Genomic DNA, 56,611 nt, shown 5'->3' with positions numbered 1-56,611 from the left:
TCATCCTGATCGCCACGGTCTATCCATCCTTCTCGCTGGTGGGTTCGGGGCATTTTTTGCCGTCGGTCATTGGCGTGTGCATGCTGGCGATGGGCGCGGTGTTGGCGAACGTGGTGACGCCGCCGTTGCTATCCGAGGTGTTTCCAACGCGCACCCGCTATACCGCTTCAGCGATTACCTTCAACCTGGCCTTTACGCTGTTTGGCGGCACGGCGCCGCTCGTCGCCACGTGGCTGATCAAGACGACGGGCAACGCCATGTCGCCTGCGTGGTATTTGGTCGTGATTGCCGTGATGGGATCGATAGGCGGATTGATGTTGTCGGAAACATCGAAGCTATCGCTGCACCGCGCGGGGACGGCTCACCCCGAAGCGAACACCGCCGCTGCGTTGAAAAGCGTACCGGAGTCCGCTGCTTGAGCGCTGCGGGTCACTGATTGCCTTCGTTTCCGTCGGCAATCCGTTCCGTCGCGTCCGGGCGCTGCAACCTTCAAGGATTCTCGATATGCGCGTGATCGTTCTTGGCGCCGGCCTGCTCGGCGTGACCTCGGCCTACTACCTCCAGCAACTCGGCCACGAAGTGACCGTGATCGACCGCCAAGCCACGCCGGCGGCGGAAACCAGCTTCGCCAACGGCGGCCAGATCTCGGTCAGCCATGCCGAGCCCTGGGCCAATCCGGGGGCACCCCTCAAGGTGCTGCAATGGCTCGGCAAGGAAGACGCCCCCCTGCTGTTCCGCATCCGCGCCGACATGCGCCAGTGGCTGTGGGGCCTGCAGTTCTTGCGCGAATGCACGCCGGCACGCACCCGCCACAACATCGAGCAGATCGTGCGCCTGGGCACCTACAGCCGCGACACGCTGCAGCAGCTGCGCCGCGACACCGGCCTGGCCTACGACCAGCGCACGCAGGGCATCCTGCACTTCTACACGACGCAAAAGGAATTCGATGCCGCACTCGAGCCGGCGCAGCAGATGCGCGCGCTCGGCTGCGACCGGCAGGTCATCTCGGCCGACGAAGCGGTGAAGCTCGAGCCCGCGCTCGCCAATATCCGCCCGAAGCTCGCCGGTGCGACCTACACGGCGGAAGACGAATCGGGCGACGCCAACCGCTTCGCGCGCGAGCTGGTCAAGCTGGCCGAGACGGCCGGCGTGCGCTTCCTCATGAGCCACACGGTGACCGCGCTGCGCGAGGCCGACGGCAGCATTGACCATGTCGAGGCGACCGACAGCGAAGGCCGCTTCCAGCGCATCCGCGGCGATGCCTTCGTGCTGGCGATGGGCTCGCTGAGCCCGCTCTACGCGGCGCCGCTGGGCATCCGGCTGCCGATCTATCCGGCCAAGGGCTATTCGGTCACGATGCCGGTCAAGGACGCGTCCAGGGCGCACCAGGTCTCGCTGACCGATGACGAGTTCAAGCTGGTGTTCTCGCGCTACACCTCGGCCAGCGGCGACCGGCTGCGGATCGCCGGCACCGCCGAGCTCAACGGCTACGACCGCGACCTGAACTGGGTGCGCTGCGAGGCGATCGTGCGGCGCGTGGAGGAACTCTTTCCAGGCGCCGGCGACGCGTCCGCGGCCCAGTTCTGGACCGGGCTGCGCCCGGCGACGCCGAGCAACGTGCCGCTGATCGGCGCCACCCGGCTGCCGAACCTGTTCCTGAACACCGGCCACGGCACGCTGGGCTGGACCCATGCTTGCGGCTCGGGCAAGTCGATCGCGCGGATCGTGAGCGGGCTGAAGCCGGAGGTCGATTTCGCGTTCACGGGGCTGACGCGTGAGACACAAGGCGGAAGCGCAAGGCGCCGTGGCTCAGCTGCCTGACAACCAACGGTGAGCGCAGAGCGACCTGGCGGGAGGTGGCATGAAGAATTGGCTGTGTCGATTTCTGCACCGGGCTGGATCGTTCATTCACCAGTTGGTCGTTCGCTCGGGTGTAATGAAGAAGCCGCTTGGATGCAGCCGCTCGATGTGTGCTCGAGGCCCTGCCGAGCCGCCCATCGAAGCACGTGTCTCGAACTGAACACCCCTAGCAAGAAGTGCTGCGCCCGCCCTACCGATCCCTCGGCCAGCCACCTCCCTTTCTCTTCACATTCAGAGACTTTCGCCTTGACTTCAACGCAATGGGTCCTGATTTAGTGCCATTCGCATCTGACACCTGGAGCAACGCATGATCGTCGAGCGCATCTGGACGGGCAACGCCTACCGCAACTACAACTACCTCATCGTCTGCCCGGAGAGCGGCGAGGCCCTGGCCATCGATCCGCTGGACCACCAGAAATGCCTGGCCGCCGCCAAGGACAAGGGCTGGCAGATCACGCAGATCCTCAACACCCACGAGCACCACGACCACACTGACGGCAATGCGGCCGTGGTGGCGACGACCGGGGCCAAGGTGATCGCGCACCACCAGTCGGGCTCGCGCATCGCTGGCGTGGACCGCGGCGTCAAGGCCGGCGACGTGATCAAGGTGGGCCGGACCGTCGAGCTCGAATGCCTCGACACCCCCGGTCACACCATGTGCCACATCTGCCTGCGCTCCCACACCGACAGCCCGGCCCTGTTCTCGGGCGACACGCTGTTCAACGCCGGTGCGGGCAACTGCCACAACGGCGGCAATGTCGAGGACCTGTACGCCAGCTTCGTCGACCAGCTCGCCAAGCTGCCCGCCGACACGCGCGTCTACCCCGGCCACGACTACATCGAGAACAACCTGCGCTTCACGCTCGCGCGCGAGCCCGACAACGCGGCCGCCCAGGCGCTGCTGCTGCAGGTGTCCGGGCAGGACCCGGCGACGGCCCGGGTCACGACCTTGCAGGAAGAAAAGCAGATCAACACCTTCCTGCGCCTGAGCAGCCCCAGCGTCATCGCGGCACTGCGCGAGGCCTTCCCCGATCTACCCGAGCAGCCGGACCCGAAGACGGTGTTCACCAAGCTGCGCGAACTGCGCAATACATGGTGAGCGGCTGGTGGTGGCAGTCGAAGTTGTTGTACTTATCTTTCTCGAGGCAGTGCACCTGCATTTGAGGCGGTGCAATGCTTGGGGATACCTGATTCAGCAAGGTAGGGATTTACGCGGCGGAATACATGAATGCGACGCATACCAAACGCTCGGAAGAAAACGACGCGTTCCTCAATCTGGTCGACTTCAAATGGCTCATGGCTGGCTTGGGCTGGCGGGTCGATCTCTCGCGCCTGCAGAGCGATAGGGGTTATATGGATGAGTGCCTGCAGCGCGCTCTGAGAAGCGACTCCGAGTTGCTGCGGGAACGCAGCGTCGAATTGCTTGGCTTGCGGCGCGGTACGGATGCTTATTGCGACGCCGATGCCGGGCGCATGCATCGGCTTGGCACGTGATGGGCGACCGGCAGGACAAGCGCCCAAGTGGACTCCTTCAGCGCTTGGATGCGCTCTGGCCAGGTTGCCTTGGGCGGCGGAACAATGTCCTCCTTGTTGGCCACCAGATACCACGTGACGGCGATGCCCAGTCCCATCACCAGCCCGGCACGATACCGGCCAGAAGCAGTTTGGAGATCGATACATTGGCCGCAACGCCGAAGATCACAAAGCCAATGGACGGCGGAATGATCGGCGCAGTGCCAACGCCGTAAGGACCTTGGGAAAGGGTCACCCCGGCTGGGGACCTACGACCTGTCGCCAGACCGAGGTGTCCCATCGTCTGGAAGCTACTCGTCGTCCGTGTCGACGCCGTTCACAAGGGACATCCAACTTGAATTCCCAAGCTGCTGATGGACGGCGACTTCGATGGTGTCCAAGATTCGGTAGAAGGTCTTCAGCTCTGATTCGGTCAGAGCCGAGGTGATTCTCTTCTCAACAAGGTTGGACAGCTTCTCGATGTCAGCATTGACTTTCGCACCTTTCGCGGTGACACGCACCATAGCGCGGCGTCCGTCCATCTGATCGGGGATGCGCTCGATCAGTCCTTGCTCCGTGAGATAGCCGATGTTGCGTGCAACCTTCGGCGAGTCCGAGGACGTGCGTTCGATCAATTCCCCCGGAGAAAGAGGCTGGTAACAAGCGATGACGGATAGCACCTTCATCGCCGCGGGATTGAGCCGATATTTCGCGCGCGCCATGGAAATGACCAGCGCGCTCCAACGATCAGAGATCCGGTTCAGCCTGTAGTTGATACGCCTGTCAAGAGGGGTTGTCGCCATGCCCGTCATTGTAGGTCGCGGCAGCTTGACTTGTCCGGAAAATAACTGCAAAGTGCAGATAAAGTGCAAATAAGGAGACGGTCTTTGGAACACGACGTGGTGATCATCGGAGGCGGTGCCGCAGGGCTGACAGCAGCCCGGATGCTGGCGGCCGAGAGCTTGGGCGTAGCCTTGGTGTCCGAGGGGGCGCTTGCCGGCGATCTCCCGCACTTGGAATGGCTGAAGGACTTCCCAAGCGCTGGACAGAGCATGCAGGGTTCTGAGTTCGCTGCGCGCTTGATCGATGATGCCCAGGCGGCAGGGGTTCGATTCATCGAGGGAAGGGTTCAGAAACTCGAAAGCTATTCGAGTTCCCATGCTGCGGTTCTCACCGACGGTCGTGCGCTCACAGCCACCTTCATGGTGCTCGCACCGGGGCGGAAGAGGCGACACATCGAAGCCATGTCTCTGGATCAGTTCAAGGGAAGAGGCCTGATCGACTGCGCAGCGTGCGAGGCGGTGTTTTACCAAGGTAAGGCCGTGGTCGTATGTGGCGGAGGGCAAGGTGCCGTTCTGGACGCATTGCATCTGGCGCGTTTCGCCGCCGACGTCACTTTGGTCGAGCAGGGAGCGCAGTTGAACTGCGGAGCGGATCTGGAAGCGCGATTGGCGTCCTCGACCAACGTTCGCGTGCTCAGCGACACCCTGCTCACCGGCGCATCGGGGTCGAGCGGGCTCGAACTCATACAGCTGCGCGATTCATCGGGCTCGGTGACGTCGTTGGCAGCTCAGGGACTGGTGGTTCAGATCGGCCGCACTCCGGCGACGGATTTCCTGATGCATACGGTTGGCTTGGACGCGCGCGGGTACATCGAGGTGGACGAACGCATGCAGACAAATGTGCCGAATGTGTTCGCGATAGGCGACGCGCGATGCTGTGCCCGATTCACGGTATCGAACGCGGTTGCCGATGCGGGAACAGTCGCCAAATCTATTCGAGCGTCGCATTTGACCGATGCATAGATTGCTCAAGAGCCGAGAACATCGATAACGCCTTAGGAGACAAGCTTGAAACTTACCCGTCGAACACTGCTGGGTGCCAGTGCAGCGCTTGTCGCTACGCGTGGTTGGGCTTCTGATTTCCCCATTCCCGGCCGTCCGCTTCGAATTATCGTGCCTGCGGCCGCTGGTGGGCCGGCGGACCTTATGGCGCGGGCCCTAAGTCCAACACTGACCTCATATTTAGGCGGGGCGCCCGTCGTGGTCGAAAGCAAGCCCGGGGGGGCGACCGTCCTTGGAGCCGGCATAGTGGCCAAAGCCCCACCAGACGGCCACACGCTGCTCTTGACGATCAGCAGCACGCTCACTCAGGTTCCGCACCTACTGGCCAAGTTGCCCTACGACCCGCTCAAGGACTTCACTCCGATCACGCAGCTCTTTCGTAGTGGCGTAGTCGTATGCGCTCAGCCGCCGCTCAAGGCGAAGGATCTGAGGGAGCTTGTTGAACTGTCCAAGTCTGGAGGGCCGATTTCCGCGGCATCCGCTGGCATCGGAACGAGCGGCCATCTCTACATCGAGATGCTGAACCGGCTGTACGGCGCTCGGCTGAATCACATTCCATACAAAGGCGCCTCAGAAGGTCAGCGCGATCTTCAAGGCGGCATCGTTCAGGTCTATTTCGATTCGGTGTCTTCGGCGATTCCACACGTCAAGTCAGGGCGCGTGAAGGCCCTGGCGATTACGGGATCGACGCGAATTGAAGCGCTGCCGGACGTTCCTCATTGTGTCGAACTCGGCCTCGGCGCGCTCAACATCTCAGGTTGGTTCGGCGTCTTTGGGCCTGCCGGCATGGACCGGTCGACTGTCGTTGCGCTCAATAAGGCGCTGGTGGCGGCTGTCAGGTCGCCGGAAGTTCAAAGGCAGTTCGTGCCCCTCGGGGTCGAAATCACGGGCACCAGTCCCCAGGAATTCGAGGCAATCATTCAACAGGACTACGCCGTCTGGGGCAAGGTCATCAAGGATGCGGGAATCCGCATCGAATGAGACCCAGCATCATCAAAGGATTCGTATGGAGCAAGTCGTTGTCGATCGTTCAATGAACTACGAAGTTCTCAGTCCTGCAGGAGAGCCCAATCACCGAACCGTCGTTGTGCCGCAAGCAAGGTTGAGCGATCTGAACGGCAAAGTCGTCTTCTGCATCAGTCAGGTGATCGGAGGAGCCGATTCATTCATGACATGGATGACAGAGTACCTCCCTGCGGTGGCTCCTGGTGTGACCGCCGTGTTCATCCGCCGCCAAAGTACCTACATGTCCGACGAGCCCGAGCTTTGGGCGCGTGTTGAGTCCGAAGCCGATGCGGTGATCTATGGTTGCGGCGCCTGCGGATCTTGTTCGATGTGGGGAACACACTGGTCCGTGGAACTGGAGAGACGCGGCATCCCTTGTGTGTATGTAGTTGACGAGCCGTTCCGGTCGGACGTTGAACTTACGTGTGCGAAGGAGGGGATGCCGGCGTTGAGGCGGGTGCATGTGCCGCATCCTTGCGACATGATCGCTGAGCCTGCCATGAGGCAGATCGCTTCGGAATTGGTGGCTGGCCTCACCAGGCCGCTTTCGCCTTCGGAAATCGCAGCGGGCTCGCCGACCGAGCAACGGGCAGAACGCATCGCGTTTCGCGGCACCTTGGAAGATGTGAACCGGTTCTTCACGCGTCGTGATTGGACAGACGGCCTGCCGATTATTCCGCCTACCGAAGCCGCGGTCAGTCGCATGCTCGAGGGCACGTCGAAGTCGCCGGGAGAGATTGTGGTCGAACGGTTCCATCCCGAGGGCTATCGGGTCACCGTGGAGAAAGTGGCCGTTGTGGGCGCGATGGCGAACTGCAGCCCACAGCAAATGCCGGTTCTTCTTTCGATCGTTGAAGCGGTAAGTGCACCGGCATTTGCGTCGTGCGTACGATCGACGACCTCGTTCTCGTTGGCAACCCTCGTCGGCGGGCCGATTGCGGCAAAGCTTGGAATGAACGTCGGAGCCAATGCCTTGGGTGCCGGAACAGGCAACGCCGCCAATGCATGCATGGGCCGCTTCTTGCGCCTGGCCTTGATCTGTTTAGGGGGCTCCAAAACGGGCGTGAGCGATCTGAGCAGCATCGGAAACCCCACGAAGTACAGCTTGGCCTTCAGCGAAAACGTGAAGGAAAGTCCTTGGCCGTCCTGGCACGAGTCCCATGGCTATTCGGCCGATGAAGATGTCGTGACCGTCATGTACGGCGGTTGGAACTTCCTGTCGCCCTTCGCTCGCTTCATGTCGGATGTGAAGCTGGGACTCGACTCGATGGCCCGGGGATTGGCCCAGTTTGAGATGCCGCGTGGAGCGTTGCTATTGCTCGATCCCATCGTGGCCGACAAGCTTGCGAACGTCGGTTATACAAAAGATGACGTATCCGAGTATTTATGGACGCGCGCAACCCGAACAGCGCGAGACTTCAGAAGCGACTACTTCTACACCGCGTTCATGGAGCAAGGCATCAAGGGACAGGGCGCTTCGTACCAGACGAAGCGTTGGCCAGAGTCCCATCTGACTGCGCCGGACGACCAGGAGATTCAGGTCTATCCGAAGAATTCGATCGAAATCGTTGTGGTCGGCGGTCGTACAAATCCGATGTCACAGGCGTGGCAGTTCTACAACCCTTCGTCGGTATGCATAGACAAGTGGAAGTAGCGAGATGCGGGTGCAGTGCTCTCAGGGGTCGGGCGGCCTATCCCGCTTCTCGCGCTCGAATCTCTTCCAGGTAGTTGTAAATCGTAAAGCGTGACATATGCAACGCCGCCGCCGCCCGGCCCACTGCGCCCTTGACGATGAATAGGCCCCGTCTGAGCATCTCTTCGACGGCGTGGACCTTCTCGTCCTTTGACATGAACTGCACGGGCTTGCCAAAGTTCTGAACGGCCGACTGGATGATCTCGTCCATCAATGCGTCCATCTCGGGCGGATCGCTTTGCACCTCGTTCGACGCGGCAGAGGGCGGTCGGCCATGAATGGATTGCTCAAGCCAAGCGTGGGCAAGCTTCAGCACCGTGAGGTCGGCATTCATGCACAGCGCAGCAAAGGGGATGCCTTCCGCGTCCCTGTAGACGACGGTCGCAGATCGCAGGGGGGTGCCCCGTGGACTGAGGGTTGGATAAGCATCGACGACCGAATGACCGCTATGCGCTGCGTGAGTGGCGGCCGTCAATGCAGCAGAGAACGCACGGTCGTCCTTCGGTCCGGTCAGGATGGGGCTGCCAACATCGCGACCCGAAACATGGCCATTCGCAATCGCGATGACCGAAGCACCGGGATTGGTCAGGTCGTGGAGGACCAGCTCTGTGTTTGGGCCCAGCATTGAACCCATCATGTGCACCACGGGCTTGAGGACTTCCATGATTCGCCGACGCTCTTCCCTGAGGACTGCGGGAACAGACGCACCTTCGGCACTGCTGGATGTTTGGCGCTTGGTACGGCGGGGCTTCGCGTTAGCCGTCGGCGAGGGCAGGGTCTTTGTGTTGGTTGGGGAACGGGGCATAGCGAGTGGAATCCCTAATCGACGCTTCAACGAAATGTAGAACAATTGAACCCGGCGTTGAATTTTGGCGTAGGTCTTGCTCAACCCAAACTCGGCCTTGGACGGGTCACCCCAACTGTAAGGGGCACTTACGCACCAAGATTCAACAAGTTGTTGACGTTATCAACATGGAGTTTCAATTATGAGCGATTCGGAAAACACGACAGCGCCTGCTACTTCTCGGCGTCGCTGGCTGAAGACAGTGGGCGGCGCGTCGGTAGCGAGCGTCCTCGGCGGACAACTCGCCGCTTGCGGAGGTGGAGGTGGCGGTCCGGGTGGAATTCTGCCTATCGGTACAGCAACAGCGGCCGAGCCCGGCCCGTCCACGCCGACGCTGCCTGCGAAGGCGCTTTTCCCTGGCGTGGCTGACCGCATCTTCCTCAACGGAGCCGCTGATCACCCATGGAACACCTATGCCAAGGATGCCCTGGTGTCGTATGCGCAATCGAAAACAACGCTTGCGGACGGAAGCGCGACGGCCACGGCAAAGTTCGCGGCCCTGATCAATGCCGATGCGGATGAGGTCACGTACGTTCCGAGTACATCGATGGGTGAGTACCTCGTCACGAAGGCCCTCGGGTTGCCCGAGTCTGGTGGGCGGGTAGTGACCGACGCGCTTCACTTCGTCGGGTCCTTCTACATGTATGAGCAGTATCGGCTGCGGGGAGTGAACGTCATCACCGTTCCAATGGACACGGACTACCGCATTTCACTTTCCGCCCTGGATGCGGCAATCTCGCCCGGAACCAAGCTTGTTGCGATTTCGCATGTGTCGCTGTACAACGGATTTACCCATGACCTCAAGGCCGTATGCGACTTGGCGCACTCGCGTGGGGCGCTCGTGTACGTCGACCTGATTCAGTCCGCCGGGAACATGCCGATTGACGTAAAGGCGGCAGGTGTGGACTTCGCCGCATGCGGAACGTACAAGTGGCTCATGGGCGATTTCGGCTTCGCATTTCTGTACGTGCGGAAGAGCCTTCTGCCCCAACTTCAGCGCCCATGGTATGGCTATCGCCAGACCCGCAACTTCGCGGCTCCGATTCTTCATGTGTATCCGCTTGACCCGCCAGGCAGCGTCCCCTACGAGAGCGTTCAGATCAACTCGGTCGCTGGGTATTTCATGGGATCTTTCCCGGCAAGTGCGATCGAGGCTGCCTGCGCGGCATCGATCGACTGGATTCAGAGTGTGGGCCCCGACAAGATCCAAGCCTATCGAAAGCCCATGACCGACGCTTTGCAGAACGGCTTGAGAGCCAGAGGCTTTCAAGTGGTGACGCCGACCGATTCCAACTCGGCGATCGTGACATTCGCCTATCTCAACGCGTCCCAGCTCGCGCCTCGTCTTGCACCCGCGAAGATCGAAATTACCTTGCGCGCAAATCACGCACGCATCTCGCCTTCTGTTTTCAACGACATGAACGACATCGACAAATTTCTTGCAGCGATCGGTAACCCATGAGTTCCAAGCAACCCAAAGCAGATTCAGTGTCCTACGGCTTTGGCGCAGCCGGCCGCTTGATACTTCCGATAGCGCTCGCTGGCCTGGCCATCGTCTTAGTCAGTGGCTGTGCAGCTCCGAAGTACTTGAACTCCGGAAAGGTGCTTCCCACGACACTGCCATTTTCCGAGGCAGTGCAAGTGGGCCCGACGCTCTACCTGTCAGGCCAAATCGGGAACATTCCTGGCAGTCTCAAGTTGCCACCTGGTGGCATTCAGCCTGAGGCCAAGCAAGTGATGGAGAACATCAAGACCTCACTGCAGGCGCATGGCTACACGTTTGCCGATGTGGTGAAGTGCACCGCGATGTTGGCCGACATGAATGAATGGAACGCCTTCAATGACGTCTACAAGACCTATTTCGCAGCGGGGACGTTTCCGGCACGTAGCGCCTTCGGCTCAAACGGGCTCGCGTTTAATGCTCGCGTCGAAGTGGAATGCATCGCCGCGCGCTGAGTTCGCGAAGCACATCAGGGCTCCTCGGGATGACGCATTTGCATATCTTTGCTCTGACGCTGTGCTTGTCTAAGGGATTTGCAAAGGTACCGCCAACGACATTTTGGCGCGCTGCATTGCAACATACGTTTTGAAGGCCTTGATGTTGCCGGAAACGAAGAAAAGTTCCCGTGTTAGTCGCTCGTACTCCGTCATGTCCTTGACGTTGATGACCAACATGAAGTCGAAGTCGCCGGTGACATAGTAGACCTGCTGGACCTGGGGACAATCTACAAATCGCTTCTTCACCTCATCCAGAAGATCAAGTCGCTCATTCTCGAGTTTGACTTCAACAAGGATGGTGATGGGCCGACCTACAGCGGCGGGATCGACAACGCTCACACTTGATGTGATAACGCCGGCGGTCTCAAGCGCGGCCACACGTCTGTTGACCGCGGACGCCGAAAGGTTTACGGCTTCGGAAAGCTGTCGTTGCGACATCTTATTGTTCTTCTGCAGGTAGCTGAGAAGTTTGATGTCGTACGAGTCAAGCAGCATGTCGGCCGTCCTGGCTGGATAGATTGAAACCGCGGGCACAGAGGCTCATTCCTCGGCCCCTGTACATGGTACTGCGGAGCGCGAACTTCCGAAAATTCAGCGGTGCTCATTGACTCAAGACTATCCGAGATCACCGCTACATTGGTGTCGGCGGCTGGATATCGCCCGTCGCTGCCGGCCTCGTCGGCGAGGCCGGCGCCTTCATAGCCCTTGGCAACTCGTCTCTTGCCTCATTGAAGACTCGGCGCAGCTTTTCGTGAAGCGACGATCTCTGCCCCCGAGTCACCCAGGTCCCACCAAAGGCCGACCATCATCGCGAGCGCTTCACGCGCAACGGAGGCAAGAAAGTGCTCGTTCGGCGCATGTTGCGAGCAAGCCGGGTAGGAATGCGGGACCCAAATGGTAGGCAGCCCCAGTGTGTCGGCGAAGATCGCGTTCGGTACTGTCCCTCCGATGTTGGGAATTAGGGCTGGCTTCTTATTGGTGGTTCGCTGAATCGAGTCGAGAGCCCAATCGACCCAAGGGTCATCCAGATCGAGCCGCGTCGCCGTCATGGCCGGCTTCACCGTGACGTGAATGTCCTTTAGACCCAGCCGCTCGAAATGCTCTTCGAGGTACCTTTTCGTGTTCTCCCAATCGGTTCCCACGACGAAGCGCAACTGACAATGGGCTCGCGCCGTCGGCGGAATCGCATTCACGGGCGACTCCGGGTTGCCTGTCGTGAATGCCAAGACCTCGATGGCATTCCAGCCCAGTACCCGCTCAGCGGGCGTGAGACCAGGCTCGCCCCAAGTAGGGTCGACAGCAGGTGCACTCGGATCGCAGCCGAGTTCGATCTCGGACAGTGCCGCGCGAACGGCGTCCGAAAGCGGTGGAGGTAGGAGGCCCGTGACCAGTATCCGCCCATCTGCATCGACGAGACCTGCAATGGCATGGGCGAGCATAACTCCCGGATTACGGAGTGCGCCGCCCCAGTTTCCCGAGTGATGGCCGCCGTCGCGCAGGTCGAGTGCAAGATCGAAGCTCAGCTCGCCCCGAGACCCGAGAAACACGGTTGGGCGTTCGGCAGACACACGCGGCCCGTCGGAGGCAAGGAAGAGATCCCCCGACAGATATGCCCTCTCCGAGGCACAGATTGACTCCAAACCCGGCGAATCGATCTCCTCACCGGTCTCAAAAATAACTTTGACATTGAATCCGAGCTTGCCACCCCGGGCAGCTATGACGGACTCCAGCGCCACCATATTGACGGAGTGCTGCCCCTTGTTGTCGGCAATGCCGCGGCCGTACCAGCGGTCGCCTTCGACGACGATCTTCCATGGTCCGAGGCCTTCGCGCCATTGGTCGTCGTAGCCTCTGACCGTGTCCCCGTGGCCATACGTGACCACCGTGGGCAGGCCGTCTCCTTCATGTCGCACACCCAGCAGGATGGGTGCATCGACGCCGGCCGGGTTCGGCATCACCTTGGTCCGAAATCCCAGCCTGTGAAGCCAGGGAGCGATCTCCTCGTTCAAATAGGCATGCAGTTGGGGCGCCTGCTTGGGCTCTTGGCTCTCTGTGTGAAAGCCAACCCGTCGATCAAGATCCGCAAAGAACTGGCCCGAGTCGAACGCTTCAAGTGTGTCTGAGATTGCACTAGTGCGGCTTCCGATCGAGGTGGTCATGGGTATTCCTAAATGTGTGCCCGATACGCAATGTCTCAAACAACATGTCCTGCCAGCCACTCTCGTTGGCGACGGAGAACATGATTGGCTGCCTCGCCGACCAACTGCTGGTAGACAGAAGGTGCCGTAGCACCCTCCGTGCTAATGAAGAGAACCCGCGCGTTAGCGTCTAGACCCATCTCCGCAGATCTGTTGCGCTCGCGCAGAACCATGAGGCCCGCAACGCCTGCTGCCCCCGACTCGCCGGAAACAACTGGCACGTCGAGGTTGCTGCCGTTTGCAAGGACGCGCATGGCTTGAATCGCGTCCTGATCGCTAATCGTCATGAAGTAGTCGACGCCGCGCTCGAGGAAGCGCCATGCAAGAGGCGACGTCTCGCCACAAGCCAGGCCGGCCATAACTGAGTCGACAGAGCCCGTCGCCTTTGCTGCATGCCCTTCAATCGCGCTCTGATACAGACAATCGGCCTGTTCTGGTTCCACTACCACGAAGGTTGGACGAGCACGTCCGTAGATCTCCCAGAAATAGCTCACGATCCCGGCAGCAAGACCACCCACTCCACCTTGCAGGAAGACATGCGTGAACGGCGCGGACGCCTCATTCGTCCACTCGCAAGCCTCGACAATCTCGGCGGCCACCGTGCCGTAGCCTTGCATGACGTCCCTCGGTACGTCTTCATAGCCTTCATACGAAGTGTCTGATACGACGTGCCAACCGTTGTCGTTGGCAAGCCTTGCCGCCTCGGCCACCGATTCGTCGTAGTTTCCTTTAATGCGGACGATCGTGGCGCCATACGCCGCAATTGCCTGCTCACGCTCGGTACTGACATTGGCGTGCAGAACTATCACGCAACGGCAGCCTATGCTGCGCGCCGCCGCGGCGAGTCCCTTTCCGTGATTGCCATCCGTCGCGCTAATGACTGTGAAATCCCGCAGAACCGACTTGTACTCGCCAGCGAAAAGCATAGCGGGGTCGAGCCGCTTCTCCGGCAGAAGCCTCAGGATCAGCCGAACGAGAGCGATCGGCGCGCCGAGTGCTTTGAAGCTACCCAGATCGGAGCGAACGCTTTCGTCCTTGAGTAGTACCTCTGCGACCCCGAGATCATTCGCAAGTTTCGGCAGACTCCGTAGCGGAGTGGCGCCAGGCGAAATGCCAGCCCAAGTCCTCAGCCACAGTCTGCTTTCCTGTGCTGCGGTCACAGACAAAATGGCTCGCAAGTCTTCGGGATAGTCATCGCGCACAGAGCGCTTGTTTTCGATGAGTAGCATGCATTCCTCAGGTGACGGTGTGAAAGCGAACTGCCACCGACATTCGGCAGTGAGCGATTGAAAAGATGCTAGGCGCGTGCCTAGTGTTTCCTGGCGCGATTTGAGGCAAAAAATCGCAAAATTGTTGCGGTTGTGACCTCGTATCACTCCGATAGGGGCTGCACTTTGCAGATGCATGGTTTGAACAACCGCGCGACTCCCGTGCCAGACATACAGAACGCTCGATCAAGGTACGCGGCGCAACTCTTGACTGAATGGTGTACGCGCCGCCCGCGAGTGAAGTGGCCAGGTAGCTACTGTTGCTCTTCGAAGACCCGTACATTGCTCGAATCCAGTTCGATGCGTACGCGCTCGCCGCGTTCAAACAGCGGTCGACCGGGTAGCACCGGCGCCTTCGCACAAAATCGCATATCGCCAAGCTGAAAGAGAACGTTCTGGGCGGTGCCCGCGTACAACGATTCCACGACGTGACCCGCGCCCGAGGCATCGGGAGCAAGCACGATGTGCTCCGGACGGATGGCAGCCGACCCTCGAGCGCTGTCGGTGAACAGATGACTCGATAGCAATTGAAGGTCAATACCGAAGCTGTTGTTACTCACCTGAGTCCCATTGGGGCCGCGGGCAATGTCTACTGGCATGAAGTTCATCTCGCCGATGAAGTCGGCGACGAACGCATTGATCGGCGCTTCATACAACTCGCGTGGCGTCCCGAACTGCTGGATCCGGCCACTTCCCATGACTGCCACACGGTCCGCCATAGAAAGAGCCTCCTCCTGGTCGTGAGTCACAAAGATGACGGTGCTACCGAGCTCTTTGTGAATAAGTTTGATCTCAGTCTGCAACTGCTGACGCAGTTTGCGGTCGAGTGCACCGAGTGGCTCATCCATGAGTAGAACGGGGGGGCGAAAGACGAGCGCACGCGCCAGAGCAACGCGCTGTTGCTGGCCACCCGACAGCTGGGCGGGAAGCCGCGTTCCGTACATCTCCAGGGAGACCAAGCGCAACGCCTCTCTCACCTTCGTCTCGATCTCGTGGCGCTGCATACCACGGCGCCGCAGCGGATAAGCAATGTTCTCCGCAACGGTCATGTGCGGGAACAAGGCGTAGTTCTGGAACACGATGCCGAGGCCTCGAGCGTGAGCCGGGACATCGTTGATGCGCTTGCCGTCCAGTTCGATCTCACCCGACGTCGGGGTTTCGAAACCCGCAATCATCATCAGCAAGGTGGACTTGCCAGAGCCGCTTGGACCGAGAAGGGCCACGAACTCACCTGGATTGATTGCGAGCGATACAGGATCCAGCGCAACCACGCTCCCGTAGTGCTTAGACACCGAATTGATGTTCACTGCGCCGGCGGCAGCATTCTTGGGCAACATCGCCATAATTTCTCCGGTTCCCGATCAGATGACTTCGAACAGATCGCGGGGTGCTTGCGTGAGGCGCTCGCCACCCATCCTTGTGACTAGCACCGTCTCGCTCATCGCGAAACCGGCCGCCGACGTGTACATGTGCAGAATCATTCCTTCCTCCAGAACCCATTGCGAGTTCGGCAGGAAGCATCGATACAGGTCGCTGGTGTGCTGGGAGACCAGCGGCGTCACGCCCAATGTGTACCCGGTGATGTTCTTGTAGTCCGGTCGCAGACCCGCCTTGATCACCCCTTCGCGAACGATCGCGTCGATATCCCTGGCCACTGCACCTGGGCGCATTGCAGCGATCTGTTCGTCCTGAAGGTCGATAAGGGTCTGCATGATGCGCTTTTGAGCATCGGAGGCTGAACCAACGACGACCGAACGCATGATACGGACTGTGTACGCGCGGTAGCGCGGCAGCAGTTCGATGTGGACGATGTCGCCCTTCTTGTAAGGTGCGTCGCCCATAAAGCCGTGGATGGAATCCCAATCCGAGGCGACCGTGATGGGGCCGACAAAGCCATCGTCGAACCCGAGCTTGTAGTAGGCGGCCGCGGCGGCTGCGGCAGTGCCCTGTTGAGAGGAGCCTTCCTTGATCTCGGCGATCGTCAACGCCAATGCCTCGTCAAGCATGCCGCAAGCGATCCGGCAGTGCTCGATTTCTTCGGCGGACTTCACCATCCGCAGGTCCCATGCCGCGCGCTCGAGGTCGACGAACTCGGTTTTCGGCAGGCGTTTGCCGAGCCACTGATGGCGGTGGACCGTGAACGAGTTCGATTGGAAGTCGGCGCCTATCCTATTGACCGACAGGCCCCGCCTGTCCAATTCTGCGGCAAGGATTTCCAGGGGCTCTTCCCAATCGGAGAACACCAAGTAGTCGTCGAGCCAGCTTCGCTGGCGAGCTGGAGGATAGTCGAGCGAGCGCACCAGCAAGAAGGGATCGCCTGAGCTGGGGACAACGCAAGAACGCCAGCAGTTCTCCGATACTGAATAGCCCGCAAGCCAGGCCATCATCTCGGGCTCATCCAGGATCACATAGTCCAGTTCCTTTCGAGACATGACTTCCTGAACTAGATGCAGGCGCCGGCGATATTCCGCAACGGAGAACGCCAGATCTTTCGAAATTCCCATCGTTTGGGCTCCTGAGGTAATAAGACTTTGAACTAGTCGGACTTGGACGATCTGCCCAGACCGATCAGTTGCCTGATGGCGCCGAGTGTCAGAAGCGTCGCCAGGAACAGAACAGCGATGACCGCGATCTGCGGGCTGATTTCCAGGCGAATGTTGTCCCACATGCGCATTGGCAGTGGTGTCGCACCCGGACCGCTCAAGAACAAGGCGTAGACGACGTCGTCAAACCCTGCAATGAACGAGAACAGGGCAGCGCTGACCAACGTGGGAAGCAGGAGGGGTAACGTGACCGTACGCAGGGTTGTCGCGCGGTTGGCGCCGAGGCTGGACGCGGCACGTTCCAAGTTCCGATCAAAGCGCTTCAGTCCGGCCACGAACACCACCAGCGCGTAGGGCACACCGATGGTGGCGTAAGCAATGACAAAGCCCACCGACGAGCCAACAAGCGATGTTCCGGAGAACGAGAAGTAGAGCGAAACAGCCATCACCACGTGAGGGATGATGAGCGGCGAGATGAGAAGCAGGTAGATGGGAAGTCTGCCGCGAAATCGATTGCGGACCAAAGCGAATGCTGCTGGCAGCCCCACCAAGACGCTCAGGATGGCCGCAATGCCGGCCGTGCGGAAGCTGAAGAGCAGCGCATCGATCCAGTCCGAGTTTTCGAAGAAGCTCGAGAACCACCTCAATGAATAGGAAGGTGGCGGAAACGACAGGTATGACGCGTTGCTGAATGCCAGCGGTATGACAATCATGAAAGGCAGTATGAGGAGGAGCACGGCCAGCCCACTGAGAACCCCCAGGAGACCCATCCGAAGGGGTGACAGCAGTGCATGGACACCGATGTGGAGCCTCTGATACTTCGTGCCGAGCTTCTCGAAGAAGCGAGACTTCACCTTCAGACCTAGCTCGTCGTACCCGGACTTGGTCCTTAGCATTTCTCGGCTGTCCTCATCGAGGCCATCAGCCAAGCGGCGCCGCCACAGAACGAACATCGAGACGATCGCGGCCAACAGCAGCGTGGACTGGGCAGCGGCCGCCTTGAAGTCTCCGACTACAAGGACGCGCGTGCTGATGCTTTGTGCAATCATGTAGTCGTCCACGCCACCCAGCAAGGCCGGCGTCACGTAGAAGCCCAGGCACGAGAGAAACACCAAGGTACAGCCGCTCATGATGCCAGGCATCGACAGCGGGATGGTGACGCGAATGAATGCATCGCTCGCAGGACTGCCAAGGCTTTGTGCGGCGCGGCCCAAACCGCGATTGATCCGCAGTAGTGCGGCGTAAAGAGGAAACACCATCAAAGGCAACTGAACCTGCACCATGCCCACATACACCCCGACGGTATTGAAGACCATCCTGATGGGGCTTTCGATGAGGTTCGCGCTGAGCAGAATCTTGTTGATCACCCCGTTAGGACTGAGGATCACGATCCAGGCGTACGACCGGATCAAGATACTCGTCAGGTACGGCAACGTGACGATGAAGAGCAAAGTCACGGCCAACCATTTGGGAGAGCGGACGATGGCGTAGGCCAGCGGATACGCGACGACCAGGCAGATGCCGGTCACGACCACCGCCAACTGAACAGTCTTGAATGCGATCCAGGCAAACGCCCACGAGCTCACGATCTCCACGTACTGGTGGAGGGACCATCCCGTCTCGGTCGTAAGGCTCTTGAAAACCAGATTCGCCAGGGGCAGCACATAGCCGCCAACAAACAAGATCAGAACCGGAGCGAGCAGGAGAAGGAGCCACGTCCGCTGCCGATTCAGAGGTGAAGAAATCTTTGATGACATGTTTCCTCCGCCCGAACTGCTCTTCTTCTTACCGTGCGCCAGCCAGCCAGCGCTCCCACTGCGTCACGGCAAGCTCGCTATTTGTTTTGCCTGTCGGGCCAATTGCATTCCAGAACGCATAGTCCTGGACGAACTGGACATTCTTCACGTCGGGAGCAGTTGGCAACAACTTGGCGCGTTCGGCCGGGATTAGCGGCATGGCGCGCGCGTTTGGCGGGGCGTACAGGATGTACTTGACGAAGTTGGCTTGCACCTCCGGCCTGGAGGCATAGGCCAAGAACTTCGTTGCGTTCTCGTAGTTCTTGGTCCCCTTGAGGATGACCCATGAGTCGTACTGCAAAATTCCTTGGTTGTAGGTGTAGCCGATCTTGGCGCCTTGTTCGATGGCGGCAATCACGCGGCCGTTCCAGGCGCTCGCCATGGACACCTCTCGGTCCAGCAGCAACTGCGGGGCTTCAGCGCCGTTGTTCCACCACTTGATGACGTCCGGCTTCAGTTTGTCCAAGCTCTTGAAAGCGCGGTCCCAGTCGATGGGATACAGCTTGTCCGGCGAGACACCATCGGCCATAAGGGCAATTTCGAACGTGGCACCATCTGGTCCCCATGTGCCGCCCATCAGCGTGCGGCCGCCCTTGAACTTGCCGGTGTTCAATAAGTCGGCCCACGACTTCGGCGGTTCGGCTCCGAACTTCGCAGCGTCGTAGGCCATGAGCACTGAGTAGAGGATCGCCGGCGTCATGAACTTCGTCGGCGTCACTGTGGTGGATGCATCCAGGTCCTTCTTGTCGAAGTGCTGAAAGTCCATCGGCATCAGAAGGTTCTCACGTTCGAACGACGCGACCTTGCCACCAGGAAGGATAGTGACGTCGTAGCGCGGCGAACCGGCCAGTACGCTTGCCCGAACAGCACCCGTGTCCGTGCGGGGTTGTGAAATGACCTTGATGCCGGTGTCACGTTCAAATGGCTCGAAGAGCGCACGACGCTTGGCATCTCCCCACACACCTCCGGCGTTATATACAACCACTTGGCCAGTTCCCTTGAGCGCCTGAGCAAATGCGCGGGATGGGAGGGTGAGGCCAGCAGCCGCAAGCCCGCCAGCTGCAGTGGCACCAAACAGCAGATTGCGTCTCTTATGGTCAATGATCATTTCGGTCTCCAGCTTGTGATTTCGTTGGTCAGCGCCTGCGTGGGCGGGCAACTTCATGCTAGGCACATGAGATGGGGGAAATGATCATTTGGCGGGCCAGTTTTGCAACAACACTGCGTTGTATGCGCTTCCGTTGACGCCCTACGTGGCGTCTTGCGCCGTTTTTGTGCGGGCTGTGCACCAAATCTGCACAACTTGCCTGAATCGCTCACGAGGCTATGGTCTGTCCAAAACTTCTTCAGACGGTCCGCGATCAACGTGAAGCAGATGAGCGCGAGCAACATCCAGTCGAACTTCTCGAGCCTGGAAAAGATGCGGCCGTAGACTTAGGATGGCGAATTTGTTGCTCCGCCTGTATTTCGGGTGGTCGCACTCCCTGGGCTCGATACGCGTGCTTTTGTGGACAGACCGGCGAGTAGCTCAGATCCAGTGCGAGTTGGCGGGTTTTCGTTGCGCTCGTATGCGCATTCCATGATGAGGTGCTGGGCATCATGCGCTTGCCCCGGTGACGGCGAGAAGCTTATGGCCGAGCGTGTACACGACTCCAGAAGGCGGCTGGTTACTCGCTGCACATGGTGACTACGGGTAAGGCCGGCCAGCATTACTGCTGCCGGACTTTTCTTGCGACGGGAATGATTGACGAGGCCAAAGCGAGTGCGGGTGCCCTGGTGGAGGCGGTTACGCCGCTGGTTGCTGCTGGCCTGCCCATCGTTGGCCTGGAGCCGCCCTGCATGCTCTTGGGGTGAAACGCGTTGGCGATGGGATTGGGCGCTCCGGCCACCATGGTGGCCTCGCGGGCACTTCTTCTCGAGGAGCTCATCGCGCGCGAGGTTCGTGCTGGCCGCTTCGCACTGAAACTTCGACCTGCCGGCGCGCCGATCCTGGTGCACGGGCATTGTCATCAGAAGTTGTTCGGTGCAGTGAGCTCGATCATGGAAGCTCTCAACCTGATTCCTGACGCGAAACCCCAGCTTCTGCTGCGGGATGGCCGGCAGGTTCGGCTACGAGGCGCGCCACTACGACATCTCGATGCAAATGGCCGAAGCTTCGTTGCTACCGGCGATCAGGCACCAGCCGGGTGCGTTCGTGGCGGCGGACGGCACCAGCTGCAGGCATCAGATCGCCGATGGCGCGGATCGTAATGCGCTCCATGTCGCGTGTCTGCTGGATGAACTCCTGATCCTGTCGTGACCTGTGAGCCCGGTCTGAGGAATCACGAGTTCAACGAGTGGGACAGGCCACTTCGTCGGGTGGCGACCGGCTACTTCGCGGCGATGCACTCCAATTGAGCCTCCGCTCGCGCGATTGCGGACGTCGCGGAGCACTGGACCTCTGCGCTTTTTGGAGGCTGAATACCCGAGTAAAGTTTGAAGCGGCAGCACATGAAGGTCTTATAAGTTTCACGAACTTGGCCGCTGGCAAAGGAAATCGTTGTTACTCTGTCTAATAGCGCGATAGAACCCGCTGAATCTGAACCGAATGGGCCGTGTTTCGTTTCCCGCTCAATGGCTGGATAGTTCCATCAGCGTCCCGAGCTCTCGCGATGATGCTCACCGGGCCCGGCGTTCGCGGCAGTGCAAGCGTTGCCGCGAACTGCTGCCATTCGAATTCCCGGCGGGGCCGGACCTCGGTCTCTTGCCAATTTGCCCCGTCGTCGGTGCTGAGAGCCACGCCACCGATGCCGTTGTTGCTCCAGGCCCAGCCTTTGACTTCCACATCATCTGTGGAGATGGTGTCGCCGGGTGCCGGATGGGTGATCATCGAATTGGGTTCGACGGCCCACACCGGCTCTCGAACGACTCCGCCTTCGCGTTCCATGTCGCGGTTGTACCAGACGGTCGTGAAGGGGGAGTTTGCACGCCTGCCTCGGACCGACAGTCGGCAGAGCCATTTCGTCATGTTGGTGCCGAACCAGCCTGGCACGACCAGGCGAACCGGGCCGCCCCGCTCGCGGGTCAGGGGCGCGCCATTCATTTCGTAGGCAACGAGCACCTTGTGAGACAGCGCCTTCGAGATCGGCAGATCCTTGCGATACCGGTTCATCTTGCGGCCGCCGAACTCGCCGCTGTCGAGGCCGTCCGACCAGACATGGGTGGCACCCGCCTCGGGCTGCGCTTGCTCGAGCAGCACAGCCAGCGGCGCACCGGTCCATTGGACGTTGCCTACGCGCAAGAGATTGCCATCGGCCGGAACCAGGGGGCTGCCAAAGCACTCGTGGAAGGCGGTGACGGAGACTGAAGGCAGCCGCCTGAGAGCGTCCAGGCCGAGGGAGAAAGGCCTGCGGACGAGCCCGTCCACCTGCAGTCGCCAGCGCTTGGCGTCGACTTCGACCGAGCCCATGTGGATGGTTTCGAAGAGCTGCGCATCGGATGTGATGAAGTCGCGCAGCGCCGCAGGGGCCGGTGGCGGCTTCAGATGGAATCCGGGCGATCGGCCAATGACGACCGAACGCTCCACGCCTTCGGGCAGCGGTGGCAGGAAATCGGAGCTACTCATCCAGCACCCCGGCGGTGATCTCATCGTCGAGCAACCGCGGAAACTGCGGATCGGCTTGCCCCGACCATGCAACAGGCTCGTGGCGGCGGCGTTCGACACCCAGAGAGAAGATGTCGAATCGGTTGTAGTAGCCCACCACGTCATGGAACTGCTTCGGCTCGATGCACTTGTTCAAGTCGAACTCGGCATAGGCGATCCCCTCCTCATTCTGGAGCGTGTCGCCGATCTGCGTGCCGGTCGGGTCCACGAACATCGACGCGGCGCGCGGGGTGCCGTCGACCACTTCTGCCACGGCCGGATCGCGATCCACCAGGAAGTCACGCATCGTCATGTCCATGAAGCTCGCGCAGATGATTCCGAACGCCTTGGCTTCGAACGAATGGGCGGACGCCCGAATGCGGTTTGCCGCAACGTTGTCGAAGTTTCCGCCGCCCGACGGCTTGCGCGTGGGCCACATCGGCGGCCAACTGGAGACATGGATCTGCTCCGCCTGCGCCATGAGCGAGAAGCGTGCGAGCGGGTTGGTGTTCTCGCCGCAGATCAGCCCGCCGATGCGCCCAAAACGCGTCTCGGCGACCCGAAGCCCCTGTCCGTCTCCCGCCGCCCAGACCAGCTTCTCGTAGAAGGTCGGCACCAGCTTGCGATGGTGGTTGAGCAACTCGCCCGTCTCGCCAATCAGGATGTTGGAGTTCCAGATGCAGCCGGCGCTCACGGTGCTGCGTTCGCTGATGCCCATCGACACGCACACGCCAAAGCGCTTGGCGGCTGCCGCAATCAAGGCCACCTCGGGCCCCGGCACATAGACGCTGTTCTCGACCATGGCCTCGAACAGATCGTGGTTGTAGATGGGCGCCCACAGTGCCGCCCACACCGGGAACGCCGGGATATACGTCTCCGGAAACGCGATCACCTGCGCGCCATGAAGGGCGGCCTCCTTGATGATGGACACGGCCTTTTCGGTCGTGGCGGTCTTGTCGAGCAGCACCGGCGCTGCGTGGGCGGCGGCAACCTTCACCCGGGGCAATGAACTCATGTCAGGTACTCGCTGTGCGTTGCTGAGGCCCACAGGATAGTTGCGGGTACAGCCGCATAGATGCTCAAAAAACGCAACAAGAGGTGCGTTTTTGCGGGCTCCACGGGTCGATGCAGGATCTGCGCACAGCGGGTTGTGAATTTCCCGGCGGCTATTTGCACGGAACATGCTCACCATTGCCGTGTCGCGGACCTGATCCGTTCAACCCAGCCTGGAGGGCCCATGGACCCATCACACGAGTATCTTCGCCTTTCCCGCACCGGCCTCTGCGCATGTGGCAGTACCCACGGTGACGATGAGGAGTGCCTCGCGGAGAAGCCTGCGACCGCCGACGATGCGCTGGCCGGTGCCATGGCCCAGGGCATGCTGCACGGCCTCTTTCCAGAGCACGGCCTGCGGCGGGCATTCGTCAAGACGCTGGGGAGGGCAGGGGCGCTGGCCGCGCTCACGGCACTCACGCCGCTGACCCAGCTTGCCGCCGTCGCGCAGGAGCGCAGCAAGGGCGCGCCGGAGAAAAAAGCGGCTCGCCGTCGGCTTCCTGCCCATCACCTGCGCGACGCCGCTGATCTATGCGGAGCAGCTCGGACTTTTCCCCCGCGAGGGCCTGGAACTGAGTCTGCAGAAAATCGCCGGAATCGCGCTGATTCGCGACAAGATGGTCAACGGCGAACTGGACATCTCCCAGCAGGTGATGCCCGTTGCGCTGGCCATGTCGGCCGGCATCGGCGGCGCTCCCATTCCGGCCCGTGTGCTGACGGTGCTCAACCAGAACGGCAATTCGCTGGTCCTTGCGATGAAGCACAAGGACAACCGTGATCCGAAGAACTGGAAGGGCTTCAGGTTCGCCGTGCCGTTCGAGCAATCCCATCAGATGCTCCAGCTGCGCCACTACCTCGCATCGGCAGGGCTGGACGCGGACCGGGACGTGTCCTACCGCGTCGTTCCTCCGTCCGAGTACGTCTCCAACCTCCGCGTGGGCAACATCGACGGTTTCTTCGGCGGCGAGCCGGGCGGCCAGCGCGCCGTGTACGAAGGCGCAGGTTTCATTCACCTGGTCTCGAGCGAGATCTGGCCGGAGCATCCTTGCTGCTCGGTGACGGCAACCGAGGCCTGGATCAAGGCCCACCCGAACAGCTTCATGGCCGCCTACCGCGCGATCATTGCGGCGAGCCTGCACGTGTCCGAGCCTGCCAATCGCACAGGGATGGCCAGGATCCTTGCCCAGCCCCAGTATCTCAATCAGCCCGAAACGGTCGTGGACCAGGTCCTGACCGGCAGGTATGCGGATGGCCTCGGCATCGTGAAGACTCTGCCGCGCCGCATCGACTTCCAGCCCTTTCCTCATTACTCGAGCGCGGTCTGGCTTCTGACCCAGATGCGCCGATGGAACATGATCAAGGAGGACCTGGACTACAAGGGCCTTGCCCGACAGGTCATGCTGGCCACCGATGCAAAGCGCCTCATCGAGGAGCGCGGCGGCAAGGCGCCCGAGGTCGGATTCCGCAAGGAAATCATCCTGGGCAAGAGCTTCGACTCCGACCGTCCCTCCGAATACCTGAAGTCGCTGGGCAGGGCCTGACCATGCAGAGCGCGATCTCGACCTCACGCTCCTGGCTGGCCACCTTGGCAATTGGCTTGCTCTTGCTGGCCGTCTGGCAGGCACTCGCCTCCAGCGGGGGCGGCAGCGCGTCGGCGGAGCTTTCGGACTATGACAACCTGATGGGAAAGAGCCCCGGCGCATCCTTGGAACGCTCGGCCATTCCGACCCCAGTCGACGTGTTCAAGCGCGCCGGCGAACTGTTTGCGGATCCATTGCGCCGCAATGGCGAGAACGATCTGGGCATTGCCTGGCACTTGCTCGACTCGCTCAGGCGTGTGTTCAGCGGCTACGCCTTGGCGGTCCTGGTCGGGGTTCCCTTGGGCTTCTTGCTGGGACTGGTTCCATGGCTGGGCCAGGCGCTGAACCCTTTCATCCAGCTGCTGCGGCCCGTTTCCCCCATGGCTTGGATGCCGCTCGCGCTCTACACGCTGAAGGACAGCGGCGCCTCGGCGATCTTCATCATCTTCATCTGTTCGATCTGGCCCATCCTGCTCAACACCCTCTACAGCACCGCGAGCGTGCGCCAGGACTGGACCAATGTCGGCCGCGTGATCGGACTCACGCCACTGGAGCGCGCACGCAAGATCGTCTTTCCGGCGGCGGTTCCCATGATCCTCACGGGCATGCGCATCTCGATCGGCATCGCCTGGCTGGTGATCGTGGCGGCGGAGATGGTGGTGGGCCAGAGCGGGATCGGCTTCTTCGTGTGGAACGAATGGAACAACCTGCAGATCTCCAGCATCATCGTCGCCATCGTGATGATCGGCATTGTCGGCCTGGTGCTCGACCAGTTGCTCGGCGCATTGATGAAGCAGCTGAGCTTCCGTGAATGAAAGGGCAGACGATGTTGCGGCCAACTTTTTCCACTGTTTCGACTGCCTCGACCGCCACGCCCGGGTTTTTGCGCGTTTGCGGTGTGCGGCAGACCTTCAGCGCGCCTAAAGGCGAATTTCCTGCGCTCAGCGAGATCAATCTGGAGATCCGCAGAGGCGAGTTCGTCGCCCTGATCGGCCACTCCGGTTGCGGCAAATCCACGCTGCTCAATCTTCTTGCCGGGCTCGCATCGCCGACGGCGGGAACCGTCTCGTGCGACGGGGAGGTCATCCGAGGGCCGGGACCTCGACGGGCGATGGTGTTCCAGAACCATTCTCTCCTGCCGTGGCTCAGCTGCTTCGACAACGTGCGCATGGCCGTGTGCAGCGTGTTTCGTGCCGAGTCCGCATCCGCGATCGATCACCGCACCGAAGCGGCGCTTGCAATGGTCGGCCTGGCGCATGCCGCGCACAAGAAGCCCAGCGAAATCTCAGGCGGCATGAAGCAGCGCGTCGGCATCGCCAGGGCACTGTCGATGGAACCTCAGGTCCTGCTGATGGATGAACCCTTCGGTGCGCTCGACGCGCTCACGCGCGCCAAGTTGCAGGACGAGCTGCTCGGCATCGTCGAGAAAACCGAAAGCACCGTCGTCATGGTCACGCACGACGTGGACGAGGCGGTGCTCCTTGCGGATCGCATTGTCATGATGACCAACGGTCCCGCGGCACGGATCGGGGAGATCCTGGACGTCCCCATCGGGCGCCCGCGCGACCGCGTCAGCCTGGCCACCGATCCGACCTATGCGGAGTGCAGGCGCGCACTGATGGACTTTTTGTACCGGCGTCAGGCGCATGTCGAGCAGCCTACGGGCTGAGTTCGCCTTGGCGATCTTCCATCTTCCATCTTCCAGGACTGGGCTCGGACTGGGAAGCGGCCGTGCGAGGCCGAGCTTTCACTTGTCTTGCGGATCTCGATGTGAAATGCTATCCAGGAGCCACCGGCCGGTCAGGCCGATGGAGGATTGCATACGACAACGCACGAGAAGGCCGAATGACGACCAAGAAGGTACCCCTCGCCAATCTCGATTGGGACGATGTGCGCCTGTTCCTGCATATCAACCGGACCGGGAGTCTTTCCCAGGCGGCCAGGCAGCTTCACATCGATCATTCCACGGTCAGCCGACGGCTCTCGCAGTTGGAGCTGTGCCTGGGCGGCCCCCTTTTCGAGCGTCACCGCACCGGACTCAAACCTACCGAGCTGGCGCACGTCCTCGCGTTGCAGGCCGAGAACATGGAGCGGGCAGTGTTGTCGCTGCAAGAGGAACTTGGCGGAACCGACAGGGAGCCTTCAGGCAGCGTGCGTATTGCCATGATGGAGGGGATCGGCACCACCTTCGTGGCTCGCCACCTCGAGCCGCTGCTGCGCACGTATCCGAAGCTGCGGGTGGAACTGGTGACTTCTTCTTCCATCGTCAACGTGAGCCGCAGGGAAGCCGACGTCTTCGTCAGCTTCTTCAAACCCATCGGCCAGGGTTTGGCGTGCGAGACAGCGGGCTCGTTTGCGTTGTACCTGTATGGCTCGCCGAGTTACCTAGAGAACCACGGAGTGCTCGCGAGTCTGTCCGATCTGCCAAAGCATCAGTTCGTGGGATACTTGGACGACCTGATCCAGCTCGACGCAGTCCGCTGGCTCGATGACCTGGTCGCGAGGCCTCCGATGAGCTTCCAGTCCAACAGCATGCTTGCGCAGATGACGGCCGCTGCGTCTGGGCTGGGCCTTGTGCTGCTTCCCAAGTTCGCCGTGGTCAAGGAGGACACTCTGGTGCCGGTGCTTGCCGACACGGCAAGGGTGATGCGATCACTCTGGGTGAGCGTGCACCACGACCTTCAATACTCGGCCCGAATACGAGCCGTCACCGAGTATCTTCGCTGGCTCTTCGAGTCAAAGCAGGAATGGCTCAGTGGCCCTCCGGACGCTGAGCCGCGCGGCTAGCGTGGTGAGATAGAAGCCCGTTGACAAGCGATCCTCGCTCGCAAGGGTCCTTCAGCAAACGCTGCGGTGGCGCCGATACAATCCCCGCCGGCGAGCTCGGTTGCAGCGTCTGATTCATCCTCCTGCCTTGTCGAATTCAGCCGATCTCTAACCCTTGCTTGCCAGCACCTGTGAGTGCAGCCCAGCCGTCGGGATGCCCTTGTCGTGACGCGCGGGGGGCGACGGACGCCTGCGCCGGCGTCTCGCACTTCGTGCAGACCCACCTGCCCCGCACGTGTCGCTCGACACTGAAGACCCTAGGGCGTTAGCTGAGCTTTTTGGTGACATCCTCGACGGAACGCTAGAGGGTGCAAACGCAGGTACGGGTGGTGCTCTCGGGCTCGTGGCGGATCGCCCGGCGCGGCAAGTGCGGGGGCAGTGGCTGGCGCTTGGGCAACTGCTTCTCGCGCTGCGCAGACGACGCGGTCACGCCTAAGACACTAACCTGGCGTGCCGGAGCCTATTCGGTGCTCGCGCACATGTCCAAGGGCTCGATGAAAAGCCACAGCGCGTCGACGCAAATCTCCTGTGGATCTCACACGGTCACGCTGTTGATTTGATGCGCTTGCCGGCCAGGCTTGTTGGCCGCCGCTTCGAGTCGCCCCTCCCGCGTCCACCGTGCAGCGCGACTTGTGAACGAGTTTGGCGTTGAGGTCGTGCGTGTGCGCGACCTGCGCTAATGAGGCTCCAGGCTCCGCGCACGCCGCAGGCGCTGGCCGCTTCAGTTCGGCCGCTTGGCGTCGCCGGCTAACGCGTTTGGAGTCCTCCACAGGCATCCACCAAAGCCTGAACTGACGCCCGAAATTTGAATGAACCCAAGGATCCGAAAGCCACCCGATTTCTTCTCGAACCTCATGAGGTTTCTTTCGAAACGGCGACAGCGTCGCAGGAGAACGCGCGGATGTTCCGTTTTCAGTCACCAGAACGCACGGTTGACTCGTTTCCATCCCCTTAAAGTTTGTCTTGATCTTGATACTCCAGATGAACATGAATTGCAGACTTCGAGCTGTCAAATTGCCACCTGATTGGTGTTGACACGGAATCATGAGTGATTGTGGAAAGAGCCAGGAGCGAGTGTTTTGGTCACCCCTCGGATTGACCATTCTCAAAAGTAGGGCCGGCAGCCCGCACCGCAAGCTGTCGAGAAGAATATTGTCGAGCGGGACTTCGACAGCTTCATTGGTGCTCATCCCGCGCACCTTGGATTTCGCATATTCGATCGCTTTGACAAGGCGATCGATTTGCGACGCCGAATGGAGTCATATTGCACTTTGAAGGAGATGTCATGAATTTTTTCTTCGCGGCTTCATCGGTAAGCGTCCTCTTGGCGATCGCATCGACTGCAAGCTATGCACAAACCACTGTGGTCCGAATTGGCCATGTGGCTGCAACCAGCGGTCCACTTGCTTCATCTGGTAAATCGATCGAAAACGCCGCCCGACTTGCAGTCGAAGATCTCAACGCGAAGAACATTGCGATCGGGGAGAAAAAAGCACGCTTCGAACTGATCGCTGAGGATGACGCTGCAGACCCCAAGCAAGCTACAGCCGTTGCTCAAAAGTTTGTCGACTCAAACGTGAACGCCGTCATCGGGCATCAAACTTCAGGCACATCAATCCCCGCGTCCAGGGAGTATTCCAAGGCCGGAATACCCCAAATTAGCGTAGCCGCGACAAACCCAAAGTACACGCGTCAAGGTTACAAGACGACCTTTCGGGTGGTCGCAGACGATGCCCAGCTGGGTCGAGCGCTCGCGAAGTTCAGCGTCAGCGAACTCAAGGCCAAAGTAGTTGCCGTCATAGATGACCGCACTGCATACGGGCAGGGGATCGCTGATGAGTACGCAAAGGCAGTGTCCGAAGCCGGCGCGTCACTTGCACGTCGTGAGTACACGAGCGACAAGGCAACTGACCTTTCCGCCATTCTTACCAGCATCAAGGCAGTCAAGCCTGACGTTATATTCTTCGGCGGGATGTATTCGGTCGCCGGACCGATGATCAAGCAGATCAAACAGCTTGGGCTCTCTGTCAAGGTGGTAGGCGGCGACGGCATCTGTACCGAGGAACTTCCAAAGATTGCGGGGGATGCCATTGGCGAACGGATGGTGTACTGCGGCGAGGCCGCGGGTACCACAGCGGCGCAAGCAGCAGCGGTCAGTGAGTTCAACCAGCGGTACAAGAAGCGTTATGGCATGGACAGCGAGATCTTTGCAACCAATGCATACGACGCAGTCGGCATCTTGGCGGCAGCCATGCAAGCAGCGAAGTCCGCTGACCCCGAGAAGTACTTGCCCGCTCTAGCTGCGACAAAGGGCTACAAAGGCTTGACTGGTGAGATCTCGTTCGATGAGAAAGGCGACCTAAAAAACGGCACGGTGACGCTGTACACGATAAGCACCAAAGGGCGACAAAAAGTCACGGTTGTGCAGTGACCCACGCTCCGTCAGACTACTCTAGCGGCCGCCCAGGTCTGGCCTGATTCTTCGAAGCACTGCGATTGCAGTCTGACTATTTTGGACAAATGCGTGCAACTGCACGGTGGCTACAGCTAAACGCAGGAACACGCGGTGGTGTCGCGCATCGAGCGCACCTGGCCCTGCCCTGCAGACAGAACACTGGAGACAAGGCATGCGGACTTTCCCGACCGCCCACGCATCCCTAGCACCCTCTCCTGCCGACTGGCCGCCCGGCGTGCCGCGCCAGCTGCAGGTGCCCGATGAATCGCTGTGGCAGGGCTTCGCGGCCCGCGCCGAGGCCACACCCGACAACGTGGGCCTGCATTTTCTGGGCCGCGACTACACATGGGCCGCGCTGGTGCGCGAGGCCGAGCACCTGGCTGGCGCGCTGCAGGCCCTTGGCGTGCAGCGCGGCGACCGCGTGCTGCTGTTCATGCAGAACTGCCCGCAATACGTGATCGGCCTGCACGCAGTGCTGCGCGCCGGCGCAGTGGTGGTGCCGGTGAATCCGATGAACCGGGCCGACGAACTGGGCCACACATCACCGACGCGCAGGCCCGCGTGGCGTTAGCCTCGTCAGACATCGCGGGCGAACTGGCGCGGGCCAGCGCCGGCCTGCTGCCGGCCGACGGCCTGCGGCACCTGGTCTGGTTCGACCTGGCCGATGCGCTGCCGCCCGATGCCGACACACGCGACTGGCCCGCCCCATGGCAGCAGTGGCTGCCGACGCGCCATGCGGTTCCGTCCGCGCCTGGCACGGCGACGCACGCCTGGGCAGAACTGGTCGCCCAGGCCTATGCGCCTGCACCGCTCGCGGCCAGGGGGGCCGACCTGGCGCTGCTGCCCTACACCAGCGGCACCACCGGCGCGGCCAAGGGCTGCTTGCATCCGCATGCCACGCTGCTACACAACGCCCTGGGAGCCGGCCCCTGGCTGGACATGCGCGTTGGCGACGTGGTCCTGATCGTGGTGCCCATGTTCCACATCACCGGGCTGGTGATGGGCCTGCTGGCCAGCATTCGCCACGGCTGCCGAATCGTGCTTCTGCCGCGCTGGGACCGCCGCATCGCCGCACGCGCGATCTCGGCCCATGCCGTCACCCATTGGCCGAACATCCCGACGACGGTCATCGACCTGCTCGGCGGAGACGACCTGGACCAGTACTGTCTGGACAGCTTGCGCTACATTGGCGGCGGCGGCGCGGCCATGCCCGAAGCGGTGGCGCTGCACCTGAAGCAGAGGTTCGGTCTGGACTACGTGGAAGGTTACGGCCTTACCGAGACCGCCGCGCCGACCCACCTCAACCCAATGCACGCGCCGCGTCGTCATTGCCTGGGCATGCCCTGGATCGGCACCCGTGCGCTGGTGGTCGATCCGACCACGCTGCAGCCCCTGCCCGATGGCGAGGTGGGCGAGGTCTTGGTGCACGGCCCGCAGGTGTTCCTCGGCTACTGGGGCCAGGACAAGGCCACGGCCGACGCCTTCACCGGGATCGAAGGCGTGCGCTACTTCCGCACCGGCGACCTGGGCCGGCGCGACGCCGACGGCTTCTTCTTCATGGCTGACCGTCTCAAGCGCATGATCAACACCAGCGGCTTCAAGGTCTGGCCGGCCGAGGTCGAGGCCCTGCTGCACCGGCATCCCGCGATCAAGGAGTCCTGTGTGATCGCCACGCGCGACTCCTACCGCGGCGAGAGCGTGATGGCGCTGGTGGTGCTGCGCGACAGCCACCGGTACCAGACCAGCGCCGAGGACATCATCGCCTTGGCGCGCGATCACATGGCTGTATACAAGTGCCCGCGCGAGGTCAAACTCGTGGAAGAGTTGCCCCGCAGCGCCACTGGCAAGGTGCTATGGCGCCAGGCCCAGGCCGACCAGGACGCGCTCGACGCCGCCTGCAATGATTCCGCCGCCGGCCCGTCGCTATGCTGACTCTCCCGTCCATCCACAAACCAACAGCAACCATCTTGAAGGACTAGGGAGACTCTGATCAGCCACTGATCTCAGATTGGGCGAGCGCGAGTTGGTGACGTCGGACCTGAAGCCGATGTGGAGCAGTGCCTTGAAAGATCCCGTGAGCGCCCCCACTGGCGCCGATGCGGGGAGCAGCTAGCTGCAGATATCACTGTGCTAGTTGCCTGTGAGATGCGTGAAATCGAAGCCGATCTCGTCACACGTTAGGTATTTCGGGACGTTCGCAACTCCGCGCCACGCTTCCCTCCGGCACGCTGTACCTAGCGCATCATTGATGAGTTAGCTTGCGCGAGTGACTTCGAAACCGCATTGAGCCATTCGACGGCCACATCAGAATTCGCATGGACGTTGCGTCGTGGTGGCCATCATAGGGAAATTCCACCACTTCGACTGCGATAACGTACTCAAGGCCGTTCTGCATGAACGTTTCTCGGGCAGGCGAGCGTTTGGGCATCTACGCCCCGCAGCATGTGGGGAGAGTTCGCTCCGCCAGTTTACTTCGCACAGCGATGGCCCTTTGAATTTCCAAAGTTTCCGCTTACAGGAGAGCTCGCTATGTATTCTGAGAATGAGTTTGGTGATCAGTTGATGCGGTGGCGTCGCGATTTCCATATGTTCCCCGAGACGGGGTTCAATGAGCGAAGAACTTCCGACACGCTTGCGACGACCTTGGAGCTGCTGCAGCTGGAGGTTCATCGAGGAATCGGGGGGACAGGCATTGTGGCGAACCTGCAAGTGGGAAGCGGCCCGGGCGTAGTTGGCCTTCGCGCCGACATGGATGCATTGGCTATGAAAGAGGTTGCGGAGGGGCGCGAGCACATCTCTCGCATCGATGGTTGCATGCACGGATGTGGCCATGATGGTCACATGGCGATGGTTCTGGGTGCGGCAAAGCTACTAACGGAGCGCCGAAATTTCAACGGAACCGTTCGCTTCATCTTTCAGCCCGCCGAAGAACATGGCCGTGGCGCCAAAGCGATGATCGACGATGGTTTGTTCGAACGCTTTCCGGTCGACGAGATCTTCGCTGTGCACAACATGCCAGGCCTTCCAGAAGGGAGGATCGCGATCCGGGAAGGAGGGATCATGGCCAGCGAGGACAACTTCGTCATCACAGTTAAAGGCCGCGGCGGTCATGCATCGGCACCGCATCTCACGACGGATCCGCTGATAGTCGCCGGGCAGATTCTTCTAGCGCTGCAGACCATCGTTGCAAGGTCGCTGGACCCTTCGGAATCGGGAGTTGTGTCCTGTACCGAGTTCTTCACAGATGGAATTCGCAACGCCATCCCGTCCAATGTCACCATCAAAGGCGATACAAGAAGCTATACGCCCGTTGTGCAGGCAATGATTGAAAGGCGTATGCGTGAGATTTGCTCGGGCATCGCGGCGGCGAACGGCGTTGACTGTGAGGTGCTCTACACGCATGAGTTCGCGCCGACATACAACTCTCCGGTGCAGGTCCGGGGGGCTGTCGCAGCCGCCACAGCAGTCGTTGGTCGTGAAAATGTGAACAACAACACTCCGCCGATTCTTGGTTCAGAAGACTTTGGCGCGTTTTTGAAGGTCGTCCCTGGAGCCTTTGCATTCATCGGGAATGGGGTAGCGGGAGAGCCAGGTGGCATACCCCTGCACAACGCCGCCTACGACTTCAACGACAGCATTCTTCCCGTTGGGGCCCGCTACCTCGCCGAGCTGGCCGCTCAACGACTACCCAAGGCGATCTGAGAGTCTGTGCGAGTCGTCGCGGGCTCGCACGGTTATCGAGATCTATGGCGACGGGCTCTGGAGTTCGGTGAGCTCGCCTGAATATACATATTAATACGGAGACATGGCGCGCTCGACGCCAGGTATTGCCACGTGGAAATTCTGCTCCAACAGGTTATCAACGGTCTGGTCCTCGGCAGCATGTATGCCTTGATAGCCTTGGGCTACACCATGGTGTACGGCATCATCAACCTGATCAATTTTGCGCACGGCGAAGTGCTGATGGTGGGAGCGCTCACGAGCTGGACCATCATCGGGCTCATGAAGGAATCCATGCCCGGCACGCCCGGCTGGCTGGTCCTCATCATCGCGCTGATCATCGCCTGCATCGTTGCAGCCACGCTCAACTTCGTGATCGAGAAGGTCGCCTACCGGCCGCTTCGCAACAGCCCCAAGCTCGCGCCGCTCATCACGGCCATCGGCATGTCGATCCTGCTGCAGACGCTGGCAATGATCATCTGGAAGCCCACCAACAAGGCCTATCCCAATCTACTGTCGACCACGCCCATCGAGGTGGGCGGCGCGGTGATCTCGCCCACGCAGTTCATGATCCTGAGCGTCACGGCGTTCTCGCTCGTGGTGCTGATGTGGCTGGTCAACTACACCAAGCTCGGCCGCGCGATGCGCGCCACTGCGGAAAATCCGCGCGTCGCGGCGCTGATGGGCATCCGGCCCGACATGGTCATTTCCGCCACCTTCATCATCGGTGCCGTGCTCGCAGCCATCGCGGGCGTCATGTACGCCTCCAATTACGGTATCGCGCAGCACGCGATGGGCTTCCTGCCCGGCCTCAAGGCATTCACCGCGGCGGTGTTCGGCGGCATCGGCAACCTGGCCGGCGCGGTGGTCGGGGGCATTCTGCTCGGGCTGATCGAGGCCATCGGCTCCGGCTACATCGGCACCCTCACGGGTGGCGTGCTAGGCAGCCACTACAGCGACATCTTCGCTTTCATCGTGTTGATCGTCATGCTTACGCTGCGGCCCTCGGGCCTGCTCGGCGAGCGCGTGGCGGATCGGGCCTGAGGAGCAGCACACCATGAAGAACAGCAAGAACCTCGCGCTCTACATCCTGGGCGTCGTCGCCGTGCTCGCCCTGCCGATCTTCCTGCAAAGCCAGGGCAACGCCTGGGTGCGCATCGCCGACATCGCATTGCTCTACGTGATGCTCTCGCTCGGCCTGAACATCGTCGTCGGGTACGCCGGCCTGCTCGACCTGGGCTATGTGGCCTTCTTTGCGATCGGGGCCTACCTCTTCGCGCTGATGGGCTCGTCGCACCTGTCCGAAACCTTTCCGTGGTTCAAGGCCATGTTCCCGAACGGGCTGCACACCTCGCTGCTCATCGTGATACCGCTCGCGCTCGTGGTGGCCGGCATGCTGGGCGTGCTGCTCGGTGGGCCCACGCTCAAGCTGCGCGGCGACTACCTGGCCATCGTGACGCTGGGCTTCGGCGAAATCATCCGGGTGTTCCTGAACAACCTCGACCAGCCAATCAACATCACCAACGGACCGAAGGGCATCACCGCCATCGACTCCGTCAAATTCTGGGGGCTCGATCTCGGCAAGGCGTGGAAGTTCGACGGCTTCTCGATCTCCTCGGTCACGCTCTACTACTACCTGTTCCTTGCGCTGGTGGTCGCCACGATCATCATTTCGCACCGCCTGCAGATGTCGCGCATCGGCCGCGCCTGGATGGCCATCCGCGAGGACGAGATCGCGGCCAAGGCCATGGGCATCAACACCCGCAACATGAAGCTGCTGGCCTTCGGCATGGGTGCCAGCTTCGGCGGCGTGTCGGGTGCGATGTTCGCGTCGTTCCAGGGCTTCGTCTCGCCCGAGTCGTTCAGCCTCATGGAGTCGGTGATGATCGTCGCCATGGTGGTGCTGGGCGGCATCGGCCACCTGCCGGGCGTGATCCTGGGCGCCGTGCTGTTGGCCGCCTTGCCCGAGGTGCTGCGCTATGTGGCCGGCCCGCTGCAGGCGATGACCGACGGCCGTCTCGACGCGTCCATCCTGCGCCAGCTCTTTATCGCGCTGGCCATGATCATCATCATGCTGGTGCGGCCGCGCGGCCTCTGGCCTTCGCCCGAGCATGGCAAGACCTTGCAGCGCAAGGGGGCCGCGGCCCCCGGCGCACCGGTGGCGCCAGCCTCGGTGCAGACCCACGCGCCGGGCATCGAGACGCGCGCCGACGAGTTGCCGGGTGCGGCCTATCGCCCCATGTCGATCAATCCGTGAGCCGAAGGAGAAAATCAACATGACGACAGATACCATCCTCGACGTCCGCGGAATCTCCAAGCGCTTCGGCGGCCTGCAGGCGCTGTCCGACGTCGGCATCACCATCAAGCGCGGCCAGGTCTACGGCCTCATCGGCCCCAACGGCGCCGGCAAGACCACCTTCTTTAACGTGATCACCGGGCTCTACACGCCCGACAGCGGCAGCTTCGAGCTGGCCGGCAAGCCCTACCAGCCCACGGCCGTGCACGAAGTGGCCAAGGCTGGCATTGCGCGCACCTTCCAGAACATCCGCCTGTTCTCCGAAATGACGGCGCTCGAGAACGTCATGGTGGGGCGGCACATCCGCACGCATTCGGGCGTGTTCGGGGCGATGCTGCGCACCGGCAGCTTCAAGGCCGAGGAAAAAGCCATCGCCGACCGCGCACACGAGCTGCTCGACTATGTGGGCATCGGTAAGTTCGCCGACTACAAGGCGCGCACGCTGTCGTACGGCGACCAACGCCGGCTCGAGATCGCGCGCGCACTGGCCACCGACCCGCAGCTCATCGCGCTCGACGAGCCCGCCGCCGGCATGAACTCGACCGAGAAGGTGCTGCTGCGCGAGCTGATCGACCGCATCCGCAAGGACGACCGCACCATTCTCATAATCGAACACGACGTCAAGCTCATCATGGGCCTGTGCGACCGCGTCACCGTGCTCGACTACGGCAAGCAGATCGCCGAAGGCACGCCGTACGACGTGCAGAAGAACGAGAAGGTGATCGAGGCCTACCTCGGCACCGGAGGACACTGAAATGGCGACAACGATGATGACGAGCGCAGAAGAAACAACGACGGCAACGGCAACGGCAACTGCAACCCCGCGGAAGACCGCGGCCGACGCCCCTGGCAGGACGCTGCTCAAGGTCAGCGGCCTTAAGGTCGGCTACGGCGGCATCCAGGCGGTGAAGGGCGTGGACTTCGAGGTCCACGAAGGCGAGCTGGTTTCGCTGATCGGCTCCAACGGCGCCGGCAAGACCACCACCATGAAGGCGATCACCGGCACGCTGCCGGCGGGTGCCGGCACCATCGAATTCCTGGGCCGCAACATCAAGGGGCGCGGCGCCTGGGACCTGGTGGGCGAAGGCCTCGTGATGGTGCCCGAAGGCCGCGGCGTGTTCACGCGCATGACGATCACCGAGAACCTGCAGATCGGTGCATACATCCGCAAGAACAAGGCCGAGATCGCGAGCGACATGGAACGCGTGTTGGTGACCTTCCCGCGCCTGCGCGAGCGTAAGGACCAGCTCGCGGGCACCATGTCGGGTGGCGAACAGCAGATGCTGGCCATGGGCCGTGCGCTCATGGCGCGGCCCAATGTGCTGCTGCTCGACGAGCCCACCATGGGCCTGTCGCCGATCATGTGCGACAGGATCTTCGAGGTGGTTCAGACCGTGGCCGCGCAGGGCGTCACCATCCTGCTGGTTGAGCAGAACGCGAACCGCGCACTGCAGCTGGCCGACCGCGGCTACGTGATGGAGTCAGGCCTCATCACGATGACGGGCGACGCCAAGGATCTGCTGAGCGACCCGCGGGTCCGTGCAGCGTATCTGGGCGAGTAATTTCATTCAGACGGCGCCGTCAGTTCATCTCGCTATCGTCGTCCCCGCTACCGCCAACCTCGGCGCCAGCGCCAGCGATCGTTGCAGTTGCTGCTCTTGCTGCCGAGAAATCCGTCTTGAGTTCAGGCGCGGCGCGATCGGCGTGAGCGTGACGTGGCCAGTCCCGGCGGCTACAGGCTGCGCAGCGTGGCTTCGCGACGTGCTGCGTTGCCACATAGACGCAATCCGACATGCAATTTCCCCAGCTCCGCGCAGGGGCGGTAGCCTCCTGATTCGATACATTTAAGACCCCGATCTGCAGAAGAGTTTTTCGCCATGTCTAAAGACATCAGCACCAAGCTGATCCACCATGACTACCTCCCGCCGGCCGACTATCAGGCGGTTCCCCCGGGCGTGTTCAAGGGATCGACGGTCTTGTTCCCCAACGCGGCAACGGTGCGCGAACGTGCCAAGGCATTCGGCCACCGCGACGGGTACAGCTACGGACTCTATGGCACGCCGACAACGTACACGCTTGAACAGCGCCTGTGTACGCTCGAAGGCGGCAGGCACTGCCTGCTCTGCCCGAGCGGGCAAGCGGCCATTGCCGTGGTCAACCTCAGCTTGCTGTCGAGCGGCGACGAGGTGCTTCTGCCCAGCAACGTCTATGGGCCCTCGCTGCGCCATGCACGTGCGACCCTCTCACAGCTGGGCATCTCCCATCAGTGCTACGACCCCTTGGACGTCACCGATCTGCGGGCCAAGCTCAGCGGGCGTACCAAGCTCGTCTGGGTCGAGGCGCCAGGATCGATCACCATGGAATTTCCGGACCTTCGCGCATTGGTGGCAACGGCCAAGAAGGCGGGCGCGGCCGTCGGGCTCGATAACACCTGGGGTGCGGGCATCGCTTTCGCCCCTTTCGAAATGGGCGTGGACATCAGCGTCCACGCGCTGACCAAGTACCCTTCAGGCGGTGCCGATGTTCTGATGGGATCGATCATCACCAACGACGACAAGCTGCACGACAAGCTCCGCGTCGCCTACCTGGACCTGGGCATGGGCGTGGGCGCCAACGATGCGGAGCTGGTGCTGCGGGGGTTGGCATCCATCAAGGCTCGCTATGACCTGCATGACGCTACGGCTCGAGCGCTTGCCTCCTGGTTGGCCGGACAGGACGGCGTCAGCAGGGTCCTGCATCCCGCTCTGGAATCCTGCCCTGGTCACGAGCACTGGGCAACGCACTGCAGCGCAGCCGCCGGTCTCTTCTCGGTGCTCATCGACGAATCCCGTACCCCCGCGCAAGTCGATGCCTTCTGCGACGGTCTTCAATTGTTCGGGATTGGCCTCTCCTGGGGCGGACCCATGAGCCTGGTCATGCCCTATGACATGGGAAGCATTCGCAGCGGCAAGCAGAGCTATGCCGGACATCTGCTGCGTTTTTCGGTCGGCCTGGAGAGCGTTGACGATTTGCGAGAGGATCTGGCACAGGCCTTGTCCGCGGCATTGGTTGCATAGTCACGCAAGCACAAGCCACAGGCATCTCCCCCGCGCAATTGCGCCGCACGAAGCAATCCGCTTTTGCCCGGCGCATTCGGGCGCTGGAGCACTGGGCGGGCACAGACCTGGTGGACCGCAGCCGTTCGCCGATCCGGCGCACCCTGGCCGGAAAGACCCTGCACTCCCGTGCATTCGAGATGCTCGAGGCGTCGCAGCGGATGCGCGCGATCTCACGATCGTATTCAACTGCGGCGCGGAACATGATCGGGTTCGCCATGCCGCACTCGCTGGCGTCTAGCTTCTTTCCCATGCCCATTCATCACGGTCCCCAATTGCCGCAGATCTGCTCTGGACATTCTGGCCGAAAGAATGATTGCTTGGCTCGACGGCAGAGCGCACCACCGCAGCGAGACAACGGCGCGAATCCTGGATATTGCGCTGCGCAACCTCAAGGAGGCCGGATTCTTCCACGCCGACGAACCATCCCAGGACACAGGTAAGGGTTGCAAGTGAACGAGTCGTAGTTGCCGATCCGCACTATTTCCGAAGCGGCCCCTGGCGCTCGTGCTGACCGATACAGACCGGTACGGAGCAAATGCAGCAGTGACGAGCTCGGATGCCCGAGGGGGCAGGGGCGCGGTCTGTGACTGGGCCAGCATGTCCTGCGACAAGTCCACGCGCCGCTGGATTGGTTGCACGTGGATTTCTTGCCCTTGGACCCGTCCAACGTTCGCCAACTATGACTCGGGCGCGATCGTGAAGTTGCTGAGGATTGCCGAATTCGTTGACATCGGCTGCCCCATCATTGCTGCGGAGATGGGACACGCGTCAGCCGTGGCTATAGCGCGATAGGGCCAAATGAGCTTGCCCCCGAAAAGCTATCTAATTCCATGGGCTGGCCGAACACCGCAACCCAAAGAAGGGAGCTCACTTGGACGATTTTCCGGGGCGCAAGGGCGGTGCGGCTTCGTTGCCTTGTCGGTGGGCTTCGAGCTGGCGCAGCGCAGCCATCGACGAAGCTTGGCTCTCGTGGAGCTGTGCGATCTCGCGCTCCGACTGCTCCTGGTGGCGCTGAAAGCTGGGAGGCGAAGTCGGTTGCCCGCTGCTCGAAGCCGGCGGCGCGCTCGCGCAGGATGGCCAGCTCGACCTGAGACGCTTGATGCTCGCGCGACCAGGCGGCGGCGGCGGCGCGGTGCGCAGCTACCTCGGCCTGCAGCGCCTGTTGGGAAGAGCGCCCAGCGCGGTGCGTGCTGCCTCCGCTTCAGAAGGCGAGCCTTTTGTGCAGTCGCCGTGCAGATACGTGGAGGCGCTGTCCCGCTCCAAAAAAGCCGCTCTAGAAAGCACCTCAGGTCGGTTCTTGAAGAGTCGATTCGACGGGACGTCGGTTGGCCAGCTTGCTCCAACCAGTTCCTGAAGATTGCGTTCGAACTTCTCCAGCAGCGTGTGCATCTCCTGCCGCATGCGGGTGAACTCGATGGATGCTGCGCGGCTGGCGATGTCGGCGTCGAAGGCGGCGCGCGTCTCGAAGATGCACTCCCATCGCACGTCCGGACCCGCGCCTTCCACCTTCTGGTAGATGCGACCCGGTGGCAAGCCCAGCCGCACTCTCAGTTCGCTCGCGCGTACGCGTTGGGCGAGCACGGCTTCGACCTGGCCTTCGAGCGCGTAGTAGTTGGTGATCTCCACAAGCATGGGCGTTCCTCTGGTTTCGCTGCGCTTCGATTCTGCCAAGGCATTCGCTATTGACAATCACAATATTTGATCACACACTGTGATCACACGCAATATGCAGGCTCACTGCGGCGTTCAGATCCACCCATGCGAGGAGTTCAACGATGCCAACGATTCAGTCCGTCGAGACGCTGCTGGTCCAACTGCCTACGCGACGCGAACACAAATGGACCGGTCTCACGGAGCCGATCGGCCGCTACCTGCTGACACGCATGGTCGACAGCGAGGGCCGCGTCGGCTGGGGCGAGGCGCCTGCGCTCAAGGACTGGGGCGGAGAGTTCGGCCGCTACTTCGGCGAATCGACGCTGATTGCCAAGACGGTGATCGAGAAGTACCTGGCGCCCGCGCTGGTCGGCGTCGAACTCGGCAACTTCGCCGAGATGCACGCCCGCATGGACGTCGTCATCCGCGGCTACCCCTATGCCAAGGCTGCGCTCGATTTCGCGGCCTACGACCTGACGGGCCGCTGGCTGGGCGTGCCGGTGCACGTGCTGCTCGGCGGCAAGGCGCGATCCCGGATCATGGTCACGCATTCGATCGGCCTGATCTCCGTTGCCGAAGCGGAGAAGGAGGTCGCCCAGGCGGCAGCGGAAGGCATCCGGACGATCAAGATCAAGATCGGCGGCGACCCCCGGCGCGACATCGACATAGTGCGCACCATCCGCGCGACCGTGGGCGATGGCGTGGAACTCTGCGTCGACGCCAACGAGGGCTATGCCACGCCCGGTGAGGCGATTGCCACGGTGCGCGCGATGGAGCCCTACCGCCTCAAGTACGTCGAGCAACCGGTCATGGGAATCGAGCGCATTGCCGAGGTGGCCCGGGCCATCGACCCGCCAGTCATGGCCGACGAGTCGGCCTGGAATGCGCACGACGTGATCCAGATCAGCGAACGGCGCGCGGCGCAGATCGTTTCGATCTACAGCACGAAGCCGGGCGGGCTCTACAAGGCAATGGAGGTCGCGGCCGTGTGCCGCGCCGCCGGCATCATCTGCAACGTCAACGGCTCGGTCGAGACCGGCGTCGGCAACCTTGCCAACATTCATCTGGCCGCGGCCGCGCCCGCCGCGACGCTGTCCTGCGTGGTTCCAGTATCGACGCCGGCCGAGTGGCAGAACGGCCAGATCGGCGGCATCTACTACCGCGACGACCTGATCGCCCAACCCATGAAGCTGGTCGATGGCGGCATCGAAGTGCCCACCGCGCCTGGCATGGGCATCGAGGTCGACCTCGGCAAGATTGAAAAGTACACGGTCCACGACTGAAGGCGGAGCTCCGCATTCCCCCACACTCCACCACCGAAGGTTCCAGATGCGCAAAGCAATCATCGAGCGGCAGATCAAGGCGATCGCCGACCATCAACTCGACGCCATGGTGTCGTGTTCCCCTGAAAACTATGCCTACGCGACCGGCTTCGTCGTGCCCTCGCAGCCGCTGATCCGGCATCGCCACGCGATGGCGATCGTCACGGCCGACAGTCGCACCGAACTGTTCTCGGTCGACATGGAGGCCAGCACCGTGCGGCGCCATGCGCCCGAGGTGCCGACCCGAATCTGGGCCGAGTTCACGGACGACGCGATGGTGGTGCTGGCCGACCAACTGCGCTCGCTTGGCCTGGCCAGGGCACGCATCGGCATCGAGATGGACTACCTGCCGGCCGGGGACCTGGCCCGGCTGCAGAAGGCGCTGCCCGAGGCCCGCATTGTCGCTTGCGAGCAGATCCTCGCCCGCCTGCGCCAGATCAAGACGCCGGACGAGATCGCGCTGCTTCGGCGGCTCTCGCGGATCGCCGACCAGGCCATCACGGACGCGCTCGCCTCGGTCAAGGCCGGCGACTCGGAACTGGACATCGCCGGGCATCTCACGCGGAATGTCTACGCGCTGGGGGCGGAGCATTTCAAGCTCATGATCATCGCGACCGGCGAGCGCAGCGTGCTGCCCAACGTCGGCCCGAGTGACCGTCGGCTGAAACCACGCGATGTCTGCCGGGTCGAGATCTTCTCGGTCATCGATGGCTACCAGGCCGGCGTCTGTCGCACCGCGGTCGTGCACGAGGCACCGCCGAAGGCCGAGGCCATCTGGCAACACCTGGTCGATTGCAAGTACCAGATCATGAAGATGGTCAAGCCGGGTGCCAGCTGTCGCGCGATCTACGACGCTTTCATCGCCAAGCTGGCCGAACTGGACCTGCCGCCCATCTCCTTCGTAGGTCATGGCATCGGCCTGCACTTGCACGAGGACCCCTATCTCGGCAAGACACCCGTGCTGGGCAGGCCTGGCAGCGATGCGGTGATCGAGGAGGGCATGGTGCTGGGCTTCGAGCCTCTGTGCTATGAAACGGGCCATGGATTCGGCATGCAGAACAAGGACATGTTGCTGGTCACGGCCAACGGCTGCGAGCTGCTGTCGGACTATGCCGATACCGACAAGTTGCTGGTCGTGAACGGCTGAGACGCAGCCTCATCAGTTCATTCAACAGGAGACATTCGCCATGCGCACGCTCATCGAGCACCTTCAGTTCGCCTTTCTCGTCGATGCCGATGACACGGTGCTGCGCGATGCCAGCATCCTGATCGAGAATGACCGCATCGCCGACATCGGCCCGGCTTCCGCGGTCGCCGATCGACATCGCGACGGGCACTTCGACCGTGTGATCGACGGCCGCATGCTGGGCATCTGCCCGGGATTTGTCGACAGCCACGTCCACCTGTCGGAGACCCTGTCGCGCGCCGTGTTTCCGGACAACCTCACGACCCGCGCCTGGGTCTTTCATTGGGCCAAGCCCTTCTACGCGCACATCACCGAGGAAGACGAGTACTGGGGCGCGCTGCTCGGCATCACTGAGATGCTGCGCAACGGCACCACCTGCTTTATCGACATGGGGTCTCAATACGACCCCGGCATCACGGTGAGGGCGATGGAGCTGACCGGCATCCGCGGCGTCACGGGCCGTCACGCGGCCGACAACCCGCCGCCCGAACTGCCGCGCGGCTGGACCCAGGAGATGGCAGACCATCACTTCTTCCCCAGCGCGGAAGCGGCGCTGGCCGAGCTCGAGGCCTGCGTGCGCAAGTACGACGGCGCGCTGGACGGCAGGGTGCGCTGCTGGGTCAACATCGAAGGCAAGGAACCCTGCACGCTCGAACTGCACGTGGGTGCCCAGAAGCTGGCCGAGCGGCTCGGCGTCGGTACCACCTACCACCTCGCCACCTCGATCGAGGAAGCCAGGGTCTGCGAGGAGAAGCACGGCTGCTGGCCGATCACACGCATCGACCGGGCAGGCGGCATCGGCTCCAATCTGGTGATCGCGCACGGCGCGGCCGTCAGCGACGAGGAAGTGCAGCTGCTGGCGCGGCGCGGCGCCAAGGTGGCGTTCTGTCCCTGCTCGTCGTTCAAGCTCGGCAAGGGCGCGACCGCGATCGGCAAGTACCCGGAAATGGTGAACGCCGGTGTCACGGTCGGCCTGGGCACCGACGGCGTCTCGGCCGCCGGCAACATGAACCTGATGCGGCAGATGTTGATCGTCGCCGGCATGTTCAAGGATGCGCGCATGAAGCCCGATGTCTTCACGGCACGGCAGGCATTGCGTGCCGCCACCATCGACGGCGCCAAGGCCGCGATGTGGGACCACGACATCGGTTCGCTCGAGATCGGCAAGAAGGCCGACTTCATCCTGTTCGACCTCGACCACGTCGAATGGACGCCCTACCACGACCCGCTGCAGGCACTGGTGTTTTCGGCATCGACCGCCTCGATCACCCAGACTTGGGTGGATGGCAAGACCCTCTACAGCGACGGCAAGGTGCACAGCGTCGACGAGCCGGCCTTGCGGCGCAAGGCACGCGAGCTAGCGGCCGCCGCCGTCGAGCGCGCGGGCCTCAACGACGAGGAAGTCGAGACCACCACGACGCTCTACGACAACGGCAACTGATGCCGCGAAACCTGCTGGGCGTCGCGCTCGCCGACCGGGCTGGCGCCTTCGATCTCGAACTTGTCGAAGGTTGCGTCTCCGGGATCCGGCCGGCGCAGGGCGCGGCGCCGGCGCGCTGGCTGGCGATGCCCTCGCTGGTCAATTCGCACGCGCACGCCAACCGTGCCTTCGCGGCGCCCCTGCTGCGGCCGTCGTCGCTGGGCGATGCCGTGACGTCGGCTCGCAAGGAGCGGCTGGTGGCGTCCGCGCAAGACATCCATGCCCGGGCACTGAAATTCTTCCAGCGCTCGATGCGGCACGGCGTGTCCGCGGTCCGCACCCACACCGACATCGATGGCGTGACCGGCATGCGCGCCATCGATGGCGTGCGGGCGGCCGCCGGTGAGGTCGCCGCGGCGCTGGACGTCGAGATCGTCGCATTCGCGAGTGCCGCCGCCGACCCGGCCGATCCTGGGACGCAGGCGCTTTTCGCCGCCGCGGTCGCTCGCGGCGCCAGCCTGATCGGCGCCGTGCCCGCTCTTTGCGCGCGCCCGGCGCAATCGCTCGACGCGCTGCTGGATGCGGCGCTGGCGCTGGAAGTGGCGGTCGATCTGCAGGCGCGTGGCAGCGATTCGCCGCGCGTGCGGGACCTGGCGCCGGTCGCCGAGGCCCTGCGGGCCGGCGTGGCGGTCCGCTTCGGCACCGACAACGTCAGGGACTGGTTCTTTCCCTTCGGCGACGCCGACATGCTCGAGACCGGTTTGGTCGGCGCAATGGCCACCCACGTGGATGACGCACAGGCGCTCTCGGGTCTGATCTGCGGCGGCCGGCGCGGCATCGAGACCGGCGACGCCGCGGACCTGCTGCTGGTTCCCGCGGCCTCCTTCGACGATGCGCTGGCGCGGCGCCCGGCTGGTCGCATCCTGCTGCGCCACGGACAGGCCGTCGACACGGCAGCGGCTTCAGGCGAGTCACCCTTCGTAGACACCCCGGATTGAATTCTCGATGGCGCTATGCGTGAGGTCGCGCGCGATGAAGACGATCCAGCCGGGCGCCTCGGAACCTTGGGGCCATGCCGGCATGTGCTCGACCGGATAGAGCACGTGCTGCACGCCCTGAACCACGGCCGGGCCCTCGCGACCGGCGATCGACAGCAGTCCCTTCACGCGCAAGATCGAATCGCCACGGCTCGCGAGCAACAGCTCGAGCCAATCGACGAAGGCGGCCCAGTCGACCGGCTGCTGCAGCGCGACCGTGAAGGTCTTGATGGCGTCGTCGTGGCCGGTGGAAAAGGGGATCGCAGGCCCACGGGTCGAGGCGAGCGGCGGCAGCGTGGTGGGCCCGGGTCGCTCCCAGGTGGGCCCGGTGTCGTCGAGGATTTCTGCGGCCGGCAGCGGCATGGCGCCCGACATGCGAAGCGTTGCGGAAGGATTGAGCGTGCCGAGCTTGCCGATCACCAGCTCGCAGGCGGAGCTCTCCACCAAGTCGACCTTGGTGAGGATCAGCCGGTCGGCGTTGGCGAGCTGTTGGCGCGCTTCCCGGTGGCGCGCCAGCGTGCCTTCGCCATTGACCGCGTCCACCGTGGTGACGACCTGACCCAGCCTGAACCAGGGCGCCAACGTGGCTTCGCTCAGGATGGCCTGCATGATCGGAGCGGGATCGGCGAGCCCCGTGGTCTCGACGACGACCCGCGCGAAGGCCGGAATCTCCTTGGCGCGCATCATGGCGTGCAGTTCGGCGAGCGTCGACACCAGGTCGTCGCGGACCGAGCAGCACAGACAGCCCGAACTCAGCAGGACCACGTCTTCGGCGACCTCACGCACCAGCAGGTGGTCGAGGCCCACCTCGCCGAACTCGTTGATCACCACCGCGGTGTCGGCGAGCTGGTCGTCGGCCAGCAGGTGGCGCAGCAATGTGGTCTTGCCGCTGCCAAGGAAGCCGGTCAGCACGTGGATCGGGACGCGGGCGTCGGCCCGGGGCTCGGTGCGGATCACGTCAGGCGATTTCGAAGATTGCATCCACCTCGACCGCGACGTTGCGCGGCAGCGAGCTGCATCCGACCGCGGCCCGTGCATGCCGGCCCGCTTCGCCGAACACCTCGACCATGAGGTCGGAAGCGCCGTTGATCACCTTGGGGTGCTCGCCGAAGCCCGGCGCGGCATTGACGAAGCCGCCCAGTCGTACGCAGCCGGCCACGCGATCGAGGCTTCCGCCCAGCGCCGTGCGCAACTGCGCGAGGATGTTGATCGCGCAGAGGCGCGCCGCCTTCTGGGCGTCTTCGATCGTCACTTCTGCGCCGACCTGCCCGACGTACTGGTCCTTGCCGTTCGCGTTGGGCACCTGTCCGGCGATGAACACCAATGAGCCGCTCTTGCGCGCGGGCACGTAGTTGGCGGCGGGTGCGACCGCCTGGGGCAACTGGATGCCGAGTTGTTCGAGGCGGGCGTCGTGGCCGAGCGTGCTCATGGTGCTGGAGTCTTTCATGGTGATGGATGGTCAGTTGCCGAAGTACATGTCATCGAGTGGCGCACTCAGCAGATCCGTCGTCTGCGGTGCGGCCAGCGCGGGTGCCAGTGAAAAGGCGGTGTTGCGGATGTCACGCAGCACGCCGCGCCGCGCGACCGCGGGCTTCTTGGCTTGCAGTCCTTCGAGGATTTCAACGTGCGCAGAGGCGTCCCAGGGCATGTCGGGCGACAACAGAGAGAGATACATCGTCGGGCCGAACTGCAGCCACAGCGACTCGATGAGCGGCATGAAGACCTCGGTGCCGGCGGCTTCGTAGAGCGTGAAGTGGAAGCGCTGGTTCGATGACAGGCAGCCGATCAGGTGGCGTTTCGCGATCGCGTCGAGCAGTTCTTGGTTGATCGACGTCAGCTGAGCGATCAGGGCCGGCGTCACGTTGCGGCAGGCCATCTCGGCGGCAAGGCCTTCGATGAGTTCGCGCAGTGCGAACAGCTCATTGAGTTTTTTGGGCGTGAGGTGAGGCACGCGCACCGAGCCGCTCGCCGTGTCTTCGAGCGCATTGATCACCACCAAGCGCGTCAGTGCCTCCCGGATCGGCATCGGGCTGGTGCCGAAGCTGCTCGCCAGCTTGCGCAGGCTCATGAGTTGGCCGGGCACGAAGGCACCGACCATCAGACCGCGCCTCAATCGCTGAAAGACTTCCTCGGGCACGCTCCCTCGCGCGCGTTTGCCTGGTTCTTCCGCGGTCTTGGTCGACGGACGTTCAGCGGTTTTTTGCATGATGGTTCTCTTCTGATCGGGGGCTTCGCGAAGGATTGGGGTTAACCCGGTTGATGCTGATTATAAGTGTGATCACACTCTGTGATCAATAGGCGCCTGGAGTTGCAGCGATGCAACCCTAAGCCGGCCGAGCCGCAACGGCAAGCGTCCATCCCGTCCACCCCTCAACGAAATGGCAGGTAATTCATGCGATTCCATCTTTCGGGTAACTCGATGACCTCCAGGTTGCGCGCCGCAGTCTTGGCCGCCGCCTTTGCAATGGCCACGCCTGCGTGGGCCGCCGATCCGGTCAACGTGCGCTTCAGCTGGAAGCTCAAGGGCGAGTACGCCCATCTCTATCTGGCGCAGGAAGCCGGCTTCTATGCCGCGAAAGACTTGTCGGTGCGCATGGGCGAGGGCGCGGGCGCGCCCGCCGCCCTCGGCGCCCTGCTGCAGGGCCAGGAAGACGTGGTGGTGATGCCGGCGATCTTCGCGGTGTCGGCGATCCAGAAAGGCATGCCGATCAAGATCATCGCGCTCTATCAGCCCAAGACGCCGGTGGTGCTGATCTCCCATCCCGACAAGCCGGTGCTGAAGCCCAAGGACATCGAGGGCAAGACGGTGGCGCATTCGGTCGGCGAGACCGGAACCTCCTACCTCGCAGTCTTCTGCGCCGTCAACCACGTCGATTGCAGCAAGGTCAAGAAGGTGCAGATGGACGCGCAGTCGCGCGTGCCGCAATTCCTGCAAAAGCAGGTCGACATGGTGAGCCTCTACAAGAACAACGACCTGCCGGTGATCGAGGCCCGTGTCGGCACCAAGTTCCCGACGCTGGACCTGGCGGCGAACGGGCTTGCGATCCCGGGCTTGGCCGCGGTGTCGAGCAACGCGGTGATCGCGAAGAGGCCCGAGGTGCTGAAGCGGTACCTGGCAGCGGTCAACGAAGGCATCGATACCACGCGCAAGGACCCGAAGGCGGCGGCCGCTGCGATCGCCAAGGCCTGGCAGGGCGGGCCTTCGGCCGACGTGATCGAGGCCCAGGTGCGGGCCACGATGGAGGCCGTCGAGCAGCAGCCCGGCAAGCCGACCGGCTGGACCGAGCCGAAGACCATCGCCCAGGCGCTCGAGCTGCTCAAGACCGACGAAGCCATCGGCACGCCGAAGCCGGTCGAGACCTTCTTCACCAACGACCTGCTGACGCAGTGAGGCGAGGCCACGATGACTGAACTCAAGCATCCCCGGATCGTCGCCATGCCCGCCGTTCGCACCGTGAAGAAGAAGTCGCCGCGCGTCAACCCGCTGGAGCGCTATGCGTCGCTGCTGCTGGCGGTGGCGATCCTCCTGATCTGGCAGTTCGCGGTGCCGCTGGCCGGCCTGTCGGAGTTCGTGCTGCCGACGCCGCTGGCCATCGCCAAGCGGATGGTGACCGACTTCAACCTGCTCGCCACCCACTCCTACATCACGCTGCTCGAGGTGCTCGGCGGCTTCCTGTCGGGCGTCATCGTGGGCATTCCGCTGGCGCTGGCGATCTTCTATTCGAAGGTTTTCGAGCGTGCCGTCTATCCGTTGCTGGTCGCACTGCAGACGGTGCCGAAGATCGCGCTGGCGCCGCTGCTGGTGCTGTACCTCGGCTATGGCTGGGCGCCGAAGATCAGTCTGGCGTTCCTGATCTCGTTCTTCCCGATCGTGATCTCGACCGTGGTCGGGCTGCAGTCGCTCGACAAGGCGCTGGTCAACATGGTGCGCTCGATGGGTGCGAGCGAGTCGCAGACCTTCTTCAAGGTGCGCCTGCCGGCCGCGCTGCCGAGCATCTTCGGCGGTCTCAAGGTGGCGATCTCGCTGGCCGTCATCGGCGCCATCATCGGCGAGTACATCGCCGCCGAGCGCGGCCTGGGCTACCTGCAGCTGCAGGCGAACTCGCAGTTCGACACCACCCTCAACTTCGCGACCGTCGTCACCATCTCGCTGATCGGCGTGCTGCTCTATTTCGTCCTTGCGCTCGTGGAGAGCAAGGTGTCGTTCCACCGTGAAAGCGCCAAATGATGAAGCACGCCATGAAACGCAAGGAGACGCGATGAGCAGCGCCGCCGCCGTCACCATCGAAGGGGTCTCCAAGTCGTACGAGGTGCGCTCGGGCGACGACGTGCTCGCGCTCGACCGCGTCGACCTCGACATCGCCCCCGGCAGTTTCGTCGCCATCGTTGGCCCGAGCGGCTGCGGCAAGAGCACGCTGCTGTCGCTGCTGGCCGGCCTGACGCCGGTGTCCTCGGGCAGCCTGAGCATCGACAGCGACCTGGTGCTGAAGCCTCATCCCAAGGCCGGCGTGGTGTTCCAGTCGGACCTGCTACTCTACTGGCGCAGCATCCTCGACAACATCCTGTTGCCGATCGAGATCAAGGGGCTCGACCGCAAGGCCTACGCCGACCGCGCGCGCGACCTGCTGGCGCAGGTCGGCCTCAAGGGCTTCGCCGACAAGTTCCCGTCCGAGCTGTCGGGAGGCATGCGCCAGCGCGTGGCGATCTGCCGCGCGCTGATCCAGGAGCCCGGCCTGCTGCTGATGGACGAGCCCTTCGGTGCGCTCGATGCGCTGACCCGCGAGCAGATGATCATGGACCTGCAGACCATGTGGATGCGGCTGCGCAACACGGTGCTGTTCATTACCCATGGCATCGACGAGGCCGTGTTCCTGGCCGACCGCGTGATCGTGATGTCGCCGCGGCCCGGCCGCGTCGACCTCGACCTCACGATCGACATCCCGAGGCCGCGCCGCTGGAGCGGCATCCACGAGAACCCGAGCTTCCAGCACTTCGTGCGCCAGGTGCGCGAGATGTTCGAGGCCCAGGGCGTGCTCGTCGCCCATTGAGCAGACAGCGAGGCAGACATGAAAGTTTCGATCCTGGGCGCGGGCGCCGGCGGAGCCGCCGCGGTCGCCGAGCTCATACAAGCGGGTCACGAAGTGATCCTGTGGAACCGGTCGGCCGCGACCCTGGCGCCATTCCAGGCGTTGGGTGGCGTGCGCTATTCGGGGGTGTTGGGCGAGGGCATCGCGCGGCCGCGGCTGATCACGGCCACGCTCGGCGAGGCGATCGCGGGCGCCGATGCCGCCGTGGTGACCTTGCCGACCTTCTCGCACGCGCCGGTGGCGCGCGCCCTGGCCGAGGCCGGCTGGCCGTCCGACCGGCCGGTGGTGCTGAATCCTGGCCATACCGGCGGCGCGCTCGACTTCGCGCAGGCCTGGCGCGGCGTGCGTTCCGATCTGCCGCCGATCGCCGAGTTCTCGACACTGACCTACGTGGCGCGCAAGTGCCAGTCCGACAGCGTGACGGTGACCGGCCGCGCCAAGCAGGTCCGTGCGGCAGCGCTCCCTGCCGGCGATGTGGCGCTGCGCGTGGCATGCGAGTTGTTTCCCGGGGCTTCGCCGGTGGGCGACGTGCTGGCCTCCGCGTTGGCCAACGCCAACCTCGTGCTCCATCCGCCGGGCTCGGTGCTGGGCGCCGCCTGGGTCGAGGCCACGCATGGTGACTTCACCTTCTATGTGCAGGGCATGACACCCGGCGTGGCTCGCACCATGCGGGCGCTCGACGACGAGCGGCTCGCCGTGGCTGCGGCCTTCGGCCACCGTCTGCCCAATCTGGTCGAGGAGATGAAGCTGATCGGCACCGTGGAGCCATCGGTCACCGACTCTCAGGATTTCGTCGCCGCGATCGCTGGCGGCGGGGCCAACCAGCGCATCAAGGCGCCGGATTCGCTGCAGCACCGCTATTACCGCGAGGACTTCGGCCATGGGCTCCTGCCCTTCCTCGAACTCGCGGCGATCGCCGGCGTCGAGACGCCGGTGGCCCGATCGCTCTTCACGCTCGCGCAGGTCCTGGTCGGCATCGACTACCGACAGGGCGGTCGCAGCGCCGAAGCCATGGGCATCGCCGGTCTGTCGAGCGCCGAACTGATTCAACGTGTGAGGTCTGCATGAACTGGAACAACCTTGTTGTCGCGATCGTCGGCGGTGACCGACGCGAGCAGGAGATCGCCCGCTGCGCCCTGGCGGCCGGGGCCGAGGTGCGCGCCTACGGCTTTCCATGGCCCGAGCAGGGCATCGCCGGCGTGCGCCGCTGTGCCAATGCCGCCGAGGCACTGGAAGGCGCGCAGGTAGCGTTGTTCCCGATCCCCGGCATCACGCCCGACGGCGCGCTCTTCGCCCCGCAATGCGATCAGCGCATCATCCCAGACAGCGACATGCTGGCGGCGATGCGAAAGAACGCGCACATCATCCTCGGCTGGGCCGACGCCAAGCTCAAGGCGCATTGCGAGGCGCTCGGCATCACGCTGCACGAGTACGAGTGGGACGAGGATCTGATGCTGCTGCGCGGGCCGGCCATCGTCGAAGGCATGCTCAAGGTCCTGATCGAGAACACCGACATCACGATTCACAAGTCACGCGTCTGCCTGGTGGGGCAGGGCACCATCGGCTCGCTCGTGACCCACACCCTGCTGGCGCTTGGCGCCCGGGTGCATGTGGCAGCGCGCAACGCGGTGCAGCGCGCCGCCGCCTATGCCGCCGGCGCCGAGCCCCACGATCTGAGCGAGTTGGCGCAGGTGCTGCCCGAGACCGACATCGTGATCAGCAGCGTGCCGGCGCGCGTGCTCGGTCGCGAACTGCTCGAGACCCTGCCTTCGCATGCGCTGCTGGTCGACCTGGCAGCGCCGCCGGGCGGTATCGACCGCGAGGCGGCGCAGGCGCTCCAGCTCAAGTTCGTCTGGGCCCGGGGCCTCGGCGCGCGAGCACCCATCACCGTCGGACGCAGCCAGTGGAGCGGCGTGAAGCGACGCATCGACAACATCCTGAAGGAAACACAATGAGCAACGTCGACCTGGTGATTCGAAACGCACGCGTCGTGCGGCACGACGGTGAATTCCACGGTGGGGTCGCCGTGAAGGACGGCAAGATCGTGCTCACCGGCGCCGACACTGCCCTGCCCAAGGGCCATCGTGAGATCGACGCCGGCGGCCGCGTGCTGATGCCCGGCCTGATAGACCCGCATTGCCACCTGGGCGTGAAGTATCCGTATGCCGAGGACATGCGCACCGAGACCGCGGCCGCCGCCTCGGGTGGCGTTACGACCGCGCTGCTCTACATCCGCAACCTCAAGCCTTCCTACCTTCCTTTCTACGAGGAGCGTAAGGCGCTCGGAGAAGAGAATTCGGTGATCGACTTCGGCTTCCACTTCGGCATTCAGCGCGAGGAGCACATCGCGGAGATCCCCGAGATCGTCGCCAAGACCGGCGTTCGCTCGTTCAAGTGCTATTTCGGCTATGAGCCGGACAATCCGATCGGCATCGTGCCGGCCACCGATGGCTGGGTCTATGCCGCGATGCGCATCCTCGCGAAGATTCCGGGCGGCGTGATCAACGTGCATTGCGAGAACACGCAGATCGCCTCATGGATGAAGAACGAGCTCAAGGCTACGGGCCGACAGGATCTCGGGGCCTACACCGAATCGCGGCCAGCCTTCTGCGAGGTGGAGACCATCCGCCGCATGATCTTTCTGGCCGAGCGCACCGGCTGTTCGCTGCACCTGGTCCACACCTCGGTGGGCATGGGCCCGGTGCTGGCGGCCGAGGCGCAGGCGCGCGGCATCCACGTCACCGTCGAGACCTGCCAGCACTACCTTACGCGAACCGCCTACGACAGCGACCTCGACATGCGCGCGAAGATCTCGCCGCCGCTGCGCGACAAGGAGGAGCAGGAGGGCCTGTGGCGCGGCATTCTCAACGGGTCGGTCTACAGCCTGGGCACCGACCACGTGCCGTTCCTGCCGAAGAAGCTCGAGGATCTCTGGACCGAGCTGCCCGGCGTCGTGTCCTTTCCGTGGGAATTACCGCTGATGCTGCATTTCGGCGTGCACCAGCGCGGCTTGTCGGTGTCGCGGCTGGCCCAGCTCAATTCGGCCAACCCCGCACGGCGCTTCGGCCTCTGGCCGCGCAAGGGCAACATCGAGGTCGGCTTCGATGCCGACCTGGTACTGGTCGACCTCGATGAGGAACGCACGGTCCGCCATACGGGCAAGGGCACCTGCATCTACGAGGGTTGGAAGCTCAAGGGCTGGCCCGTCATGACGGTCGCCCGGGGCGATGTGGTCTACGAGAACGGCCAGGTCGCCGAGGGCCACTATGGCCGCGGTCGCTGCCTTTCCGTGCCGACCTGACCATGGAAACCGGACTGTGCGAGCCATGGACGGGCAGCGTGGCGCCGGTGACGCGGAGCCAGGCACAGCGCATCGAGGCGATGCAGACGGCGGCGCGCGAACTCGCGGCTCGGCGGCCATGGCCGCGGCGGGAGCGCCTGTCGGGCATCCACAACCCATGGGGGCATGCTTCGGTGCTGACCGATGCCTGGTGCTTCCTCGATCTGTGCGAGGACAGCGGGATCCTGGACGGCGTCGAAGCGTTGATCGGCAAGGACATCGTGCTGTGGGACACCGAGCTCCATCTGGATCCGGACGACTATCGCCGCTTCGTCGAGGAGGGGCGCGAAGGCCGCTATTGGCCTGTGATGCCGCGCGTCGGCGTCGTGGTGCTGATCGCCCCGGAGGCCAGCCAGCCCGTGACCTGTGTCGCGCTGGAGGCCATCGCCGCCGACCTGCCCGCGTTACGTGCGGCAGGCCCTCTGTTCGTGATCCGCTATATGCCCGGCAGCAGCAGCTTCGTGCGCGACGGGCGCGCGCTGGCCAACTGGATCGCGATGGAGGAGCAGCCGCTCGTCAACTACGCGACGCGGCCACTTTGGATGGTGCGCGGCGAGGACCGCGCAGGCAACGACTTCGTGACGGGCTTTTCGCCCACGGTCCCTCGCTGGGCCGGTTATCAACCTGAGGAGCACTGACATGCCATTCGTGATCGTCGAATTCTGGGAAGGTCGCACGGTCGACCAAAAACGCAATCTGGTCAAGGCCATCACCCAGGCCATGGTCGACCAGGCGGGCTGCAAGCCCGAGCACCTCCACGTCGTGATCCACGACACGCCCAAGGACAGCTGGGGACGCGCTGGCGTGCTCGGCATCGACATGAAGGAAAACTGATGACTCTCAACAATCTCGATCCGCGCACCTCGGCCCTGCTGATCATTGACCTGCAGAACGCCTTCATTCATGACAAGGGCACGCTGGGCATCTCGGGCGTCGACACCCAGCGCTTGTCCTCGATCGTGCCGGTGCTCGCCGACTTGATCCCGCGCTGCCAGGCGGCCGGCATTCCCGTGATCTGGACCGTCCAGGAGCACTTCGCGGTCGATGCCAGCCGCGCTCGCAAGGTGCTCGCGGGCCACACCTCGCGCCGCAAGCAGGTCTCGGCGCTCGCCGGCACTTGGGACGAAGAGATCGTCGACGAACTCAAGCCGCTGGCAGCGGTCAATCCGGCCTACGTGATCCGCAAGCACCGTTTCGGCGCCTTCTACGAGACACGCCTTGAGATGATGCTGAAGATGCTCGGAACGCGCACGTTGTTCGTCGCCGGGACCACCACCAACGCCTGCGTCGAGACCAGCATCCGTGAGGCCTACCTGCGCGACTACGACGTGGTTGCGCTCAATGACTGCATTTCCGGCGTCAATGGAGACTGGGAAGAAACGGCGAAGAAGGTCTGGAAGCAGTACTTTTGCGAGCTCTCCGATTCCAGCGAGATGCGCGGCTGGATCGAGCAGCAGTCCGCGCCGCGAACGCTGGGTTACGGCCATATGCTGATGATGGTGCAGGACGTGGCGCGTTCGACGGCCTTCTACGTCGATCAGCTCGGCTTCACGGTCCGACCCGCGAAGCCGCTCGCGGACGGACGCCCGTTCACCGCCTTCCGACAGGGCTTGGCGATCGTGGGCGGCCGGACCGCGACGCATCAGCAGATCGATCACATGGCCTTCGAGGTCAACGACGTGCGTGCTCTGCGCGACAAGCTCATGAAGGCCGACGTGGAGTTCCAGCAGGACCTTCATGATGGGCCCTATGGATTGACGATCTACGTCACCGACCCGGACGGCACGCGGGTCGAGCTCTACCAGGTGGGCGCGACCGCCTGAGGGCGGCCGACCCCTGGATTCGCCCGCTGCCGCGGGTCCCCTGCGACGCCGTATTGTGCCCGGCCCCATGGGTCGGGCATGGGTGCGCGCGACCCTGCCGATGAGGAGATCGAATGCTGATAGGCGTGCCCAAGGAATCCTCGACCGGCGAAACCCGTGTCGCCGTCACTCCGGAGACCGCGAAGAAGCTCGTGGCCCAGGGTCATGTCATCCGTGTGCAATCGGGCGCGGGTGTCGCGGCCAGCGTCACCGATGCGGCCTATCAGGCTGCCGGTGCCGAGATCACCGACCAGGCCGGGGCCTTGGGCGCCGACGTCGTGCTCAAGGTGCGCTCGCCCAACGATCCCGAGATCGCGCTGATGAAGACGGGCACCGTCGTCATCGGCATGCTCAACCCCTTCGATGGACCCGGCCTGCAGCGCCTCGCGACGGCGGGCCTCACCGCCTTCGCGCTCGAAGCTGCTCCTCGCACCACGCGCGCGCAGAGCATGGACGTGCTGTCTTCGCAGGCCAACATCGCCGGCTACAAGGC

The 56,611-nt window shown here is 62.8% G+C and carries 50 protein-coding genes and 4 pseudogenes (1 of these 54 cut by a window edge); 36 read left to right on the top strand and 18 right to left on the bottom strand.

Annotation, left to right across the window (positions count from 1 at the left end; all coding sequences use genetic code 11):
• From AC1D3B_RS28690 to AC1D3B_RS28675, 4 genes are all read left to right on the top strand, one after another.
• Positions 1-419: the 3' end of an MFS transporter gene (locus AC1D3B_RS28690; protein ID WP_478194066.1), read on the top strand. The gene continues 952 nt to the left of window position 1, outside the view; 419 of the gene's 1,371 nt are visible here — the last part of the coding sequence; its start codon lies beyond the left edge, outside the window; its stop codon occupies positions 417-419.
• A gap of 85 nt (positions 420-504) precedes the next feature.
• The gene (locus AC1D3B_RS28685) at positions 505-1,821 is read left to right on the top strand and encodes a D-amino acid dehydrogenase (protein ID WP_478194065.1); all 1,317 of its coding nucleotides are present in this window, start codon (positions 505-507) and stop codon (positions 1,819-1,821) included.
• A 346-nt stretch (positions 1,822-2,167) separates the two neighbouring features.
• Positions 2,168-2,959, top strand: a complete 792-nt coding sequence (locus AC1D3B_RS28680) for a hydroxyacylglutathione hydrolase (protein WP_478194064.1) — start codon at positions 2,168-2,170, stop codon at positions 2,957-2,959.
• Positions 2,960-3,084: 125 nt separating this feature from the next.
• Positions 3,085-3,354 carry a hypothetical protein gene (locus AC1D3B_RS28675; RefSeq protein ID WP_478194063.1) on the top strand — a complete coding sequence of 90 codons (270 nt, stop codon included), beginning with the start codon at positions 3,085-3,087 and terminating at the stop codon, positions 3,352-3,354.
• A gap of 5 nt (positions 3,355-3,359) precedes the next feature.
• Here the strand turns inward: AC1D3B_RS28675 and AC1D3B_RS28670 are convergent.
• Both AC1D3B_RS28670 and AC1D3B_RS28665 read right to left on the bottom strand, forming a co-directional pair.
• Positions 3,360-3,592: pseudogene (locus AC1D3B_RS28670) on the bottom strand (TRAP transporter large permease subunit); the annotation flags it as partial.
• A 91-nt stretch (positions 3,593-3,683) separates the two neighbouring features.
• Positions 3,684-4,175, bottom strand: coding sequence for a MarR family winged helix-turn-helix transcriptional regulator (locus tag AC1D3B_RS28665; protein WP_478194062.1), 492 nt, complete (start codon positions 4,173-4,175; stop codon positions 3,684-3,686).
• An 84-nt stretch (positions 4,176-4,259) separates the two neighbouring features.
• Here AC1D3B_RS28665 and AC1D3B_RS28660 point away from each other — a divergent pair, with 84 nt between their 5' ends.
• The 3 genes from AC1D3B_RS28660 to AC1D3B_RS28650 all read left to right on the top strand — a co-directional run bounded on the left by AC1D3B_RS28660 (position 4,260) and on the right by AC1D3B_RS28650 (position 7,875).
• Positions 4,260-5,177, top strand: coding sequence for an NAD(P)/FAD-dependent oxidoreductase (locus AC1D3B_RS28660; protein WP_478194061.1), 918 nt, complete (start codon positions 4,260-4,262; stop codon positions 5,175-5,177).
• A gap of 183 nt (positions 5,178-5,360) precedes the next feature.
• Entirely contained in the window at positions 5,361-6,197 is an 837-nt protein-coding gene (locus tag AC1D3B_RS28655; protein WP_478194155.1) for a Bug family tripartite tricarboxylate transporter substrate binding protein, read from the top strand.
• A 52-nt stretch (positions 6,198-6,249) separates the two neighbouring features.
• The gene (locus tag AC1D3B_RS28650) at positions 6,250-7,875 is read left to right on the top strand and encodes a UGSC family (seleno)protein (RefSeq protein ID WP_478194060.1); all 1,626 of its coding nucleotides are present in this window, start codon (positions 6,250-6,252) and stop codon (positions 7,873-7,875) included.
• 37 nt (positions 7,876-7,912) lie between these two features.
• On the opposite strand, the gene AC1D3B_RS28645 is transcribed toward AC1D3B_RS28650, so the two are convergent.
• Complete coding sequence (locus tag AC1D3B_RS28645) at positions 7,913-8,578, bottom strand: helix-turn-helix transcriptional regulator (RefSeq protein ID WP_478194059.1); 666 nt, start codon at positions 8,576-8,578, stop codon at positions 7,913-7,915.
• A gap of 322 nt (positions 8,579-8,900) precedes the next feature.
• Here AC1D3B_RS28645 and AC1D3B_RS28640 point away from each other — a divergent pair, with 322 nt between their 5' ends.
• A complete protein-coding gene (locus AC1D3B_RS28640; protein ID WP_478194058.1) occupies positions 8,901-10,220 on the top strand; it encodes an aminotransferase class V-fold PLP-dependent enzyme in 1,320 nt (439 codons plus the stop codon).
• Positions 10,217-10,714, top strand: coding sequence for a RidA family protein (locus tag AC1D3B_RS28635; RefSeq protein ID WP_478194057.1), 498 nt, complete (start codon positions 10,217-10,219; stop codon positions 10,712-10,714). The genes AC1D3B_RS28640 and AC1D3B_RS28635 overlap by 4 nt, the downstream gene beginning before the upstream one ends.
• A gap of 69 nt (positions 10,715-10,783) precedes the next feature.
• Here AC1D3B_RS28635 and AC1D3B_RS28630 read toward each other — a convergent pair whose 3' ends face one another.
• From AC1D3B_RS28630 to AC1D3B_RS28600, 7 genes are all read right to left on the bottom strand, one after another.
• The gene (locus AC1D3B_RS28630) at positions 10,784-11,251 is read right to left on the bottom strand and encodes an Lrp/AsnC family transcriptional regulator (protein ID WP_478194056.1); all 468 of its coding nucleotides are present in this window, start codon (positions 11,249-11,251) and stop codon (positions 10,784-10,786) included.
• Between the two features lie 230 nt (positions 11,252-11,481).
• Positions 11,482-12,915, bottom strand: a complete 1,434-nt coding sequence (locus AC1D3B_RS28625; protein WP_478194055.1) for a M20 family metallopeptidase — start codon at positions 12,913-12,915, stop codon at positions 11,482-11,484.
• Between the two features lie 35 nt (positions 12,916-12,950).
• Positions 12,951-14,183 (bottom strand): diaminopropionate ammonia-lyase, encoded by a 1,233-nt coding sequence (locus tag AC1D3B_RS28620; RefSeq protein ID WP_478194054.1) that lies wholly within the window; start codon positions 14,181-14,183, stop codon positions 12,951-12,953.
• A gap of 293 nt (positions 14,184-14,476) precedes the next feature.
• Positions 14,477-15,565 (bottom strand): ABC transporter ATP-binding protein, encoded by a 1,089-nt coding sequence (locus AC1D3B_RS28615; RefSeq protein ID WP_478194053.1) that lies wholly within the window; start codon positions 15,563-15,565, stop codon positions 14,477-14,479.
• Between the two features lie 18 nt (positions 15,566-15,583).
• On the bottom strand, positions 15,584-16,726 hold the full coding sequence (locus AC1D3B_RS28610) for a M24 family metallopeptidase (RefSeq protein ID WP_478194052.1): 1,143 nt from the start codon (positions 16,724-16,726) through the stop codon (positions 15,584-15,586).
• 32 nt (positions 16,727-16,758) lie between these two features.
• Positions 16,759-18,522: an ABC transporter permease subunit gene (locus AC1D3B_RS28605; RefSeq protein WP_478194051.1), complete on the bottom strand. Its 1,764-nt coding sequence runs from the start codon at positions 18,520-18,522 to the stop codon at positions 16,759-16,761.
• Positions 18,523-18,550: 28 nt separating this feature from the next.
• Entirely contained in the window at positions 18,551-19,669 is a 1,119-nt protein-coding gene (locus tag AC1D3B_RS28600) for an ABC transporter substrate-binding protein (protein WP_478194050.1), read from the bottom strand.
• 530 nt (positions 19,670-20,199) lie between these two features.
• Between AC1D3B_RS28600 and AC1D3B_RS28595 the strand changes: the two are divergent.
• Positions 20,200-20,860: pseudogene (locus AC1D3B_RS28595) on the top strand ((Fe-S)-binding protein); the annotation flags it as partial.
• A 252-nt stretch (positions 20,861-21,112) separates the two neighbouring features.
• Here AC1D3B_RS28595 and AC1D3B_RS28590 read toward each other — a convergent pair.
• From AC1D3B_RS28590 to AC1D3B_RS28580, 3 genes are read right to left on the bottom strand one after another with little or no spacing between them, the layout of a single operon-like run.
• The gene (locus tag AC1D3B_RS28590; RefSeq protein WP_478194049.1) at positions 21,113-22,165 is read right to left on the bottom strand and encodes a molybdopterin-dependent oxidoreductase; all 1,053 of its coding nucleotides are present in this window, start codon (positions 22,163-22,165) and stop codon (positions 21,113-21,115) included.
• Complete coding sequence (locus tag AC1D3B_RS28585; RefSeq protein WP_478194048.1) at positions 22,158-23,375, bottom strand: carbon-nitrogen hydrolase family protein; 1,218 nt, start codon at positions 23,373-23,375, stop codon at positions 22,158-22,160. The genes AC1D3B_RS28590 and AC1D3B_RS28585 overlap by 8 nt, the downstream gene beginning before the upstream one ends.
• A 54-nt stretch (positions 23,376-23,429) precedes the next feature.
• Positions 23,430-23,570 carry a hypothetical protein gene (locus tag AC1D3B_RS28580; RefSeq protein WP_478194047.1) on the bottom strand — a complete coding sequence of 47 codons (141 nt, stop codon included), beginning with the start codon at positions 23,568-23,570 and terminating at the stop codon, positions 23,430-23,432.
• Positions 23,571-23,670: 100 nt separating this feature from the next.
• Between AC1D3B_RS28580 and AC1D3B_RS28575 the strand changes: the two genes are divergently transcribed.
• The 4 genes from AC1D3B_RS28575 to AC1D3B_RS28560 all read left to right on the top strand — a co-directional run bounded on the left by AC1D3B_RS28575 (position 23,671) and on the right by AC1D3B_RS28560 (position 27,603).
• Entirely contained in the window at positions 23,671-24,777 is a 1,107-nt protein-coding gene (locus tag AC1D3B_RS28575) for a CmpA/NrtA family ABC transporter substrate-binding protein (protein WP_478194046.1), read from the top strand.
• 2 nt (positions 24,778-24,779) lie between these two features.
• A complete protein-coding gene (gene ntrB, locus AC1D3B_RS28570; protein ID WP_478194045.1) occupies positions 24,780-25,631 on the top strand; it encodes a nitrate ABC transporter permease in 852 nt (283 codons plus the stop codon).
• Positions 25,632-25,642: 11 nt separating this feature from the next.
• Positions 25,643-26,485: an ABC transporter ATP-binding protein gene (locus AC1D3B_RS28565; protein WP_478194044.1), complete on the top strand. Its 843-nt coding sequence runs from the start codon at positions 25,643-25,645 to the stop codon at positions 26,483-26,485.
• Between the two features lie 176 nt (positions 26,486-26,661).
• Entirely contained in the window at positions 26,662-27,603 is a 942-nt protein-coding gene (locus AC1D3B_RS28560) for a LysR family transcriptional regulator (RefSeq protein WP_478194043.1), read from the top strand.
• Between the two features lie 153 nt (positions 27,604-27,756).
• Here AC1D3B_RS28560 and AC1D3B_RS28555 read toward each other — a convergent pair.
• Positions 27,757-28,060: pseudogene (locus tag AC1D3B_RS28555) on the bottom strand (IS66 family transposase); the annotation flags it as partial.
• A gap of 867 nt (positions 28,061-28,927) precedes the next feature.
• On the opposite strand from AC1D3B_RS28555, the gene AC1D3B_RS28550 reads away from it, so the two are divergent.
• The 8 genes and pseudogenes from AC1D3B_RS28550 to AC1D3B_RS28515 all read left to right on the top strand — a co-directional run bounded on the left by AC1D3B_RS28550 (position 28,928) and on the right by AC1D3B_RS28515 (position 39,169).
• Positions 28,928-30,073: a branched-chain amino acid ABC transporter substrate-binding protein gene (locus tag AC1D3B_RS28550; protein ID WP_478194042.1), complete on the top strand. Its 1,146-nt coding sequence runs from the start codon at positions 28,928-28,930 to the stop codon at positions 30,071-30,073.
• Between the two features lie 196 nt (positions 30,074-30,269).
• Positions 30,270-32,029, top strand: a pseudogene (locus AC1D3B_RS28545) (long-chain-fatty-acid--CoA ligase).
• A gap of 597 nt (positions 32,030-32,626) precedes the next feature.
• On the top strand, positions 32,627-33,799 hold the full coding sequence (locus tag AC1D3B_RS28540; protein WP_478194041.1) for a M20 aminoacylase family protein: 1,173 nt from the start codon (positions 32,627-32,629) through the stop codon (positions 33,797-33,799).
• A 132-nt stretch (positions 33,800-33,931) separates the two neighbouring features.
• A complete protein-coding gene (locus AC1D3B_RS28535) occupies positions 33,932-34,861 on the top strand; it encodes a branched-chain amino acid ABC transporter permease (protein ID WP_478194040.1) in 930 nt (309 codons plus the stop codon).
• Between the two features lie 13 nt (positions 34,862-34,874).
• Complete coding sequence (locus AC1D3B_RS28530) at positions 34,875-36,074, top strand: ABC transporter permease subunit (RefSeq protein ID WP_478194039.1); 1,200 nt, start codon at positions 34,875-34,877, stop codon at positions 36,072-36,074.
• A 19-nt stretch (positions 36,075-36,093) separates the two neighbouring features.
• Complete coding sequence (locus AC1D3B_RS28525) at positions 36,094-36,867, top strand: ABC transporter ATP-binding protein (RefSeq protein WP_478194038.1); 774 nt, start codon at positions 36,094-36,096, stop codon at positions 36,865-36,867.
• A gap of 16 nt (positions 36,868-36,883) precedes the next feature.
• On the top strand, positions 36,884-37,675 hold the full coding sequence (locus AC1D3B_RS28520) for an ABC transporter ATP-binding protein (protein ID WP_478194154.1): 792 nt from the start codon (positions 36,884-36,886) through the stop codon (positions 37,673-37,675).
• A 315-nt stretch (positions 37,676-37,990) separates the two neighbouring features.
• The gene (locus AC1D3B_RS28515) at positions 37,991-39,169 is read left to right on the top strand and encodes a PLP-dependent transferase (RefSeq protein ID WP_478194037.1); all 1,179 of its coding nucleotides are present in this window, start codon (positions 37,991-37,993) and stop codon (positions 39,167-39,169) included.
• 1,182 nt (positions 39,170-40,351) lie between these two features.
• On the opposite strand, the gene AC1D3B_RS28510 is transcribed toward AC1D3B_RS28515, so the two are convergent.
• On the bottom strand, positions 40,352-40,843 hold the full coding sequence (locus tag AC1D3B_RS28510; RefSeq protein ID WP_478194036.1) for a hypothetical protein: 492 nt from the start codon (positions 40,841-40,843) through the stop codon (positions 40,352-40,354).
• 143 nt (positions 40,844-40,986) lie between these two features.
• On the opposite strand from AC1D3B_RS28510, the gene AC1D3B_RS28505 reads away from it, so the two are divergent.
• The 4 genes from AC1D3B_RS28505 to AC1D3B_RS28490 are packed head-to-tail and all read left to right on the top strand — an operon-like array spanning position 40,987 to position 45,790.
• Positions 40,987-42,147 carry a mandelate racemase/muconate lactonizing enzyme family protein gene (locus AC1D3B_RS28505; RefSeq protein WP_478194035.1) on the top strand — a complete coding sequence of 387 codons (1,161 nt, stop codon included), beginning with the start codon at positions 40,987-40,989 and terminating at the stop codon, positions 42,145-42,147.
• 46 nt (positions 42,148-42,193) lie between these two features.
• Entirely contained in the window at positions 42,194-43,333 is a 1,140-nt protein-coding gene (locus AC1D3B_RS28500) for a M24 family metallopeptidase (protein ID WP_478194034.1), read from the top strand.
• A 40-nt stretch (positions 43,334-43,373) separates the two neighbouring features.
• On the top strand, positions 43,374-44,813 hold the full coding sequence (locus AC1D3B_RS28495; protein ID WP_478194033.1) for an amidohydrolase family protein: 1,440 nt from the start codon (positions 43,374-43,376) through the stop codon (positions 44,811-44,813).
• Entirely contained in the window at positions 44,813-45,790 is a 978-nt protein-coding gene (locus tag AC1D3B_RS28490) for an amidohydrolase family protein (RefSeq protein WP_478194032.1), read from the top strand. The genes AC1D3B_RS28495 and AC1D3B_RS28490 overlap by 1 nt, the downstream gene beginning before the upstream one ends.
• On the opposite strand, the gene AC1D3B_RS28485 is transcribed toward AC1D3B_RS28490, so the two are convergent.
• Genes AC1D3B_RS28485 through AC1D3B_RS28475 form a run of 3 tightly spaced genes read right to left on the bottom strand, consistent with a single transcriptional unit; the run spans position 45,764 to position 48,035 of the window.
• The gene (locus AC1D3B_RS28485; RefSeq protein ID WP_478194031.1) at positions 45,764-46,810 is read right to left on the bottom strand and encodes a CobW family GTP-binding protein; all 1,047 of its coding nucleotides are present in this window, start codon (positions 46,808-46,810) and stop codon (positions 45,764-45,766) included. The genes AC1D3B_RS28490 and AC1D3B_RS28485 overlap by 27 nt on opposite strands.
• Positions 46,788-47,276, bottom strand: coding sequence for a RidA family protein (locus tag AC1D3B_RS28480; protein WP_478194030.1), 489 nt, complete (start codon positions 47,274-47,276; stop codon positions 46,788-46,790). Before AC1D3B_RS28480 ends, AC1D3B_RS28485 begins: the two co-directional genes overlap by 23 nt.
• A gap of 12 nt (positions 47,277-47,288) precedes the next feature.
• Complete coding sequence (locus AC1D3B_RS28475; RefSeq protein ID WP_478194029.1) at positions 47,289-48,035, bottom strand: GntR family transcriptional regulator; 747 nt, start codon at positions 48,033-48,035, stop codon at positions 47,289-47,291.
• Positions 48,036-48,248: 213 nt separating this feature from the next.
• Between AC1D3B_RS28475 and AC1D3B_RS28470 the strand changes: the two genes are divergently transcribed.
• The 10 genes from AC1D3B_RS28470 to AC1D3B_RS28425 all read left to right on the top strand — a co-directional run.
• On the top strand, positions 48,249-49,220 hold the full coding sequence (locus AC1D3B_RS28470; RefSeq protein WP_478194028.1) for an ABC transporter substrate-binding protein: 972 nt from the start codon (positions 48,249-48,251) through the stop codon (positions 49,218-49,220).
• A gap of 12 nt (positions 49,221-49,232) precedes the next feature.
• Complete coding sequence (locus tag AC1D3B_RS28465; RefSeq protein WP_478194027.1) at positions 49,233-50,057, top strand: ABC transporter permease; 825 nt, start codon at positions 49,233-49,235, stop codon at positions 50,055-50,057.
• 31 nt (positions 50,058-50,088) lie between these two features.
• Positions 50,089-50,877, top strand: a complete 789-nt coding sequence (locus AC1D3B_RS28460) for an ABC transporter ATP-binding protein (RefSeq protein ID WP_478194026.1) — start codon at positions 50,089-50,091, stop codon at positions 50,875-50,877.
• Between the two features lie 18 nt (positions 50,878-50,895).
• Positions 50,896-51,984 (top strand): NAD/NADP octopine/nopaline dehydrogenase family protein, encoded by a 1,089-nt coding sequence (locus AC1D3B_RS28455; RefSeq protein WP_478194025.1) that lies wholly within the window; start codon positions 50,896-50,898, stop codon positions 51,982-51,984.
• Positions 51,981-52,871 (top strand): dipicolinate synthase subunit DpsA, encoded by an 891-nt coding sequence (locus AC1D3B_RS28450; RefSeq protein WP_478194024.1) that lies wholly within the window; start codon positions 51,981-51,983, stop codon positions 52,869-52,871. The genes AC1D3B_RS28455 and AC1D3B_RS28450 overlap by 4 nt, the downstream gene beginning before the upstream one ends.
• Positions 52,868-54,217 (top strand): dihydroorotase, encoded by a 1,350-nt coding sequence (locus tag AC1D3B_RS28445; RefSeq protein WP_478194023.1) that lies wholly within the window; start codon positions 52,868-52,870, stop codon positions 54,215-54,217. Before AC1D3B_RS28450 ends, AC1D3B_RS28445 begins: the two co-directional genes overlap by 4 nt.
• Before the next feature lie 2 nt (positions 54,218-54,219).
• Positions 54,220-54,894 (top strand): hypothetical protein, encoded by a 675-nt coding sequence (locus AC1D3B_RS28440; protein WP_478194022.1) that lies wholly within the window; start codon positions 54,220-54,222, stop codon positions 54,892-54,894.
• Between the two features lies 1 nt (position 54,895).
• Positions 54,896-55,090 (top strand): 2-hydroxymuconate tautomerase, encoded by a 195-nt coding sequence (locus AC1D3B_RS28435; protein WP_478194021.1) that lies wholly within the window; start codon positions 54,896-54,898, stop codon positions 55,088-55,090.
• Positions 55,090-56,079 (top strand): isochorismatase family protein, encoded by a 990-nt coding sequence (locus AC1D3B_RS28430; protein WP_478194020.1) that lies wholly within the window; start codon positions 55,090-55,092, stop codon positions 56,077-56,079. The genes AC1D3B_RS28435 and AC1D3B_RS28430 overlap by 1 nt, the downstream gene beginning before the upstream one ends.
• A gap of 113 nt (positions 56,080-56,192) precedes the next feature.
• The coding region (locus AC1D3B_RS28425; protein WP_478194019.1) for a Rossmann-fold NAD(P)-binding domain-containing protein at positions 56,193-56,611 on the top strand (419 nt) is incomplete at its 3' end.

It is taken from the genome of Variovorax sp. P5_A3 (genome assembly GCF_056400665.1).
This window is presented reverse-complemented; position numbering and strand designations above follow the sequence as displayed.

Excerpts from the sequence above, each read along its gene's own strand:
- AC1D3B_RS28685 (WP_478194065.1), top strand. The coding sequence starts at position 505 with ATGCGCGTGATCGTTCTTGGCGCCGGCCTGCTCGGCGTGACCTCGGCC.
- AC1D3B_RS28680 (WP_478194064.1), top strand. The coding sequence starts at position 2,168 with ATGATCGTCGAGCGCATCTGGACGGGCAACGCCTACCGCAACTACAAC.
- AC1D3B_RS28675 (WP_478194063.1), top strand. The coding sequence starts at position 3,085 with ATGAATGCGACGCATACCAAACGCTCGGAAGAAAACGACGCGTTCCTC.
- AC1D3B_RS28665 (WP_478194062.1), bottom strand. The coding sequence starts at position 4,175 with ATGGCGACAACCCCTCTTGACAGGCGTATCAACTACAGGCTGAACCGG.
- AC1D3B_RS28655 (WP_478194155.1), top strand. The coding sequence starts at position 5,361 with ATGGCGCGGGCCCTAAGTCCAACACTGACCTCATATTTAGGCGGGGCG.
- AC1D3B_RS28650 (WP_478194060.1), top strand. The coding sequence starts at position 6,250 with ATGAACTACGAAGTTCTCAGTCCTGCAGGAGAGCCCAATCACCGAACC.
- AC1D3B_RS28645 (WP_478194059.1), bottom strand. The coding sequence starts at position 8,578 with ATGGAAGTCCTCAAGCCCGTGGTGCACATGATGGGTTCAATGCTGGGC.
- AC1D3B_RS28640 (WP_478194058.1), top strand. The coding sequence starts at position 8,901 with ATGAGCGATTCGGAAAACACGACAGCGCCTGCTACTTCTCGGCGTCGC.
- AC1D3B_RS28635 (WP_478194057.1), top strand. The coding sequence starts at position 10,217 with ATGAGTTCCAAGCAACCCAAAGCAGATTCAGTGTCCTACGGCTTTGGC.
- AC1D3B_RS28630 (WP_478194056.1), bottom strand. The coding sequence starts at position 11,251 with ATGCTGCTTGACTCGTACGACATCAAACTTCTCAGCTACCTGCAGAAG.
- AC1D3B_RS28625 (WP_478194055.1), bottom strand. The coding sequence starts at position 12,915 with ATGACCACCTCGATCGGAAGCCGCACTAGTGCAATCTCAGACACACTT.
- AC1D3B_RS28620 (WP_478194054.1), bottom strand. The coding sequence starts at position 14,183 with ATGCTACTCATCGAAAACAAGCGCTCTGTGCGCGATGACTATCCCGAA.
- AC1D3B_RS28615 (WP_478194053.1), bottom strand. The coding sequence starts at position 15,565 with ATGGCGATGTTGCCCAAGAATGCTGCCGCCGGCGCAGTGAACATCAAT.
- AC1D3B_RS28610 (WP_478194052.1), bottom strand. The coding sequence starts at position 16,726 with ATGGGAATTTCGAAAGATCTGGCGTTCTCCGTTGCGGAATATCGCCGG.
- AC1D3B_RS28605 (WP_478194051.1), bottom strand. The coding sequence starts at position 18,522 with ATGTCATCAAAGATTTCTTCACCTCTGAATCGGCAGCGGACGTGGCTC.
- AC1D3B_RS28600 (WP_478194050.1), bottom strand. The coding sequence starts at position 19,669 with ATGATCATTGACCATAAGAGACGCAATCTGCTGTTTGGTGCCACTGCA.
- AC1D3B_RS28590 (WP_478194049.1), bottom strand. The coding sequence starts at position 22,165 with ATGAGTAGCTCCGATTTCCTGCCACCGCTGCCCGAAGGCGTGGAGCGT.
- AC1D3B_RS28585 (WP_478194048.1), bottom strand. The coding sequence starts at position 23,375 with ATGGTGAGCATGTTCCGTGCAAATAGCCGCCGGGAAATTCACAACCCG.
- ntrB (WP_478194045.1), top strand. The coding sequence starts at position 24,780 with ATGCAGAGCGCGATCTCGACCTCACGCTCCTGGCTGGCCACCTTGGCA.
- AC1D3B_RS28565 (WP_478194044.1), top strand. The coding sequence starts at position 25,643 with ATGTTGCGGCCAACTTTTTCCACTGTTTCGACTGCCTCGACCGCCACG.
- AC1D3B_RS28560 (WP_478194043.1), top strand. The coding sequence starts at position 26,662 with ATGACGACCAAGAAGGTACCCCTCGCCAATCTCGATTGGGACGATGTG.
- AC1D3B_RS28550 (WP_478194042.1), top strand. The coding sequence starts at position 28,928 with ATGAATTTTTTCTTCGCGGCTTCATCGGTAAGCGTCCTCTTGGCGATC.
- AC1D3B_RS28540 (WP_478194041.1), top strand. The coding sequence starts at position 32,627 with ATGTATTCTGAGAATGAGTTTGGTGATCAGTTGATGCGGTGGCGTCGC.
- AC1D3B_RS28530 (WP_478194039.1), top strand. The coding sequence starts at position 34,875 with ATGAAGAACAGCAAGAACCTCGCGCTCTACATCCTGGGCGTCGTCGCC.
- AC1D3B_RS28525 (WP_478194038.1), top strand. The coding sequence starts at position 36,094 with ATGACGACAGATACCATCCTCGACGTCCGCGGAATCTCCAAGCGCTTC.
- AC1D3B_RS28520 (WP_478194154.1), top strand. The coding sequence starts at position 36,884 with ATGACGAGCGCAGAAGAAACAACGACGGCAACGGCAACGGCAACTGCA.
- AC1D3B_RS28515 (WP_478194037.1), top strand. The coding sequence starts at position 37,991 with ATGTCTAAAGACATCAGCACCAAGCTGATCCACCATGACTACCTCCCG.
- AC1D3B_RS28510 (WP_478194036.1), bottom strand. The coding sequence starts at position 40,843 with ATGCTTGTGGAGATCACCAACTACTACGCGCTCGAAGGCCAGGTCGAA.
- AC1D3B_RS28505 (WP_478194035.1), top strand. The coding sequence starts at position 40,987 with ATGCCAACGATTCAGTCCGTCGAGACGCTGCTGGTCCAACTGCCTACG.
- AC1D3B_RS28500 (WP_478194034.1), top strand. The coding sequence starts at position 42,194 with ATGCGCAAAGCAATCATCGAGCGGCAGATCAAGGCGATCGCCGACCAT.
- AC1D3B_RS28495 (WP_478194033.1), top strand. The coding sequence starts at position 43,374 with ATGCGCACGCTCATCGAGCACCTTCAGTTCGCCTTTCTCGTCGATGCC.
- AC1D3B_RS28490 (WP_478194032.1), top strand. The coding sequence starts at position 44,813 with ATGCCGCGAAACCTGCTGGGCGTCGCGCTCGCCGACCGGGCTGGCGCC.
- AC1D3B_RS28485 (WP_478194031.1), bottom strand. The coding sequence starts at position 46,810 with ATGCAATCTTCGAAATCGCCTGACGTGATCCGCACCGAGCCCCGGGCC.
- AC1D3B_RS28480 (WP_478194030.1), bottom strand. The coding sequence starts at position 47,276 with ATGAAAGACTCCAGCACCATGAGCACGCTCGGCCACGACGCCCGCCTC.
- AC1D3B_RS28475 (WP_478194029.1), bottom strand. The coding sequence starts at position 48,035 with ATGCAAAAAACCGCTGAACGTCCGTCGACCAAGACCGCGGAAGAACCA.
- AC1D3B_RS28470 (WP_478194028.1), top strand. The coding sequence starts at position 48,249 with ATGACCTCCAGGTTGCGCGCCGCAGTCTTGGCCGCCGCCTTTGCAATG.
- AC1D3B_RS28465 (WP_478194027.1), top strand. The coding sequence starts at position 49,233 with ATGACTGAACTCAAGCATCCCCGGATCGTCGCCATGCCCGCCGTTCGC.
- AC1D3B_RS28460 (WP_478194026.1), top strand. The coding sequence starts at position 50,089 with ATGAGCAGCGCCGCCGCCGTCACCATCGAAGGGGTCTCCAAGTCGTAC.
- AC1D3B_RS28455 (WP_478194025.1), top strand. The coding sequence starts at position 50,896 with ATGAAAGTTTCGATCCTGGGCGCGGGCGCCGGCGGAGCCGCCGCGGTC.
- AC1D3B_RS28450 (WP_478194024.1), top strand. The coding sequence starts at position 51,981 with ATGAACTGGAACAACCTTGTTGTCGCGATCGTCGGCGGTGACCGACGC.
- AC1D3B_RS28445 (WP_478194023.1), top strand. The coding sequence starts at position 52,868 with ATGAGCAACGTCGACCTGGTGATTCGAAACGCACGCGTCGTGCGGCAC.
- AC1D3B_RS28440 (WP_478194022.1), top strand. The coding sequence starts at position 54,220 with ATGGAAACCGGACTGTGCGAGCCATGGACGGGCAGCGTGGCGCCGGTG.
- AC1D3B_RS28435 (WP_478194021.1), top strand. The coding sequence starts at position 54,896 with ATGCCATTCGTGATCGTCGAATTCTGGGAAGGTCGCACGGTCGACCAA.
- AC1D3B_RS28430 (WP_478194020.1), top strand. The coding sequence starts at position 55,090 with ATGACTCTCAACAATCTCGATCCGCGCACCTCGGCCCTGCTGATCATT.